We start from the raw sequence: 55,695 nt of genomic DNA on the forward strand, positions 1-55,695 counted from the left end.
AGGAACAGGCCATGAAGGCCCTGGTCGACCTGCAGACCGCGCAGGACGAGGCGACCCAGGCGCAGAACGACGCGAAGTCGGCGCGCCAGGAGGCGGACGCGGCGGTCGGCGCCATCGAGAAGGCCCGCGCGGACGCGAAGAAGTTCGCCGCCGCGAGCTTCGAGCAGGGCAGCACGATCGGGTCGATCTCGGCGTACCTGACCTCGGACAGCCCGAAGGACCTGCTCGCCCGCGCCCAGCTGCTCAACTCCATCGGCGGCTCGCGGCTCAACGCGATGGACCGGCTCCAGCAGGCGCAGACGGAGAAGGCCAACAAGGACTCCGCCGCGCGCAAGGCGCTGGAGCTGGCGCAGCAGAAGCAGGACGCGGCCACCCGGGCGAAGGGCACCGCGGACGCCGCGCAGTCCGCCGCCGTGTCCGCGCAGCAGGCCCAGGCCGCGCAGAACACGCAGCTGGAAGCCAACAAGAACGCCGTCGAGCAGCAGCTGTACGCCGCGCAGGCGAAGGTCAACGGGCTGCAGGGGCAGCGCCAGCGCTACCAGGACTGGCTCGCGCAGAAGCAGCGCGAGGACGAGGAGCGCGCCCGGCAGGCGGCCCTGCGGGCAGCCGCGGCGAACAACGACGACGGCGGCGACAACGGCGGCGGAAGCCGCGGCCGGCCGTCCCCGGCGGCGGGCAGCTCGATCGAGGCCGTGATCGCGCGGGCGCTGTCCAAGGTGGGCATGCCGTACGCGTGGGGCGGCGGCAACGGCAGCGGCCCGACCCGCGGCATCCGCGACGGCGGCGTGGCCGACCGGTACGGCGACTACCGCAAGATCGGCTTCGACTGCTCCGGCCTGATGATCTACGCCTTCGCCGGCGTGCAGGGCCTGCCGCACTTCAGCGGCTACCAGTACACCTCCGGCCGCCGGGTCCCGCTGTCGCAGATGCGCCGCGGCGACATGCTCTTCTGGGGCGGCTCGGGCGGCATCCACCACGTCGCGCTGTACCTGGGCAACGGGCAGATGGTCGAGGCCCCGCAGTCGGGTTCGTACGTCCGCGTGACGTCGGTCCGCTACGGCGGGATCATGCCGTACGCGACGCGCCTCATCGGCTGAGCGGGCTCCACACGTAGGGCGTCGTCTCGGTCACCGCGGTGAAGCCGAGCCGTTCGAGGATCGGACGGCTCGTGGGCAGCGCGTCGACCTGGAGGTAGGCGACGCCGCGAGCCCGGGCCGCGCCGACCCGGTGCGCGACGAGCGCGCGGTAGAGGCCTCGGCCGCGCCATTCCGGGAGCGTCGCGCCGCCCCAGAGTCCGGCGAATCCGGTGCCGGGCACCAGTTCCAGCCGGGACGCGGCGACGAACCGGCCGTCCGCTTCAGCCACGACATGCGTGGTGGTCCCGGCGTCGGCGCGGGCCCGGGCGAGCAGATCCGCGGCGACAGCGGCTTCGTCGTGACCGAACACCGAGGCCGACAACGTCGCGATGCGCAGCAGGTCGTCGCTGCTGCCGGCTTCGCGCACGACCACGTCGGTGGACGGCGGAGCCGAGGCGGCGACCGCGTCCAGCGGCGCGATCAGGACGGTTTCGGTTTCCTCCGGGACGAATCCGGCCGCGAGCAACCGCTCCGGCAGCTCCGCGGGACGGTCGTGGCTGCGGGTCTTCCACTCGAACTCCTCGCCGCGCGCGGCGAAGAACGCGCGCTGGCGGGCGATCAGGTCGTCGAGCGCGCCGCCGGTCACGCCGAGGTCGGGCGGTCCGGAGACAAACCCGCGGCGGCCGCCGGTGAGGCGGGCGAGCGGGCCGTCGGCGGTCAGGTGCTGCCCGGGTTCGGCCTGGGTCAGTTCGGCTCGGCGGACTTCGCGGTCGTAAGCGGCGAGCAGCCGCGCGGCGTCGGGCACGCCCGGGAATTTAACCCGGACGACCCCGCAGCGCGCGCGGGTTTCCGGGGCGGGCACGCTGGGTGCATGACTGAGAGCGCCCGGTTCGCCGGGATCGTGCTGGCCGGCGGGTCCGCTCGGCGCCTGTCCGGAGTGGACAAGCCGGAGCTGCGGGTCGGCGGGATCTCCTTGCTGGGCCGGGCGGTCGAGGCGCTGTCCGGAGCAGATCCGGTCGTGGTGTGCGGTCCGCGGCGGCCGGGGTACGACACGGTCGTCTGGACCCGCGAGGCCGTTCCCGGCGCGGGACCGGTGGCGGCGCTGGCTGCTGGGCTTGAGGCGGTCGACGCGGAAATCGTCGTGCTGCTCGCCGCTGATCTCCCCGGCATCCGGCGCTCCACAGTGGACCGGCTGCGGTCCACTGTGGTCAGCGCGGACGGCGCGGTGCTCGTCGACGCGGCAGGGGAGCGGCAATGGCTGGCGAGTGCCTGGCGCACGGCGGCTCTGCGCGAGGTGATGCCGGAGCGTCCGGAAAACGCGTCGCTGCGCCGGACGCTCGGCGGATTGCGGATCGCCGAGGTCGCCGCCCAGCCCGGCGAGAGCGACGACATCGACACGCCGGAGGACCTGGAAAAGCACCGCTGACAGGGGCTTCACAGCTGTCACACCGGCGATGCGATTGGCTACCGTCGCGGGAAGTTCTCGACCCAGTAGGGTCGCGGGCGAGCACGCAGACGCGGAAACCCCTGGAGGAAGAGTGACCGAGCCCGGCTTCGCCGAGGGAGCGAACGGGCAGCAGCCCGGCACCCCGGCGCGGGACGCCCAGCTGCTGGAACGCACCGTGTTCGAGGTGAAGCGCGTCATCGTCGGACAGGACCGGCTGGTGGAGCGCATGCTCGTCGGGCTGCTGGCGAAGGGGCACCTGCTGCTCGAAGGCGTGCCCGGGGTCGCGAAGACGCTCGCGGTCGAGACGTTCGCGCGCGTGGTGGGCGGGTCGTTCTCCCGCGTGCAGTTCACCCCCGACCTGGTGCCCGCCGACATCCTCGGCACGCGCATCTACCGCCAGGGCGCCGAGCGCTTCGACGTCGAGGTGGGCCCGGTCGTCGCGAACTTCGTGCTCGCCGACGAGATCAACCGCGCCCCGGCGAAGGTGCAGTCGGCGATGCTCGAGGTGATGGCCGAGCGGCACGTGTCGATCGGCGGCAAGACCTTCCCGATGCCCGATCCGTTCCTCGTGCTGGCCACGCAGAACCCGATCGAGAACGAGGGCGTCTACCCGCTGCCGGAAGCCCAGCGCGACCGGTTCCTGTTCAAGATCCTGGTCGAGTACCCCTCCGCCGAGGAGGAGCGCGAGATCATCTACCGGATGGGCGTCACGCCGCCGGAGCCGCACGAGGTGCTGAGCCCGGCGGAGCTGGTGCGGCTGCAGGGCGTCGCGTCGCAGGTGTTCGTGCACCACGCGCTGGTCGACTACGTCGTGCGGCTGGTGCTCACCACGCGCACCCCGAACGACCACGGGCTGTCCGACGTCGCGGGCTGGGTGTCGTACGGCGCCTCGCCGCGCGCGAGCCTCGGCATCATCGCCGCGGCGCGGGCGCTGGCGCTCGTGCGCGGCCGCGACTACGTGCTCCCGCAGGACGTCGTCGACGTCGTGCCGGACGTGCTGCGGCACCGCCTCGTGCTGTCCTACGACGCGCTGGCCGACGGCGTCCCGGTGGACCACATCGTCACCCGCGTGCTGCAGACCGTGCCGCTGCCGCAGGTTTCGGCCCGGCCGCAGGGCGGCGCCGGCCCCGTGCCGGCGGGCGCGCCCGTCAGGTAGCGGCGTGGCCGGCACCTCCTCGAAAGAACCGGGCGGACGGCCCGGCTGGGCCCCGCCGATCCTGCGCGGCGACCGGATGGAAGCGGGACTGCGCACGCTCGAACTCGAAGTGCGCCGCCGCCTCGACGGGCTGCTCCAGGGCAACCACCTCGGTCTCGTCCCGGGGCCGGGTTCCGAGCCCGGCGAGGCGCGGCCGTACCAGCCCGGCGACGACGTGCGCCGGATGGACTGGGCGGTCACCGCGCGGACGACGACGCCGCACATCCGCGAGACGGTCGCGGACCGCGAGCTGGAGACGTGGGTCGTCGCGGACATGTCGGCGAGCCTCGACTTCGGCACCGCGCTGTGCGAGAAACGCGATCTCGTCGTCTGCGCGACCGCCGCGGTCGCGCATCTGACCGGCGGCGGCGGAAACCGGATCGGCGCGCTCGTGTCCAACGGCGAAGGCATCACCCGGCTCCCGGCGCGCGGCGGGCTTCCGCACGCCCGCGGCCTGGTCCGGCGGCTCGCCGAGACGCCCCGTGCCGCCGAAGGCGTCCGCGGCGACCTCGCCGAGGCGCTGGAAAAGCTGCGCCGTCCGCCGCGGCGGCGCGGACTGGCGGTGGTGATCTCCGACTTCCTCGGCCCGATGGACTGGGAGCGCCCGTTGCGCGCGCTCGGCGGAAGGCACGAGCTGATCGCGATCGAGATCGTCGACCCGCGCGACGTGGACCTGCCGGACGTCGGCACCGTCGTGCTGGCCGACCCGGAGACCGGACGGCAGCGCGAGGTGCACGCTTCGGCGTTGCTGCGCAAGGAGTTCGGCGCGGCGGCGAACGCGCACCGGCAGGCGGTCGCGGCCGGTCTGCGCCGGGCCGGGGCCGCGCATCTGGTGCTGCGCACCGATTCCGACTGGATCGCGGACATGGTGCGGTTCGTGGTCGCCCGCAAGCGCCGCTGGTCGGGAGGCGTCGCATGACCACGATGCACGCGGCAACCGGTAAGGAGGCGACGGCATGAGCCTCGCCGGATTCAGCTCGCCGTGGTGGTTCCTGCTGCTGATCGCGGTCGTCGCGGTGGCGGCCGCGTACGTGCTGTCGCAGCGGCAGCGGCGCCGCCGGGTGATGCGGTTCGCGAATCTGGAGCTGCTGGAGAAGGTCGCGCCCAAGGCGCAGGGCTGGATCCGGCACGTGCCCGCGGTGCTGATCGTGCTGTCGCTGCTGTTCCTGACGGTCTCGCTGGCCGGTCCGACGGCGGAGCAGAAGGTGCCGCGCAACCGGGCGACCGTCATGCTGGTGATCGACGTGTCGCTGTCGATGGAAGCCACCGACGTCGCCCCGACGCGGCTCAAGGCGGCGCAGGACGCGGCGAAGCAGTTCGCGCAGAACATGACCCCGGGCGTCAACCTGGGCCTGATCTCGTTCGCCGGAACCGCGACCGTGCTGGTCAACCCGACCACGGACCGGGCAGGCGTGACGAAGGCGATCGACAACCTGAAGCTCGCCCAGTCCACCGCCACCGGCGAGGGCATTTACGCGGCGATGCAGTCGATCCAGAGCTTCTCCGCGGTGGTCGGCGGCGCGGACGGTCCGCCGCCCGCACGGATCGTGCTGATGAGCGACGGCAAGCAGACGGTGCCGGAGGACCTGTACGCCCCGCGCGGCGCGTACACCGCGGCGCAGGCGGCGAAACAGGCACAGATGCCGATCTCGTCGATCTCGTTCGGCACCGAGCACGGGTCGGTCGACATCGAGGGCAAGCAGCAGGACGTCCGCGTGGACGACGAATCGCTGCGCGAGATCGCCCGGCTGTCCGGGGGAGAGTTCTACAAGGCGGCGAGTGCGGACGAGCTGAAACGCGTCTACGCCGACCTGGGCGAGCAGATCGGGTACGAGCTGAAGAACGCCGACGCGAGCAAGCCGTGGGTGGTGCTGGGGACGATCATCCTCATGGCCGGGGCGGCGACCGCGCTGGTGTTCGGCCAGAGACTGCCTTGACGCCGGTCGCTTCCGGCGGGGAGCGGTCCCGGCCGGAAGCGACACGCGGATCCACACCATGCCGCCGCCGCGCGGTTCCTGGGGCGAGCCGCCTTCACGGCGTGGCGAAACCGTTCTGCCGCCAGCCTTCGTACACCGCGATCGCCGTCGTGTTCGCCAGGTTCAGCGACCGGTTGTTGGGCAGCATCGGCAACCGCAGCCGTTCGGTGACCTCCGGGGCGCGCTGAACCTCGTCCGGCAGCCCGGCGGACTCCGGCCCGAACATCAGCACATCCCCTGGGGCGTAAGAAACCTCCGTGTAGAGCCGGGTCGCCCCGGCGCTGAACGCGTACACCTTCGCGGGCAGCAACGCCTTCCACGCCGCGGCCAGGTCGGCGTGCACGTGGACCCGCGCGAGGTCGTGGTAATCGAGCCCGGCGCGGCGGAGCTGCTTGTCCTCCAAGGTGAACCCCAGCGGTTCGACCAGGTGCAGTTCGCATCCGGTGTTCGCGGCCAGCCGGATCGCGTTGCCGGTGTTGGGCGGGATTTCGGGGCAGTAGAACAAGACTCGGAACACGGGATGCCTCACGCCGCCTCGGGTAGATACTTCGCGTAAGCCGCGCGCACTTCCGGCGGCGGCTCCGCTTTGCGGTAGTTCTCGGTGTCGACGAACACGTACCGCAGCCGGAGCTCGGTGGTCACCGTGCCGCCGCGGCGGATGTCCAGCTCGAACCGCATCGACGTGGTGCCCAAGTGCACCAGATAGACCGACACCACGAGCTCGTCGTCGAAACGGCACGGCGCGAAATACCGCAGATTCGACTCGGCGACCACCAGGTCGACGCCGGTGGCGAGCAGCGCGTCGTGCGAACCGAAGAGGGTTCTTTCCACCTCGAACGCCGCCATGTCCGCGTAGGCAAGGTAATGCGCGTTGAAGACGATCCCCTGAGCGTCGCATTCGTGGTAGCGCACGCGCAGGGGCATTTCAACGAGAGGGCGGCGTTCGGTCACCCGACCAATCTAGCGATCAGCCGTGCAGGGCGCGGTAGGTGTCGGCCGCCCCCCGATGCAGCGGGACCGGTTGGGTGCCGATCAGCGTCCGCACGTCCAGGAACTGCGTCCCGACCGCCTGTGCGGGCACGAGCTCGGCAGCCCGCCCCGCGAGCACCCGAACCACCGCCGCCGCCACGTCGAACGGCAGCTTGGGCGAGCAGACCAGCAGATTCGCCACCCCGATCGTGCCGAGCGCGCCGACCCCGCGGTAAGCCCCGGCGGGCACCTGCACCTGTTCGTACAGCGGACCGTACGCCTTGCGCAGCTGGGGGAGCACCGACGTCAGCGGGATGAGCGAGAGCGGCGTCGTGCGGTTGAGGTCGGCGAGGGCGGGCGTCGGGATGCCGCCGGACCAGAGGAACGCGTCGATCCGGCGGTCGTGCAGAGCGGCGACCGCGTCGTTCAGCGGCAGATGCTGTGCTTGGACCGGGATGTTGCTCGCGGCGAAGACCCGTTCGCCCAGTTGCGCGGCACCCGAGCGGCTCGCGCCGACCGAGATCGGGCGGCCGGCCAGCGAGCGCAGGTCGGTGAGCTGGTCCTCGGCGCGGACGACCAGCTGGAGGTAGTTCTCGTAGACGCGGCCGAGTGCTTGCAGCGGAACGGGTTTCCCGAACGGCGTGCCGCCGGTGATCGCGGATTGCGCCACGTCGGCGAGCGCCAGCCCGAAGTCGGCCGTTCCGTCCTGGACGCGTTGCACGTTCTCGACGCTCGCCTCGGTGGGCAGCGCGCTGCAGTGCAGCCGCGGTTCGGCGCGCGACAATTCGGCGGCCAGGACCTCGGCGAAGGCCAGGTAGAAGCCGCCGGGTTCGCCGGACGCGATGGTGATCTTCCGGTCCGGGCCGCGGTAGGTGTCGTCGCAGGCGGCGAGCGTCAGGGCGAGGCCGCCGAGGAGCGCGGTGCGGCGGGTGACCTTCACGGCGTCACCGCCGCGGGCAGCGTGATCCGGACTTGCAGGCCATGCGGTTCGACCGCGCGCAGCTCCAGAACCCCGCCTCGGGCACGGGTTTGCTCCCGCGCGATGGCGAGACCGAGGCCGGTGCCGCGAGGCGCGCCGTCGCCGCCCGCGCGCCAGAACCGTTCGGTGGCCCGGGCGAGGTCCTCCGGAGGAAGGCCCGGACCGTCGTCGGAGACGATCAGCGTGACACTGTCCGAAGTGGACTCCCAAGCGGCGGTGATGGTGGCTCCCTGACCGGCGTGGTGGACGGCGTTGTCCAGCAGGACGTCGAGAATCTGCGCCAGTTCGCTTTCCGGCGTGCGCACCAGCAGCGGCTCAGTATGCACTTCGCACGGCACGAGGGTCGCGCCGGCTTCGTCGGCGGACAACCGCCACGCGTCGACCCGTTCCGCCACGACAGCGGCCAGGTCCGCGGGCTCGTCGTCGGCGCGCGCGGCCAGCCGGGTCGCGGTGCTCTCCGCGGTGGCGAGGGCGAGCAAACCGTCGAGAATCCGTTCCAGGCGCTCGACTTCCGCCACCGTCGCCTCGTAGGCCGGGCGGTTTTCGACCTCGGTGCCGAGCAGGTCGAGCCGGAGCCGGAGCGCGGCCATCGGGTTCCGCAGTTGGTGCGAGGTGTCCGCGACGAGCCGCTGCTGCTGGTTCGCCGACTCGACCACAGCGTCGGACATCCGGTTCACCGACGCCGCGAGCGACCGCAATTCGCGCGGCCCCGACCGTTCCGGCACCTGCGCCCGGCGTCCGCCCGCCACCGCCAGCACGCCGGTTTCCAGCTCCACCAGCGGTCGCACCATCCACCGCGACAGCAGGACCGCGAGCAGCACGAACAGCGCCGCGACCACCATCGCCCCGGCCGCGATCGCGCTCCACGCCGCCGCGACGTCCTGCGCCGCGGCGGTCACCGAAGCACGCAGCAGCACCACGCCGGACACCCGCGTCCCGGTGCCGACGGGGCGCGCGAACAGCACCGGCGTGTCCGACCACGGCTGGATCCGTTCGACCGGCGCTTCCGGCTCGTTGCGCAGCGTCGCCTCGATGACGGTCCGCGCGTCCGGATCACTGCTGGTCAGACCGCCAGTTTCGACCAGCGGCTGCCGCTGCGCGTCGACGATCAGCACGCCTTCGCTGTATAACGACGAATACTGCCGCGCGTCGGCGTTCAACGCGGTCGCGTCGCCGGAATCGACCGCCTGTTGCGCGAGCACCACGAAGCGGTCGACATCGCTGCTGCGCGAAATCACCAACTGCTGGGTCCGCTGATCGGCGGTCGCGGACAGCAGCGGAACCGCGAACGCCGCCACGACAGCGAGCGCGAGCGTGACGAGGACAGCCAGCAGGCGAGTGCGCACCGATCAGCTCCGGCCGAGCCGGTAGCCGAAGCCGCGGATCGTGGTGAGCAGGCCGGGCCGGTCGAGTTTCGCGCGCAGTTGCGTCATGTGGACGTCGAGCGAGCGGGAAACGGCGAGGTACGCGTCGCCCCACACCTCGTCCATCAGCTGCTGGCGGCTCACCGCGGTGCCGGGCCGCGCGGCGAGCACCGCCAGCACCGCGAATTCCTTCGTGGTCAGCCCGATGTCGCGGCCGCCGACCACGACCCGGCGCGCGCCCAGATCGATCTCGACGTCCTCGATCTGCACCACCGGGTCCTTCGGCGCGGGGGAGGAGCTGCCCGCCCGGCGCGCCACCGCGTCCATCCTGGCCAGCAACTCCGCCATCCGCACCGGTTTCGCCAGGTAGTCGTCCGCGCCGAAGCGCAGCGCCCGGACGACCGAACGCTCGTCGTCGCGCGCGGTCAGCACGATCACCGGCACCGGGGACACCTGACGGATCTTGCGCAGCACGTCCAGTCCGTCGAGATCCGGCAGGCCGAGGTCGAGAAGCAGCAGGTCCGCGTCCCGGTGCCGGGTGAGCGCGTCCGAGCCGCGGCCGACTGCGGTGACCGAGTGGCCGTGCGCCTGCAGCGTTTCGGCGAGTGCCCGGGCGACCCCGGTGTCGTCCTCCACGAGCAGCACGCGCACGGCCGTCCTCCCGATCAGTCCTCGCCGCGTTCGAGGGCGGACGAACGCGAAGTTTCCCGCATTGTCGCGTACACGACGAGCGACACGAGGACGCAACCCGCGACGTACCAGAAGAAGAGCGATTCGTGACCCGCCTTCTTCAGCGCCTGCGCGATCAGCTCGGCGGTCCCGCCGAAGATCGCGACGGTGAGCGCGTAGGGCAGGCCGACGCCGATCGCGCGGATCCGCGTCGGGAACAGCTCGGCCTTCACGATCGCGTTGATCGAGGTGTAGCCGGTCACGATCACCAGCGCGCCGAGCAGCAGCAGGAACGCGAGGAACGGCTGGCTGGTGCGCGCCATCAGGGTCATGATCGGCACGGTCAGCAGGGTGCCCGCGATGCCGAAGAACATCAGCAGCTTGCGCCGGCCGATCCGGTCCGACAGCCGTCCGGCCAGCGGCTGCAGGATCGCGAAGATCAGCAGCGCGACGAACATGATCACGGTGACCGTGCGGCGCGGGATGTGCGCGGTGTTCTCCAGGAACTTCTGCGTGTAGGTGGCGTAGGTGTAGAACGCGACCGTGCCGCCGAGCGTCAGGCCGACGACGAGCAGGATCTCCCGCGGGTACTTCGCGAGCTGGCGCAGCGTGCCGCGCTCGCCCTTGCCGGTTTCCGCCCCCTCGGTGGCCCGCTGGTAGCTCTCCGACTCGTCCATCGACCGCCGCAGCGCCATCACGATCACCGCCGCGAGCGCGCCCACGACGAACGCGATCCGCCAGCCCCAGTCGCCCATCTGCTTGTCGGTGAGCACGCTCTGCAGGATCAGCTGGAGCCCCAGCGCGAGCAGCTGCCCGCCGACGAGCGTCACGTACTGGAAGCTGGAGTAGAACCCGCGCTTGCCGGGCGTGGCCACCTCGGACAGGTACGTCGCCGAGGTGGAGTACTCGCCGCCGACCGAAAGCCCTTGCAGCAGACGGGAAAACACCAGCAGGATCGGCGCCGCGATGCCGATCGTCGCGTAGCCCGGCGTCAGCGCGATGAGCAGCGAGCCGCACGCCATCATCGAAACCGAGAGCACGAGCGCGGAACGCCGTCCGTAGCGGTCGGCGAACCGGCCGAGCAGCCAGCCGCCGAGCGGCCGCATGAGGAATCCGACGGCGAACACCGCCGCGGTGTTGAGGAACTGCGCCGTGGCATCGCCGCCGGGGAAGAACGCCTTCGCGAAGTAGACGGTGAACGCCGAATAGGCGTACCAGTCGTACCACTCGACGAGGTTTCCGATCGAGCCGCGCAGCACGTTGCCGACCACGCGACGCTCGTCCCGCGCCGAGCCGGCGTCCTGGATCCGGGTAGTCATCCTTGACCTCCTGTGTCGCGACTCACGGTGACCAACCGGGCAGTAACCATCAAGGTCGAGACGCGGTTCCTTACTGTCGCTTAGGACGGGAGTGCCGGGTGCGCCGCCGGTCAGCGCAGCCGATAGCCTCAGGCGGGCGCAATCGCGAAGACGACGAGGAGAACGCAGTGGGACGGTCGGTCTTGGTCACCGGCGGCAACCGGGGCATCGGGCTGGCGATCGCCCGCGACCTCGCGGAGCAGGGCCACCGGGTCGCGGTCACGCACCGCGGGTCCGGCGCGCCGGAGGGGCTGTTCGGCGTGCAGGCCGACGTCACCGACGCCGAGCAGGTGGACGCGGCGTTCAAGCTCGTGGAGGAGCACCAGGGGCCGGTCGAGGTCCTGGTGTCCAACGCCGGGCTCACCGACGACACCCTGCTCATGCGGATGTCGGAGGAGCAGTTCGAGCGCGTGCTGAACGCGAACCTCACCGGCGCGTTCCGCGTCGCCAAGCGGGCCTCGCGCGGCATGCTGCGCGCCCGCTGGGGCCGGTTCGTGTTCATCTCGTCCGTGGTGGGCCTTTCCGGCTCGGCCGGGCAGGCGAACTACGCGGCCTCGAAGGCGGGCCTGGTCGGCTTCGCGCGTTCGCTCGCGCGCGAGCTGGGCTCGCGCAACATCACCGCGAACGTGGTCGCGCCCGGTTTCGTGCACACCGACATGACCGACGCGCTGAGCGAGGACCGGCGCAAGGAGATCCTCGCCAACGTCCCGTCCGGCCGGTACGCCGAACCGGCCGAGATCGCCGCCGCGGTGCGGTACCTGTCCTCGGACGAGGCGGGCTACGTCAACGGCGCGGTGCTGCCCGTCGACGGCGGCCTCGGCCTCGGCCACTGACTTTTCCCGAGAAGAACACCCCACGACCTGGAGGACGTGTTGCCCGGATTGCTCGAAGGCAAGCGGCTGCTGATCACCGGCGTCATCACCGACGCCTCGCTGGCGTTCCACGCGGCCCGCATCGCCCAGCAGGAGGGCGCGAAGGTCGTGCTCACCGGCTTCGGACGGCTGTCGCTGGTGGAGCGCATCGCCAAGCGGCTGCCGGAGCCCGCCCCGGTGCTGGAACTGGACGTCACGAACCAGGAGCACCTCGACTCGCTCGCCGACCGCGTCCGCGAGCACGTCGACGGCCTCGACGGCGTGCTGCACTCGATCGGCTTCGCGCCGCAGAGCTGCCTCGGCGCGCCGTTCCTGGACGCCCCCAGCGACGACGTGAAGGTCGCGGTCGACGTCTCGGCGTTCTCGTTCAAGTCGCTCGCGGTCGCGACGCTGCCGCTGCTCGGCCGCGGCGCCTCGATCGTCGGCATGGACTTCGACGCGCGCGTCGCGTGGCCGGTCTACAACTGGATGGGCGTCGCGAAGGCCGCGCTGGAGTCGGTGAACCGCTACCTGGCCAAGGAACTCGGCCCGCAGGGCATCCGGGTCAACCTGGTCAGCGCCGGCCCGATGAAGACCATGGCCGCGAAGTCCATCCCCGGCTTCGGCGAACTCGAAGGCGGCTGGGACGGCCGCGCGCCGCTCGGCTGGGACTCCGCGGACCCGGAGCCGACCGCCAAGACGGTGTGCGCCGTGCTGTCCGACTGGCTGCCCGCGACCACCGGTTCGATGATCATGGTCGACGGCGGAGTGCACGCGCTCGGGATCTGAGCTTGGTGTTGTGAATGGCCCCGCGGGAGTGTTCCCGCGGGGCCATTCGCCTTTTTAGGCGGCCACCAGGTCCGGTGCGGTGTCGCGTTTGTGGAGGCGCAGGGCCGCGGTGAGGGCGGCTACGGCTAGTGCGCCGAGTGCGACGCTTACCCAGGCGACGCTGGAGAATCCCATTCCCGCGCTGATCGTGGTGCCGCCGAGCCAGGGGCCGACGGTGTTGCCGACGTTGAACGCGGAGGTTGTGCTTGCGCCTACGAGGGTCGAGGTGCCGCCTGCTGCGGCGTAGGCGCGGACGTTGAGTGCCGGGTTGGCGGCGAATCCGGCTGCGCCGAGGATGAGCACGGCGGTTACTGCTACCGCTGGGGTGGTTGCGAAGGCTAGTGCGACGAGGGCGGCGAGGGCGATGCCGAGGCTGCCGTAAAGGGTGGCGAATGGGTACTTGTCGGCTAGTTTGCCGCCTGCGTAAATTCCGATGACTGCGCCGCCGCCGAAGAGGGCGAGGACTACTGGGACACCTGCTTCGGGGAGTCCGGCTACGGAGACCAGCACGGGTGCCAGGTAGCTGAACGTCGCGAAGACCATTGCCTGGAGTAGGGCGATCACACCCAGAGCTAGCCAGAGGCGGCTGCGGCGGAATACCTGCAGTTCTTCGGTGATCCTCGGTGCTTCGGTTTCCTTCGGGGTGCGGGGGACTGAGAGCAGGACGGCGAGGGCGGCGATGATGGTTAGTGCGGCTACTGCCCAGAAGGCGCTGCGCCAGCCTGCGTGTTGTCCCAGCAGGGTGCCTGCGGGGACTCCGACGACGTTCGCGATCGTGAGGCCGCCGACCAGCACCGCTAGTGCTTGTCCTCGGCGGGCTTCTGGGACGAGGTTGACGGTGGTTGCGGCGGCTACTGCCCAGAAACCGGCGCAGGCTATTGCGCTGATGATTCTGGTGGCGAAGAGGAGGGGGTAGCCGTCGGCGATTGCGCCTATGACGTGTGCGGCGCTGAAGACGGCTAGGAGTCCGAGGAGGGTGGTTCGGCGGGGGAGGCGGATTGTGCCTATTGCTAGCAAGGGGGCGCCGATGACCATGCCGATGGCGAAGGCGGAGATCAGGAGGCCTGCGTCGGGGATGGTGACGTTCAGGTCGGCGGCCATTCCGGGGAGGAGGCCGGTGATCATGAACTCGGAGGTGCCCAGGGCGAAGATGCTGAGGCCGAGTACGAAGACGGCTGGGGGCACGGGTGGGCTCTCTTTCTGGAACTTGTAGTACAAAATGTTGATGTATGGGGGCCTCGTCGCCTGGCGGCGACATTGGCCCCTTGGTTGCGTGGGGCACCCCGAAGCTGGATTGTGCTGACGGTTCGGGGGTGCTTGTCAAGGCGGGAAAGATGCCTTGACAAGCACCCCCGAACCGCAGGGGAGCTTCGTATCGGGGTGCGGGGGAGGGCTGGGTGCCTCGCTAGTTGGGTGCACCGGCTGCGGGTCGGGCCGGGTGTCTAGAGAGCGGGTGGATCGGCTGCGGGTCGGGCTGGGTGCCTCGATAGCGGGTGGATCGGCTGCGGGGTGGTGTGGGTGTCTAGATAGCGGGTGCACTGGCTGCGGGGTGGGGCTGGGTGCCTTGATAGTTGGGCTCACCGGCTGCGGGTGGGGCTGGGTGCCTCGCTCGTTGGGCGCACCGGCTGTGGGGGCGGTGTGGGTGCCTCGATTGTTGGGTATTTCGGCTGCGGTTTGGGTGGGGTTAGCGCCCCAATGTGGCATTGGGTGCGTCGGATGCACCCAATGTGGCGTTCGGTGCGTGGGATGCACCCAATGCCGCATTGGGGCGCATCGCGGCGGCTGCGGGTGGGGCGGCGGTGGCGGTTGGCGGGTTAGCGGCGGGCGATTGCGCTTGTCGCTAGTTTTGCTACTGAGGTCAAAGCTTTTCGTTCTGCTCCGCGGCGGGACATAGTGCGGATTCCCGAGATGGTGGCGTGGATGAAGTTGGCGATGTCGGTTGCGTCTCTGTCGCGGGTGACGCTGCCGTCTGCTTGGCCCGTGCGGGCGAAGTGCACCAGTGCGGAGAGGTGCGCTTCGGTGTCCGCGTTCACTTGTGCGGCTACCTCTGGATCGGTGGTTCCGAATTCGGAGATGGTGTTCACCATTAGGCAGCCGCGTCTGCCGTTTTCCAGTTCGTCGTCGATTGTCGAGGCGAGAAGCAGGCGAATGGCGCCTAGTCCGTCCGGGGCGTTGTCCAGCAGGGTTTCGCGGAGGCGGATGCCGCGGTGCGAGTAGTGGTCCAGCACGCGGCGGAACAGTTCGTGCTTGCTGGAGAACGTGTTGTAGATGCTGCTGCGGCCTAGTCCGGTCGCTGCGCACAGTTCCTCGGTCGAGGTCGCTTCGTATCCTCGCGCCCAGAAGGCGTTCATTGCGCCTTCGAGTGCTTCGGTTTCGTCGAACTCTCGTGGCCTCGGCATGCCGACCACGCTAACACATTTTGGATAGGCCAGTACATAACCGGGCCGCCGAGGCGTGCGGAGCGCCACAGGGGCAGGATGAGCACCGTGGGTTACGACGCGTTGCTATGGCTTTCGTTCGGGGGTCCGGAGGGGCCCGACGAGGTGATGCCGTTCCTGGAGAACGTCACCCGGGGGCGGGGCGTGCCGCGGGAGCGGCTGCTCGAGGTTGCCGAGCACTACCAGCACTTCGGCGGGGTCTCGCCGATCAACCGGTTGAACCGGGCCGCGATCGCGGCGGTCGAGAAGCAGCTCGCGGCGGAGAACATCGAGCTTCCGGTGCATTTCGGCAACCGCAACTGGGCGCCGATGGTCGAGGACACCCTGGCCGGGATGAAGGACGCGGGCGTGCGCCGCGCGCTGGTGTTCCCGACGAGCGCGTACGGCGGCTACTCCGCGTGCCGGCAGTACGACGAGGACATCGAACGAGCCCGCGCCTCCGTCGGCGACGGCGCGCCGGAATTGGTGAAGCTGCGCCAGTTCTTCGACCACCCGCTGTTCGTCTCCGCAGTCGCCGACGCGGTCCGCGCCGCCCACGCGAAACTCGGCGACCGCCCCGGCACTCGCACGGTTTTCACCGCCCACTCGATCCCGGAAAGCGCCGACCTTGCCTCCGGCCCGCCCTCCGAAGGCGGCCGTCGCTACTCGAGCCAGATCGCCGAAGCCGCCCGTCTCGTGGCAGCCGAAGCCGGAATCGCCGAGTACGACGTCGTCTGGCAGTCGCGCTCCGGCCCGCCCCAGATCCCGTGGCTGGAACCGGACATCGTCGACCACATCGACGCCCTGCACGCTCAAGGTGTGGAATCCGTAGTGGTCAGCCCGATCGGCTTCGTCGCGGACCACCTGGAAGTAATCTGGGACCTGGACAACGAAGCCGCCGACCGCGCCGCCGAACACGGCATGGCCTTCGCCCGCGCCGCCACCCCCGACGCCGACCCGAGGTTCGCCGAAATGGTGGTCGAACTGGTCCGCGAACACCTCTCCGACGCCCCCGCCCGGAAGCTTTCCTCCTTTCCCGCTGCAGGCTGCACCGTCAACGGCGCCCCCTGCGCAGTCGCCTGCTGCGAGCCTCCGCGCCGCCCCACCCGCTGACCGTACGTGAGGGGAACCCTCACGGAACCAGATTCCCCCAGGGTGGCCCTCACGACCCACCGCCGGTCGTGAGGGCCACCTTCACGTACCTGGATTCCCTCAAGGATCCCTTCACGGCCCGCTCGCCCACCCCGCGCCCGCTAGGGATGGGCCCCAATGCGGCATTGGGTGCATCAGACGCAACGAACGCCACTTTGGGTGCGTCACATGCACCCAATGCCACATTGGGGCGCTAGCCCCAACCCCCAACCCAAACCGCCACCGATGCACCCAACGATCGGTGCACCCACACCACCCCCGCACCCCGATACGAAGCTCACCCTCAGACCGTCAGCACAATCAAGCTTCGGGGTGCCCCACGCACGCCAGAGCGCGATGTCGCCGCCAGGCGACGAGCAGTCAAACCTGCCGATCCCCCTGCTCAGCAAACACCCGGACAGCCTCATTAACAGAAGCAGTCCGCGCCCCCCGAACAGCCTCAGCCAACGGCCGCAACGCCTCAGCCCGCCGATTCACCGCCGAAGCCGACAACGCCCCACCCGGATCATCCGCCTGCGCCACAGCCAAAATCGCCGAAATCTCCTCGGCCCGCTGCAACACCCGCAACGCCCGCCCGGGCGTCCCGGCAGGCCACTCGACCTGAGGCCGAGCCCGCAAATGCGCCGACAACTCCGCCCGAACCCCAGGCCGATCGCTCGCCACATCCAACGCCTGCAACGCCCCGGCACTGGCCCGGATCGCATCGGTCAACCCGTGCTCGGCATCCGGCATCGGCTGATACTCCAACGAGACCGGCGCCGGAAGCGAATACACCGTCCACCGCATCAGCCCCTCGGCGATGGGCTCCGGCACCAACCCGAACGCCAGCCCGCCGAGCACCACAGCCTCGCCGCACCGCAACGCCGCGTCAGCAAACGGCCCGCCGCCGCCGAGACCCCGCACATCGCCAGGCACCGGCAGCACCAGCTGCGCACTCACCGCCCCCTGCGCCCGCAGCGCGAGCAGCAGTTGCACGGGAGTGGCCGCCCGATGGAAAGCGAGCGGAAGATCGAACGCGTCGGCGGCAGCGGGATCGGCCGCGACCACGTCGTGGGCCTCGGCCCAGTCCTGCAAGGCGTCGAGGACGTCGTCGGACGCCGCGGCCCCGTTCAGCCACGCGGAGGACCAGACGGCGAGGGTCGCACTGGGTCGGCACACGACCGCTCATTTTACCGGTTCCTCCCGGCTCCGCCGATCCCCGCCCGGCTGGAGCCGCTCCACGTCGACGGATGCCGGAACGGTCAGTAGCGTCGAAGGGGTGAACGCTGTTCCCGACGCTCTTCCCCGTACTGCCGGCGAGCTCCGCGCCGCCGGATACGCCCCGCGCCCCATCGCGCGCGAGATCCACGACAACCTGCTCGCCGCGCTGCGCGAGGGCCGCGACGCCTGGCCCGGCATCGTCGGCTTCTCCCGCACTGTGCTGCCCCAGCTCGAACGAGCCCTGCTCGCCGGCCACGACGTCGTCCTGCTCGGCGAGCGCGGCCAGGGCAAGACCCGCCTGCTGCGCACCCTGGCCGGCCTCCTCGACGAGTGGACCCCGGTCATCGAGGGCTCCGAACTGGGCGAACACCCGCTCGACCCGATCACGCCCGCCTCGATCCGCCGCGCCGCCGAACTCGGCGACGACCTGCCGGTGGCCTGGCGGCACCGCAGCGAGCGCTACACCGAAAAGCTGGCCACGCCGGACACGAGCGTGGGCGACCTGATCGGCGACGTCGACCCCGTGAAGGTCGCCGAGGGGCGCAGCCTCGGCGACCCGGAGACCATCCACTTCGGACTCGTGCCGCGCGCGCACCGCGGCATCGTCGCGATCAACGAGCTGCCCGACCTCGCCGAGCGGATCCAGGTCGCGCTGCTGAACGTGATGGAGGAACGCGACATCCAGGTCCGCGGCTACACACTGCGGCTGCCGCTGGACGTCCTCCTCGTCGCCACTGCCAACCCCGAGGACTACACCAACCGCGGCCGGATCATCACGCCGCTGAAGGACCGCTTCGGCGCGGAAATCCGCACGCACTACCCGCTGGACGTCGAGTCCGAGGTCGCCGTGGTGCGCCAAGAGGCGAACCTCGTCGCGGAGGTCGGCGAGCCGCTGCTGGAGGTGCTGGCCCGGTTCGTGCGCAACCTGCGCGAGTCGCCGGTGATCGACCAGCGTTCCGGCGTGTCCGCCCGGTTCGCGGTGGCGGCGGCCGAAACCGTCGCGGCGGCCGCGCTGCGCCGGGCCGCGGTGACCGGGGAGGACCCGGCGGTCGCACGTCCGGTCGACCTCGAAGCCGTGCCCGCCGTGCTGCGCGGCAAGGTCGAGTTCGAGCCCGGCGAGGAGGGCCGCGAGGTCGAGCACCTCGTGCACCTGATGCGCCGCGCGATCGCGGAAACCGCCCGCGAACGGTTCGCCGGGCTGGACCTGCGCCCGCTGTCCGACGCGGTGGCGGACGGCCACCTGGTCGCCACCGGCGAGCGCGTCCCCGGCGCGGAAGTCCTTGCCGCGCTGCCGGAACTGCCGGTGCTGCACGAGGTCGCCCAGCGCGCCGGAGTGTCCGCCGACGAACCGGCCGGCCGGATCGCGGCGGCGGTCGAACTGGCCCTGGAGTCGCTGTTCCTCGCCCGCAGGCTGGCGAAGGACTCCGACGACGGCACGACGGTGTACGGCGAATAATGCCGCTCTTACCGGAGGGATATTCCTACGGCCCGTGGCACGACGGGCCGGATCCGCTGGCCCCGCCCGCGGACCTGCGGGACGCGCTGGACGAGATCGGCCGCGAGGTCATGGGCGGCTCGTCCCCGCGTTCGGCGCTGGAGGAATTGCTGCGCCGCGGCACCGAACGCACCGCGGGCCTCGACGAGCTGACCCGGCAGCTGTGGCAGCGCCGTTCGCAGATCCAGCGGCGGCACCGGCTGGACGGCACGCTCCAGGAAGTCCAGCAGCTGCTGCAGGAAGCACTCCAAGCCGAGCGCCGGGAGTTGTTCCCGGACCCCGACGACGAGGCCCGCTTCCGCGAAGCCCAGCTGGACGCGCTGCCGCCCGGCACCGCCGCTGCCGTGCGCGAGCTGAACGAGTACGACTGGCGCTCCGACGAAGCCCGGCAGAAGTACGAGCAGATCCGCGACCTCCTCGGCCGCGAGATGCTCGACGCGCGGTTCCAAGGCATGAAGCAGGCCATGCAGAACGCCGGCCCGCAGGACGTCGAGCGGATCAACCAGATGCTCGGCGACCTCAACGCGCTGCTGTCCGCGCACGCACAGGGCGCGAGCGACATCGGCGAACGCTTCGACGAGTTCATGCGGCGGCACGGCGAGTTCTTCCCGGAGAACCCGCAGAACGTCGACGAGCTGATCGACGTGCTGGCCGCCCGCTCCGCCGCCGCGCAACGCATGCTGAACTCGATGTCCGAGGAACAGCGGGCGGAACTGGCCGAGCTGGCACAGCAAGCCTTCGGCGATCCGCGGCTCGCGCAGCAACTGTCCGCTTTGGACTCCCAGTTGCGTGCGCTGCGGCCGGGGGAGGACTGGACGTCGTCCTCGCGCTTCCGCGGCCAGGACCCGCTGGGGCTCGGCGAAGGCGCGCAGGCCATGGCCGACCTGGCGGAGCTGGACGCTCTCGCCGAGCAACTGGGCCAGTCGTATCCCGGCGCGCGCCTGGAAGACATCGACCTGGAAGCGCTGGAACGCCAACTCGGTCCGGACGCAGGCGTCGACGCGCGCCGACTGTCCGAATTGGAGCGAGAACTGCGTCAGCAGGGTCTGTTCGAGCGTGCCGCGGACGGCACCTTGCGATTGTCTCCCAAGGCACTGCGCCGACTGGGCGAGACCGCACTGTCCGATGTGGTCAATTCGCTGCGCGGCAAAACCGGGGAGCGCGAGACCGAATCCGCGGGGGCGGCAGGCGAACCGACCGGTTCGAGCCGTCCCTGGCGATTCGGTGACATGCAACCCTGGGATGTCCCGCGCACCGTGCGCAACGCGGTGCTGCGCTCCACCGCGGTCGGTGCGGGCAGTGTTCGCCTCGCTGTCGAGGACGTCGAAGTCATCGAGACCGAACACCGCTCGCGAGCCGCGGTCGCGCTGCTGGTCGACACGTCGTGGTCGATGGTCCAGGAGGGCCGCTGGCTGCCGATGAAACGCACCGCGCTGGCGCTGCACCAGCTGATCAGCACCAGATTCCGCAACGACGCCCTGCAGCTGATCACCTTCGGCCGCTACGCGATGCCCGTGGAGCTGCCGGAACTGGTCGGTCTGGAAGGCACCTGGGAACAAGGCACCAACGCCCACCACGCGCTGCTGCTGGCCGGACGGCACCTGCGTCGGCACCCGGATGCGCAGCCGGTGGTCCTGATGGTCACCGACGGAGAACCCACCGCGCACCTGGAACCCGATGGCGAGGCGGAATTCTCCTACCCGCCCGAACCGGCGACCATCTACAAGACACTGTCCGAAGTGGACCGGATCGCCAAACTGGGCGCGTCGGTCACCGTCTTCCGGCTGGGCGACGACCCGCGCCTGGAAGCGTTCGTGGACACCATCGCGCGCCGCTCCGGCGGCCGGGTCGTAGCCCCTGACCTGGACGGCCTGGGCGCGGCGGTAGTGGGCGACTACCTCCGCACCCGCCGCCGCTGACACGTTCCGTGAAGGGCTCCTTGAGGGAGTCAGATTCCCTGAAGGAGTCCTTCACGGGCTTCAGCGGCGGTGCACCATGATCCGCGCGCCGTCGCCGGGCACGAGGGTGATGTGCCGGGTTTTGACCCGTTCCGGTCGGGGATTGGCCGCGCTGACCCGGTACCGCGCGAACAGCTCCCGCAGCACGATCGTCGCCTCCAGCAGCGAAAAACCCGCCCCGAGGCAGCGCCGCGCGCCGCCGCCGAAGGGGAACCAGCTGCCTGCGGGCGGGCCGCTGCCGAGGAAGCGCGTCGGGTCGAACACCTCGGGCGACGGATGGTGCGCCGCGTCCGCGTGGATCATCGAAATCGACGGCAGCACCATGTGCCCGGCCGGAACCGTGTAGGGCCCGACCTGGACGTCCTTCGTGAGCTTCCGCGAAACCTCGGAGATGATCGGCCGCAGCCGCATCGCCTCCTTCGCCACCGCTTCCAGGTACTTCTCGTCGCCCTCGCGCGCGGCGCGCGCGGTGGTCGCGGCGGTGACCGGATCCCGGGCCAGCTCGTGCAGCGCCCAGGCCAGCGCGGTCGCCGTGGTTTCGTGCCCGGCCAGCAGCAACGTGATCAGCTGGTCGCGCAGTTCGAGGTCGCTGAGCTGATCCTCCCCGGGCACGGTCAGCAGCCGGGACAGCACATCGGTCCGCTCCGCCAGATCCGGCGCGGCTCGCCGCTCGGCGATCTCCGCGTACAGCAGTTCGTCGACCCGTTCCTGCCGCTCCCGGTTCCGCCGCCACGGCCCGAACTTCTGCAACGCAGGACTGTGCCACCCGAAGAGATCCAGCGCGCTGATGTCGATGACCTGCTCCAGCGCCACGCGCAACTCCGCCAGTCGCGGTCCGTCGGTCACGCCGAAAACGACCCGCAGGATCACCTCCAGCGTCAGCGCCCGCATCCGGTCGTGCACCCGGAACGCCCGGCCCTGCGGCCACCGTTCCAGCTCCGCGACCGTCAGCTCCGTGACCATGTCCCGGTACCCGCGCATCGCCGCGCCGTTGAACGCGGGCATCAGCAGCTTCCGCGCCCTGCGGTGCTCCTCCTCGTCGGTGAGCAGCACCGAATGCCCGCCCAACATGGGTTTGAGCACCATGTTGCCCTCGCCGGCGTGGAACGTCTCGACCGGACCGGCGAAGATCTCGCGGACCAGGTCGAGGTCGCCGACCAGCACCACCGAACGCTCCGGATACAGCTTCAGCCGCACGACGTCTCCGTAGCGCCGTCGCAGCACCGGCAGCAGGGAGTTGCGGAAAGCGCCGAAAAGGAGGGTTTGCACCGCCATCGGCAGCCGGGGACCGGGCGGGAGAGCGGAACGGGCGCGGATCGGCGTGCGCAGAGCCATGCTTCGTTCGTACTCGCGCCGGACCGCGGTGTCCACCAGACTTGACCCTCACGCGACGTGAGGCGTGATCGTGGTTTCTCGCAAGGGCCATTCGGCCGAAGAAACGACAGGGGAGAGCGATGGGCTACCGGGTGGGCGAGGCGGCGGCGCTGGCCGGCGTCACCGTGCGCACGCTGCACCACTACGACGAGATCGGGCTGCTGTCGCCGAGCGGGCGGACGACGTCCGGCTACCGGCGCTACGACGAGGCCGATCTCGACCGGCTGCAGCGGATCCTGCTCTATCGGGAGCTCGGCCTTCCCCTGGAGACGATCGCGTCCGTGCTCGCGGATCCGGGAACCGACGCCGACGCCCACCTGAAACGGCAGCGGGAGCTGCTGGTGGCGCAGGCGGACCGGATCGAGCGCATGGTCGCGGCCGTCGATCGATTGCTGGAGGCGAGAGCCATGGGCAACGCGTTGACGCCCGAGGAGAAGTTCGAAGTGTTCGGCGGGTTCCGGGAGCCGGAAGGTTACGCGGAGGAGGCGGTGAGCCGCTGGGGACAAACACCGGAGTGGCAGCAGTCGCAGCTGCCGGAGACCAAGGAGCAGTGGACTGAGGCGGAGCGGCAGCGGAAGGACTGGGTGAGCCGCCTGGTCGCGCTGGTCGACAAGGGCGAGCCCGCGGACAGCCCGGCGGCCGGGCAGCTTGCCGAAGAGCACCGGGCGATGCTGTCCGCGGTGATGGGGGAGTGCGGGTACGAGATGCAGCAGAAGATCGCGGACCTGTACGCGGACGAGCCCGCGCAGCTGGCCTTCCTGGTCCGCGAGGACGAGCAGCGGCCCGGCATCGGGGCGTACGTGCGCGACGCCGTCCGGGCGAACGCCGTCCGGCAGCGAGCCTGACCGTACCGGTGGGAGGGACACGCGGCTGTCCCTCCCACCGGGTGGGAAAGCGGACGGACGTCACGCTTACAGTCGGAGGCATGCAGACTTGGTCATCCGTCGCCGTGCCCCGGCTGCCCGGCACGCCCCGTCCTCTCCGGCTTCACGACACCGCGACCGGGCAGGTCCGCCCGACGGCACCCGGAGCCGCCGCCCGGATGTACGTCTGCGGCATCACCCCCTACGACGCCACCCACCTCGGCCACGCCGCCACCTATCTCGCGTTCGACCTGGTCAACCGGGTGTGGCGGGACAACGGGCACGAGGTGCACTACGTCCAGAACGTCACCGACATCGACGAGCCGCTGCTCGAGCGCGCGGAACGCGATTCGGACGACTGGATCGTGCTCGGCATGCGCGAAACGGCGCTGTTCCGCGAGGACATGGAGGCCCTGCGGGTGCTGCCGCCGCGCCAGTTCGTCGGCGCGGTCGAGGCGATCCCGGAGATCGTCGAGGTCATCGCGAAGCTGCTCGCCGACGGCAGCGCCTACCGCGCGGACGACGCCGAGTTCCCGGACGTCTACTTCGACCACAACGCGACCGGCCGCTTCGGCTACGAGTCGAACTACGACGCCGAGACCATGGCGAAGTTCTTCGCCGAGCGCGGCGGCGACCCGGACCGTCCCGGCAAGCGGCACCCGCTGGACGCGCTGCTGTGGCGCGTCGCGCGCGAGGGCGAGCCGTCGTGGGAGTCGGAGCTGGGCGCCGGACGGCCGGGCTGGCACATCGAATGCAGCGCGATCGCGGTGAACCGCCTCGGGCTCGGTTTCGACGTGCAGGGCGGCGGGTCCGACCTGATCTTCCCGCACCACGAGTACAGCGCCGCGCACGCCGAGGCCGTCGCCGCCGACCACCCGTTCGCCCGGCACTACGTGCACGCCGGGATGATCGGGCTCGACGGCGAGAAGATGTCGAAGTCCCGCGGCAACCTGGTCTTCGTGTCGCGGCTGCGCGCCGACGGCGTCGACCCGGCGGCGATCCGGCTCGCGCTGTTCGCCGGGCACTACCGCGAGGACCGGGCGTGGACCGACCAGCTGCTGGTCGACGCGCAGGAACGGCTGGCCCGCTGGCGCGAAGCCGTCGCGCTGCCGGCCGGACCCGACGCGGAGGACACCGTGGCGCGGCTGCGCGACCACCTCTCCGACGACCTGAACACGCCGAAGGCCCTCACAGCGATCGACGCGTGGGTCACGTCGGCGCTGCGCCGCGACGGCACCGACCAGGCCGCCCCGGGCCTGATCAAGGAGGCCGTGGACGCGTTGCTGGGCATCGTGCTCTGAGCTTTTCGGGACCGGGCAGTGGCCGGAACACGCTTCCGGCCACTGCCCGCCGTTTTAACTGTATAACGACCTATACATCCTGGCGTTGGCCGTCCGCCAGCGCCAGGTGGTCACCCGCCCAGCGGCGGCGCAACCACCGGTCATGCGAAGCCAGGACGACCGCGCCCGGCGCGCTGTCGAGCGCTTCGGACAGTTCCTCGGCCAGGCTGAGCGACAGGTGGTTGGTCGGCTCGTCCAGCAACAGCACGTCCGGCGGCTCCGCGAGCAGCACCGCCAATGCCAGCCGACGCCGCTGACCCACCGAAAGCTCGCCGACCGACCGGTCGTGTTCCCTCGGCGGCAGCAACCCGAGCGTGGACAGCGAGGGCGCCGCTTCGCCGGCCGCGGCGCGGTACACCTCCTGCGCGGTCCGCTTCGGCCGGGCGAACGTGACGTCCTGCTCCAGCAGCCCCACTCGCACGCCGGGTCCGAAGTGGACAGTCCCGGCCGACGGCGTGAGCTGGCCGGCCAGCACCGACAGCAGCGTGGATTTGCCCGCCCCGTTGCCGCCGGTCACGAGAAGCCGCGCGCTGCGGTCCACGTCCAGCTCGTCCAGCTGCACCCGGCCCGGAACCGCGATGCCGCGCACCGACACCGCCGGCCCTTCGCCGCCGGTGTCCGCGGTGAGCGTGGCCCGGAACCGCAGCGGCGCGGGCGGTTTGCGGACCTGCTCGCGCTCCAGGGTGTCGAGTTTCAGCTGGGCATTGCGGACTCGGCGGGAAATCTGCTTCTGCACGCGACCGGTCTTGAAGTCGTAGAGCATCTTCGCGTTGTCCCGCGGCGCCCGGTTGTGCGCGACGCGGCGCGCGGTGCCGTGCACGGATTCCCGCAGTTGCTTGAGTTCCTCCTGTTCTTCGGTGAACCGCTGTTCCCAGCGGGCCCGTTCGGCCTTTTTCTGGCCGAGGTAGTCGGTGTAGCTGCCGCCGTAGCGCGTCGCGCCGCCGACGCGGCGGTCCGCCGGAACCGGGTCCAGGTCCACGATGTCCGTGCAGACCGCGTCGAGGAACACGCGGTCGTGCGAGGACAGCACGACGACGCCGGTCAGCTCCGCGAGATGGCGCTCGAGGAATTCCATGGCGTTGTCGTCGAGGTGGTTGGTCGGTTCGTCGAGCAGCAGGATGCGCGGCCGCCGCACCAGCAGCGCGGCCAGCCCGAGCCGCGACCGCTGGCCGCCGGACAGCGTGTGCAGCCGCCGGTCGTGCCTGATGTCGCCGAGCCCGAGCCCGGCGAGGACGAGGTCCGCGCGCCGGTCCGCGTCCCACAGGTCGTGGGCCTGCGCCCATTCCAGGACGTGGCCGTACTCGCTGAGCACCTCCGGGTCGTCGGGGCGCTCGGCGAGGACGGCGGCGAGCTTGTCGAGCGTCGCCGCGGCGGTGCGGATCTCGGCGAGCGCCTCGTCGAGGACGTCGGAAACTCGTGCGGTGCCGTCGAACGGCAGCTCCTGGAAGAGGAAGCCGAGGTCGCCGTGCCGCACGACGTCGCCGCCGCGGGGGACTTCAAGTCCGGCGAGCAGCCGGAGCAAGGTTGATTTCCCGACGCCGTTTTCGCCGACGAGACCGATCCGCCTCCCGGGCGACGCGACGAGCGAGACGCCGTTGAGGACGGTGCGGGCGCCGTAGCCGAAAACGAGGTCGGAGGCGTGCAGGACAGTAGACATGAGCGATCACCGGGCCTTTGCGGTGGAAGCGAAATCCCCGACGGGCAACGCGCGGCTTCCCGGGAGCGGGGCTCGACCGGGAGCGGCCTCGATGCGGGGAGGGCTCGGCTCAGCTGTCCATGATGGGCGGGAGCTTAACGCGGGGGCGGCGGGGAAGCGCAACCGGTTTTTCGGGCGCTCGGTTCGGGCCGGTCAGGATTCTCGCGGCGGCAAGGCCGGATGGCCGGTGGGGTAGATGCCGACCGCGAAGCCGTAGGTGGTGTCCCCGGACCGGGGCAGCCGGTCGAACTCTTCGACGAGTTCGGCCATCCGGTCCCAGAACTGCGAGGCCTGGTCCGGGGAGATGCGTGCCTGCCGGATGAAGCCCCACAGCTTTCCCGCCTCGAACGCCTCGGCGGATTCGCGGGCCGCCACCTCGAAGTCGTTGAAATCCCTCGCGTTCCCCATGGCCGGCCCCGGCTCGACGAAGAACATGCGCGCGGTGCGCCCGTAGAACCGTTCCTCGACGGCGCGGACCCGGCGCGTGCGAACGACCTTGAGCAGGCCGTTGACCTCGAGCACGCGCACGTGGTGCGCGACCGTGCTCTTGGGGCGGCGCACCGCCGCCGCGAGCTCGCTCACAGTCGCGGCTCGCTCGTGCAGCAACTGCAGGATCGAGGTGCGCAACGGGTGTCCGATCGCCTTGACCTGCGCGGGTTCGGTCAAGGCCAGCCGATCGGCGAGTGCGTAGTCGGGCGGGTTGTTCGCCATGGCTGAACAGACTAGCGTTGCCGAACGTTCCACATAACTGGTTCGTTCACTGAGGGGATTTCCGGCATGGCCGAAATCGTGCTGTACCACCACATCCAGGGCTTGACCGACGGCGTGCGCGGTTTCGCCGACGAACTGCGCCGGGACGGGCACACCGTCCACACTCCCGATCTGTTCGGGGGCCGGACGTTCGCCAGCATCGAAGACGGCTTCGCCTTCGCCCGGGAGACCGGCTTCGAGCAGGTGCGGGAACGCGGGATCGCCGAGGCGGAGGCCCTCGGGCAGGACCTCGTGTACGCCGGGTTCTCCTTCGGCGTCACCGTCGCGCAGCGCCTCGCGCAGACCCGGCCGGGAGCGCGCGGCGCGCTGTTCTTCGACTCCTGCCTGCCGGTCAAGGAGTTCGGGACGGCGTGGCCGGAGGGGGTTCCGGTGCAGATCCACGGCAAGGAGAACGACGAGTTCTTCGAGGAGGACCTGCCGTCCGCCCGCGAACTCGTCAGCTCCGCCGAGAACGCGGAGTTGTTCGTCTACCCCGGCGACCAGCACCTTTTCGCCGACTCCTCGCTGGCCGCCTACGATCCCGAGGCAGCCGGTCTGCTCCTGGAGCGCGTGCGCTCGTTCCTCGCCTCGCTCTAGCCGGGCGCCTTGACGCGGGGGCAGCCGCCTGCAACTCTGAAAGAATCGTTTCGAAAGAAACCCTTCAGAGTTAGGCGGGCCGATGACCGAACTGCCCCCGCGCAAGCGGATCGACGACGTCGAGCTGCTGCGGGCCCTCGCGCACCCGCTGCGGTCCGCGCTGGTGCACCACCTGATGGCGGTCGGCCCGTCGACCGCCAGCGAGTGCGCGGACGCGGTCGGCTCGACCGCGTCGAACTGCAGCTGGCATCTGCGCAAGCTGGCCGAGCACGGCCTGGTCGAGCGAGCCGAGGGCGGCGACGGGCGGGAGCGGCCGTGGCGGGCCTGCCAGGTCGGGCTGGTGCTCGGCAGCCCGGACGGCGATCCGGCGCTGGAAGCGGCGCAGCTGGCGGTCGCGGGAACTGAGCTGGCCGAGGAACAGGAGCTGACCCAGCGGTACCTCGACACGGTCGAGCGGCTTGATGAGGACTGGCGCGAGGTGGGCGGCTTCTTCTCGTACGGCCTGAAAGCGACACCCGAGGAAGTCGGCGCGCTGACGAAGGCGATCGACGACCTGGTCCGGCCGTACGTCAGCACGATCCGCGAGGACGCGCCCGCCGACGCCCGCGCGGTCTTCCTCGGAATGCGTGCCTTCCGCCGGATCGGGCACGACGGGAAACCGGCGTGAGACGACTGCTGGCGGCACCGGGATTCGCCCGGCTCTGGGTCTCCGCGTTCTTTGGCGAGACCGCCGAGTGGATGCTGCAGGTCGCGCTGCCGGTGTACCTGTTCGTCCGCACCGGCTCCGCGGTCACGACGGCGTTGAGCATCGTGCTCGGCCTGCTGCCCGCGGTGCTGCTGAGCCCGGTCGCGGGGATCGTCGCCGACCGGTGGGACCGCCGGGTCGTGCTGGCGACGGTGTGCGTCGGGCAGGCGGTGGTGGTGCTGCCGCTGCTGGCGAGTTCCGAGCTGCCGGTCGCGGCGGTCTACGCGGTGATGGCGGCGCAGGCAGGGCTGGCGTCGGTGTTCGAACCGGCGCGCAGTGCGCTGGTGCCGGAGCTGGTCGGCGTCGAGGACGTCACCCCGGCGAACGGGCTGATGAGCGTGAACGGCAGCGTCGCGCGGCTCGCGGGCGGCTGGGCCGGGGGAGCGCTGCTGGGCTGGGGCGGTCTCGAGCGCGTGATCATCGGCTACCTCGTCGCGCTCGCGGCCGCGGGGATGCTGCTCGCGTTCCCCTTCCGCCGGGCGGCGGTGCGCAAGACCGCGCCCGAGCAGACGGATTGGCTCGCGGGCGTCCGCGATCTGGCGGGAAAGCGGCTTCGCGCGACGAGTGTGTCGGCGCTGCTGACCTCGCTCGCGCAGGGCATGTTCCTGGTGCTGTTCGTGGTGTTCGTGCTCGACATCCTGCGCGGCAGCGAGGCCGATGCCGGGCTGTTGCGCGGCGTGCAGGCGATCGGCGGCCTGGCCGCCGGGTTCGCGGTGGCGACGCTGGCGCGCCGGGTCGCGCCGGTGCTGCTGCAGGGCTGGGGGCTGGTCGCGGCGGGGCTGATGTCGGCGGCGATCTGGAATCTGCCGGGCGCGACCACGGTCCTCGGGGTGTACGTCGGGCTGTTCATGGCGGTCGGCGCGCCCGCCGTGGCGGCCGGGGCCGGGCTGCTGTCGCACGTGCAGGCGGAGACCGGCCCGGATCGCGCGGGACGGGTGCTGAGCACGGTGTACGCGCTGATGGCGGCGGGCACGGCGGCCGGTTCGCTGCTGGCCGGCGCGCTCGTCGCGGTGACCGGGCCGACAGTGCTGCTGAACGTGCAGGCAGGCCTCCACGTGAGCGCCGGGCTGGTCGTTCTGGGGTGGGGGAATGGGCGGTTCCGGCGCTCCCGGGCGCGGAAAGTCGTTACGGTGGACGAGTGCCGTCTCTCTTCGCCACCAGCGACCTCCACGTGACCCACGAGGGCAACGGCCCGATCGTCGACGAGGTCGTGCCCGACGATCCCGGCGACTGGCTGCTCGTCGCAGGCGACGTCGCCGAGTCCGCCAAGGTCATCCGCGAGACGCTCGCCAGGCTGCGCGAGCGGTTCGCGAAGGTCGTGTGGGTCCCGGGCAACCACGAGCTGTGGACCACGCCGAACGACGCGTGCCAGCTGCGCGGCCAGGCTCGGTACGAATTCCTCGTGGAGCAGTGCCGCGAGATCGACGTCCTCACGCCCGAGGACGAGTTCCCGGTGTGGGACTTCGGCCCGGAACCGCTGACCATCGCGCCGCTGTTCGTGTTCTACGACTACAGCTGGCGCACCCCGGCGACCGAGGGCAAGACCCGCGAAGAAGCGCTCGCGCACGCCCGAGAGATCGGCGTCGTGTGCACTGACGAGTACTACCTGCATCCGGACCCGTACGAGTCGCGCGCGGCTTGGTGCGAGCAGCGACTGAAGGTGAGCCGCGACCGGCTGGACGCGATCCCGGCCGACCGCCGCACGATCCTCATGTCGCACTGGCCGCTGCACCGGCACCCGACGAATCCGTTGTACTACCCCGATTTCGCGCTCTGGTGCGGCACCACGCAGACCGAGGACTGGCACCTGCGCTACCGGGCCGAGCTGGCCGTCTACGGGCACCTGCACATCCCGCGCACGACGTCCGCCGACGGCGTGCGGTTCGAGGAAGTCTCGCTCGGCTATCCGCGCGAGTGGCGGAAACGGGAGCGCGGCGCGGTTCCGGTGCGCAAGCTGCTCACCGCCTGAGCGCGACCGGCCTGCCCGCGCAGACCGGTCGCACCCTTCGGCGGATCAGTCGAACGAGAGCCGGCAGGCTGTCGCCGCGACCTGCGCCGGAACGTAGGCGCGGCGCAGGACCCAGTAGCAGTCCTCGAACGTGCCGGCGTCGCACGCGTCGTGCGCGAGCCAGGGCTCCACGTCGTATTCGCCCACCGCGTAGTCCATGCAGGCGCCGAAATCATCCGCCTTCACCGGCGAAACCGGTGCCGCCGACGCTGTCGCCGCCGACGCGGTGATCGCGCCCGCCGCGAGCACCGCCGCCGCTAGTGCCTTGCCGAACATTCCCGTACCTCCTGGTCCGCGCGACGTCGCTCGCGCCAGGCCAAGTCAACGAGACGGGCTCGCCGCGGCACCAGAGCAGCGCGGCGCGATCAGTCGGCGGCGCAGGCGCCGTCATTCGGGCGAGCGGCGCGGATGACTTTCCGTAGTTCGGCAATCACGGTGCGTTCCCTCGGCGGTGCGCGAGGGACACCCGGTCCCGAGACGGGGTCGTCTGGGCGGGGGCGGCTTTCGAGGTACGTGAGGGGAACCCTGAGGGAATCGGATTCCCTCAGGGTTCCCCTCACGTACTTAAGTCGCTGGCATGGGGGTCAGCGGAGGCCGAACCCGCCGTCCTGTCCGGGACGGCGCCGCCGCAGGTAGCGCTCGAACTCGGCGGCGATCTTGTCGCCCGAGACCTCTTCCATGGTGAAGTCGGTCTCGGCGTCGCCGCGTTCCTCGAGGCTGCGCACGTACTCGCTGATTTCCTCGTCCTCGTCGGCCATCTCGCTGACCGTCTGCTGCCATTCCTCGGCCTGCTCCGGCAGCGCGCCCAGCGGGATCTCGACGTCGAGGACGTCCTCCAGCTTGTGCAGCAGCGCCAGCGTGGCCTTCGGCGACGGCGGGTGCGAGACGTAGTGCGGGACCGCGGCCCAGATCGACACCGCCGGGATGCCCGCCTGCACGCAGTAGTCCTGGAGGATCCCGACGATCCCGGTCGGGCCCTGGTAGTTGTTCACCTCGAGCCGGTACTTGCTCGCGGTGTCCTTGTCGTAGGCCGACCCGGTGACCGGGACGGGGCGGGTGTGCGCGGTGTCGGCCAGCAGGGCGCCGAGCGCGACCACCATCGACACGTCCAGTTCCTGGACGTGCTCGACGATCTCCGCGCAGAACTTGCGCCAGCGCATGTTCGGCTCCGGGCCCTGCACCAGCACCAGGTCGCGGTCGAAGCCCTCGGGACGGCACACCGACAACCGGGTGGTCGGCCATTCGACCCGCCGGGTGATGCCGTCGACCATCTTCACCGTGGGGCGGCTGACCTGGAAGTCGTAGTAGTCGTCCGGCTCGATCTCGGCCAGCGGCGTCGCGTCCCAGGAAAGCTGGAGGTGTTCGATCGCCTGGCTGGCCGCGTCGCCCGCGTCGTTCCAGCCCTCGAAGGCCAGGATCATGATCGGGCGCGGGGCATCGGCGCGGTCCTGCTCCGGGTCGCCGGGCCGCGGGGTGTCGTCGACAGGCTCACTCACCTGACCAGCCTACGGCCTCGGCCACCTACGCTGCGCAGTGTGTCCGGCCCCGCGTGTCACGGAACGGGTGTGGCCCCGCTCACGGCGGCCCGCGTGGGACGCTGGAGGGGAGCGCGCCCCGCCGGGGCGCCGCACCGGACAAGGAGAAACTGTGACTGCACCGTCCTCTTCGGACGGATTGGCGGCTGTCCTCTGGGACATGGACGGCACCCTCGTCGATTCCGAGAAACTGTGGGACGTCGCGCTGTACGAGGCCGCCGAGGCGCTCGGCGGCACGCTGTCGGAGGAAGTCCGGATGACCCTCGTGGGGTCCAACATGGACGCCACCGCCACCGTGCTGCTGGAGCAGACCGGCCGCCCGGTCACCCCGGAAGCGGTCGCGGAAACGGGGGAGTGGATCCGCCGCCGCACCGCCGGGCTGTTCGACGACGCGCTGCCCTGGCGTCCGGGCGCGCGCGAGGCGCTGGCCGCGGTCCGCGCGGCCGGGCTCAAGTCCGCGCTGGTCACCTCCACCGAACGGGCGCTGACCGAGCTCGCGCTCGACACGATCGGGCGGGATTTCTTCGACGTCACGGTCTGCGGCGACGAGGTCGACGGCCAGAACAAACCCCTCCCGCGGCCGTACCTGAAGGCCGCCGAGTTGCTCGGCGTGGCGCCGGAGCGGTGCGTCGCGGTCGAGGACTCGCCGCCGGGCGCCGAATCGGCCGAAACCGCTGGCTGCACGGTGCTCGTCGTGCCCAACGACGTCGACGTCCCGGACGGTCCGCGCCGGGTGTTCCGCACGTCGCTGGCCGGCGTCGGCGTGCCCGAACTGGCCGCGCTGCTGCCTCAGCTGTGACCTCGGCGGCTTCCGGGTCACCCGGAGCGGCGCGGACGAGCGCGGGATGAAAGGATTCGGCCCCGTGAAGACCTTCGATGAGCTGTTCGCGGAGCTTGCCGAGCGCGCGCGTACCCGTCCCGACGGGTCCGGCACCGTCGCCGCACTGGACGCCGGGGTGCACGCACAGGGCAAGAAGGTGCTCGAAGAGGCGGGCGAGGTGTGGATCGCCGCCGAGCACGAGTCCGACGACCGGCTGTCGGAAGAGATCTCGCAGCTGCTGTACCGGGTGCAGGTGCTCATGCTCGGCCGGGGAATCTCGACCGAGGACGTGTACCGCTACCTGTGACGCGCTCGCGCACCGGATACCGAGGAGAGACCGAAATGCTGCGTGTTGCCGTGCCGAACAAGGGAGCCCTCGCCGCCGCTTCGGCGGAGATGCTTTCCGAGGCGGGCTACCGCAAGCGACATGACGGCAAGGACCTGACCGTCCTCGACCCGGTCAACGAGGTCGAGTTCTTCTTCCTCCGCCCGAAGGACATCGCCATCTACGTCGGTTCCGGCGAGCTCGACCTCGGCATCACCGGCCGCGACCTCGCGCTCGATTCGGGCGCGCCGGTCGAGGAGGTGCTCGCGCTCGGGTTCGGCGCCTCGACCTTCCGCTACGCCGCTCCCGCCGGACGGGACTGGAAACCGGCCGACCTGCACGGAAAGCGGCTCGCGACGTCGTACCCGCGGCTGGTCCGCGACGACCTCGCCCGCCACGGCGTCGAGGCCGAGGTCATCCGGCTCGACGGCGCCGTGGAGATCTCGATCCAGCTCGGGGTCGCGGACGCGATCGCGGACGTGGTCGAGTCCGGGCGGTCGCTGCGGCAGCACAATCTCGTGGCGTTCGGGGAGCCGATCTGCGCGTCCGAGGCGGTCTTGCTGCAGCGGGCCGGGAGCGAAGGATCCCGGGCGAAGTCGCAGCTGGCGGCCCGGCTGCAGGGCGTCGTTTTCGCGCAGCACTACATGATGCTCGACTACGACTGCCCGCGGGACATCCTCGACCAGGCCATTTCGATCACGCCGGGACTGGAGTCGCCGACGGTCGCGCCGCTGGCGGACGAGAAGTGGGTCGCGGTGCGGGCGATGGTGCCGCGCAAGGAAGTCAACCGGATCATGGACGAGCTGGCCGAAACCGGCGCGAAAGCCGTGCTGGCGTCCGACATCCGGTCCTGCAGACTCTGATTGCGTCGGCTCCGCCGCCGCGGCGGGATCGCCTTCAAGTCGGCGTTGGGGCGAAGCGGCATGAGGGGCCTGGCGGCCTGTCACGCCGCTCCACCCCAACGCCGACGCGATCCCGCGTTGTTGTTGAGTCCGAAGTGGACGATGTTTAACGAGGACGGTTCGGGCGCTTCGGCATCAGGTCGTACAGCCTCTTGCGCGCGCCGTTGTCGTTGACGTTGCGGGCGACGGCGACCTCGGAGATGAAGTCCTCGAAGACGAACTCGTCGTCAGCGGGAACCTCGGTGGGGCCCGGGTTTTGCGCCAGGTAGCTGTCCAAGGTCTCGGCGATTTCCCGGAAAGACACCGCTTGGATGGTTTCCGGGGCGAACGTCGTGACCGGGACGCCGTGCGCCGCGGCCTCGTTCATCACGACGCCCAGCGGGACGTGCGAGAGCATGGGGACGCCGAAGGAGTACATCTCCTGGAGCGCGGCCGCGGCGTAGTGCGAGATCGGGCGGCGGTACAGGCCCGGCACGATGCCGAACCACGAGATCGGGGCGCGGCCGGTGGTCTGCTCGACGTAGCGGACCTGTTCCGACAGCAGGCGCAGCGCCCGGATGCTCGTCTTGTCCGGCTGGACCGGCACCAGGATCCCGTGCGACGCCGCCAGCGCGTTGTTCGTCAGCACGTCCTGGGCGGGCGGGCAGTCGATGATCACGTGGTCGTAGTGCGCGAACTGGATCACCCGCGCCAGCTGCCAGCCGGGCACCCGGAACTGGTCCAGCCTGCGGATCAGGTCGAACATCCCCGGCGACGTCGGGATCACGTCGAACGCGCCGCCGCGGCCCAGGTTGCTGCGCGGGTGCGGCACCGCCAGCTGCTCGATCGGGCCCTTCCACAGCTTGGTCAGCGCCTTCGCCAGGCTCGGCGCGTCCGCCGGGACCTCGTCCATGCCGAGCATCTCGGTCGTCGCGTGCCCCTGCGGGTCGAGGTCGACGAGCAGCACCCGCCTGCCGCGTTCGGCGAGGGCCGCCGCCGCGCCCACGCTCAGCGAGGTTTTGCCCACCCCGCCCTTCTGGTTGACCACCGAGGTGATCTGCATGCCGGAGCGCTCCCTTGTCGGTCGTTCCGCGAAGGCTATCGGACTTGCCCGCCGCGGCGCGCTCATCCGCCCCCGGCCTGTCGCGGACGCACCAGCAAAGCCTGCGCGCCGGTGCCGACCGGACCGGAACGATCGTGCAGCGTACTGCTCGCGGTGCCGATCCCGTGCGGCCCGACCAGCGTGACCGCGTCCAGCCCGATCCACTCGCCTTCGGGGATCCGGCGCAGGTGCACGGTGAGTTCCGAGTTGATGAACCACCACTTCGCGGCCGGCAGGAAATGCGACACCCCGTTGCCGGAGTCGGCGATGGCGAACAGCCGCTGCAGCCCCGTCGGCTCCTCGCCGTCGACCAGCGGATACCGCTGCCGCGCCCACACCGCCGCCGGGCCGGGTGCGGAGATCGAGCCGCGCACCGCCCGCCATTCGATCGCGTGCAGGTAGCCGCCCTCCCAGTCGTCCGGGAAAGCCGCCTCGCTGCCCGCGTCGGCCGCGGGCAGCAGCGGACCGCCGTCGGTGGCGATCTCGGCGGTGTCGGACGTCGCGATCCGCCATCCCGACGCCCGCGCGACCGTCCGGCCGTTCGCGGACAGCTCGGACTGGACCAATTCGACCGTCCGGCCCGGCCGTTCGACCCACGACCGCTGCTCCAGTTCGCCCACCGGAGCCGGACCGAGGATTTCCACCGTGACCCGGGCCAGCTGCGCCGGATGCGGCGACTCCAGCCGCTCGAGCCCGCGCACCAGCAGCGCCGACGGCGGGCCGAAATGCTGCGCGCCGGGACTCCACGGGCCGGTGGTGTGCTCAGTCGCCTCGTACCGCTCGCCGCCGAGCGGGAGGAAGAACGCGTCGCCCATCAGTCGGCCCGGTCCAATACCGTCTCCTCGCCCGGATCCGGCTCCGGCCAGCCCGGATACTCCGGCGGCGTCCCGCCGAACTCCGGGCAATGCGCCTGATGGTCGCACCACGAGCACAGCCTGCCCTTGTTCGGCCGGAAATCGCCGGTCTTGCCCGCCTTCAGGATCGCCTGCCAGATCGCTTCCAGCGTGCGCTCGAACCGGACGAGCTCGGCCTCGTCCGGCGTGTAGGCCAGCGACTGGCCGTCGGTCAGGTACATCAGCTTCAGCTGCCGCGGGACGACCCCGCGCAACCGCCACAGCACCAGCGCGTAGAACTTCATCTGGAAGAGTGCTTTGGCCTCGCCGATTTCCCGAGGAGCGGCCCCGGTTTTGTAGTCCACGACCCGGATCTCGCCGGTCGGCGCGACGTCCACCCGGTCGATGTACCCGCGCAGCAGCACCCCCGAACCCAGCTCGATCTCCACGTGCAGCTCGCACGCCTCCGGCTCCAGCCTGCGCGGATCCTCCAGCTCGAAATACGAATCAAGCAGCTTTTCGGCCGAGGCCAGCCACTTGTCGGTCTCCCCGGGTTCGCCGTCCGCGAACAGCTCCGTCCACTCCGGACTGTCGCTGGACAGCTCCGTCCAAGTCGGCGCGAGCAGCTCCTTCGCCCGCGGCGCGACGCGTTCGGCGGCGGGCAGCGCGAAAAGCCGCTCCAGGACCGCGTGGACGAGCGTGCCGCGCAGCTGCGCCCGGGTGGGCACCTCCGGCAGCCGATCGACCGCGCGGAACCGGTAGAGCAGCGGGCACTGCTTGAAGTCGCTCGCCCGGGACGGCGACAACGCGGGCCGCCTGCGGGCAGGCGCGTCGGAACCGGGAGGGGTGGTGACCGTAGCGGTGTCGGACATGGGGCAGAGCGTAACCCCGGGCACCGACAATTGTGTCTGCGCAGTGTCTGATGGCGCCGACTTCGTCGTCGCGGGCGGGATCGCCTTCAAGTCGGCGTGCCGAGGAGCAGCGCGCCCGGCCCGGGGGGCCGTGCACGCTGCTCCTCGGCACGCCGACGCGATCCCGCGTGGGGGCTGGGTCGGGAGTGAGGGCTCGGGGGTGGCTGGGTTTTGGTGGCTGGGTTGGGGGGTGTTGTCGCTAGGGTCGGGGTGGTGGGGAAGGTGGGCGGGGTGACGCCGCAGGGGGCGGGGTGGTTGCCGGGCGGGTATCGGATGGGGAGGCATTCCCATGCGAGCGGGCAGCTGGTTTACGCGGCCAGCGGGGTGTTCGCCACCACCACCGAGTTCGGGACCTGGGTCGCGCCCGCGGATCGCGTTACGTGGACTCCGCCGGGGTTCGAGCATTCCCACCGGTTCTACGGGCGCACGGACGCGCGGATTCTCGCTGTTCCCGCTGAGGAGTGCGGGGCGTTGGCTCGGCAGCCTTGCGTGTTCGCGGTGTCGCCCTTGCTGCGGGCGGGCATTTTGGCGTTGACCGGCGAGAAGGAGCGGTCGGCCGAGGCGGTGCGGCGGGTTCGGGCGGTGGTGCTCGACGAGCTGGGGGAGGTTCCGGGGGAGTCGTTGCATCTCCCGGAACCGCGCGACGACCGGTTGCGGGCCGTCACCGAGATGCTGCACGAGGACCCGGGGCGGGGCGAGACGCTGGCTGAGCTGGGGCGCGTCGCGGGGGCCAGCGAACGCACGCTCAGCCGGTTGTTCCATGCCGATCTCGGCATGAGTTTTCAGCGGTGGCGCACGGTGTTGCGGATCCACCACGCGTTGTTCCAGCTCACCGGGGGCGCATCGGTGACCGACACGGCGATCGCCTGCGGATGGTCGAATCCGTCGGCGTTCATCGGGGCGTTCACGGCGCTGGTCGGGCAGACGCCGGGGCGGTACCAGGCCGGATTGCGCGACCGCGGCGAGTAGCGGGAGCAAGTTGGCGGGTTTTCGTTACCGGGCGCCCGATGCTCGGTGGCCGCCGGTCCGCGGCCGGGAAGAGAGTGGTGATCATCCAGTTCACCAGCACTCTTTCGGGGAATGAAACATGGCACAGGCAAACGGGAAAACCACCGTGGTCGTCGTGGGCGGCGGGGTGGCCGGGCTCGCGCTCGGCACGTTCCTCCTCCGCAGCGGGATCCCTTGCACGGTCTTGGAAAAGAACAGCCGCGAGCACGTCGAACAGCGGCAGAGAGCCGGTTCTCTCGACGGCCGCGGCGTGCGGATGCTGCACGAATGGGGAGTCGGCGAGGCCGTCGAGGGCCACGGCGACGAGCGGTCCGACGCCGTCCTGCCGCTGATCCTCCACGGCGACAAGCGCACCTGGCGGATGGACACCGGCGAGGACGGCGCGGGCGCGTTCATCCCGCAGCAAGTGCTCGTCCGGAACCTCATCCGGATCTTCCTCCGCGACGGCGGCGACCTCCGGTTCGAGGCGGAGGACATCGAACTGGACGGACTCGACACCGAGCAGCCCCGGGTGCGCTACCGGGACAGCGAGGGCACTCACACGATCGACTGTGCGTTCGTCGCCGGGGCCGACGGCTTCCACGGCGTCAGCCGGACGGCGATCCCGGAGGGAGTTCTCGCCTGCCAGAGCCACGAGTTCGGGTACGCCTGGCTGAGCGTCCTGGCGGAAGTGCCCGCTGATCCGTCGGCGGTGATGGCAGTGCACTCCCGGGGCTTCGCCGCGCAGATCACCCGCGGGCCGAACGCGAGCCGGATCTATCTGCAGTGTCCGCTCGACGACACTGTCGGCGACTGGCCGGACGAGCGGGTCTGGGACGAACTCGGCGCCAGGTTCGCCGCGCCGGTGCCGCGCGGGCCGATCGCGACGAAGCAGGTGGTGCCGCTGCGCGGGGTCGTGTTCAGCCCGATGCGCTACGGCAGGCTGTGCCTTCTCGGAGACGCGGCGCACCTGATTTCGCCGATGAGCGCCGAGGGGATGAGCCTCGCGCTGCACGACGCGGAGGTGCTCGCGCACGCGCTCGTCCATCAGGTGGAGAAGGACGATCCGAGTTTGCTGGAGAGCTACTCCGACACCTGTCTGGCGCACGTCTGGGAACGGCAGGCGTCGGCGGTCTGGATGACCGACGCGATGCACGACTCCGGCGACGCCTCCTACCGCGGAGAGTTCCGGAAGCAGGTCGCGCTCGCGAATCTGGAGAACCTCGTCCAGCCGCGCTCCGCCTGACCCGGGCTGGGTCCGTGAAGGGCTCCTTGCCGGAACCAGATTCCCGGAACGAGCCCTTCACGGAACTTCGCGGACCGGCCGGGGCGAGACCGACACCACCCGTCCGGGGAGACCGGGTCACCGGCTTCCCACACCCGGCCCCCTACTCTGTCCGGCATGGCCGCGACCAGTCAGCACGGCGCCGGGCCCGCCCGGCGCGCCGGCGGGGACGGCGGACTGCTGCTGTTCCGGGTCGGCGGGGTGCCCGTTTTGCTCGCCCCGTCGTGGTGGATCGGCTCGCTGATCATCGTGGTGCTCTACGCGCCGCTGGTCGGGCGGTTCCTGCCGGACGTTTCGACGCCGACCGCGTGGCTGCTCGCCGCCGCGTTCGCCGTGCTGCTGGGGCTTTCCGTGCTCGCGCACGAACTCGGGCACTGCCTCGTCGCGCTGCGGCTCGGGATCCCGGTACGGCGGCTGCGGCTTTTCCTTCTCGGCGGACTGTCCGAAGTGGCCCGTACGCCGCGACGGCCGGGCCAGGAAGGGCTCGTCGCCGCGGCGGGGCCCGCGGTTTCGCTGGTGCTGGGCGGGTTCTGTTCGCTGCTGCTGTTCGCGGTTCCGCCGGACGGCGCGGTGTGGCTGCTCGTGGCGGAGTGCGCGGTGGCCAACTTCGCGGTCGGCTTCTTCAACCTGCTGCCGGGATTGCCGCTGGACGGCGGACGGCTCGTGCGCGCCGGGGTCTGGGCGATGACCGGGTTGCGGGCCAAGGGGACAAGGGCCGCGGTCGCGGGCGGCGCGCTCGTCGCCACGGGGCTGATCGTCTGGGCGCTGCTCGGGCTGGCGATGCAGAGCCCGGACCGCTGGCTGCGGCTCGGCGTGTGCGTCGTGACGGCGTGGTTCGTGATCCTCGGCGCGCGCTCCGAACTGGCGGCGGAAGCCCGCCGCGGCTGGCCCGCCGGGCTGGAACTGTCCGATTTGGTGCGTCCGGTCTTGCAGCTGCCCGCGGAAAGCCCGGTGTCCGACGCTTTGGCGGCCTCGGCGGGACGCGGCGTCGTGCTGGTGCGCGCGGACGGCGTCGCGGCGGGACTGCTGGACGAGCAAGCCGCGCAACAGCTGGCGAGCGTCAGCCCGCACGCGCCCGCCGAGCAAGCGGCCGAGCCGATCCGGGCGGAGACGGTGCTGCTGGCGTCGGAGCCGGGGGAGGAGATCGCCGAGCGCGTGCGCGAGACGCCCGCCTGGCAGTTCCTCGTGGTCGACGACGAAGGCCGTCCCGCGGGCGTGTTGCGCCGCGAAGACCTGCGGACCGCGCTGATGCAGGGCCGGCGCGCCCAGTGAGGGGCACCCGCGCACGACGGGCGCGGGACGACCTGCGAGGATTCGACGTCGGCGTTCCGGGTTTTGCAGTGGAGGAAGAAGTTGTCGGTCAGCGGACCGTTTCGTGCAGGTGACCGGGTTCAGCTGACGGACTCGAAGGGCAGGCACTACACCCTCACGCTCGCCGACGGCGGCGAGTACCACACGCATCGCGGCGCCCTCGCGCACGACGACCTCATCGGCCGTCCCGAGGGCAGCGTGGTCACTTCGGCGGGCGGCAGCACGTATCTCGCGCTGCGGCCGTTGCTGCCGGACTACGTGCTGTCGATGCCGCGCGGCGCGCAGGTGATCTATCCCAAGGACGCCGCGCAGATCGTGATGTGGGGCGACATCTTCCCGGGCGCCCGCGTCCTGGAAGCCGGCGCCGGTTCCGGCGCGCTCACCTGCTCGCTGCTGCGCGCGGTCGGTCCGGCGGGACAGGTGTTCTCCTACGAGATCCGCGACGACCACGCGGAGCACGCCGAGCGCAACGTCGTGAAGTTCTTCGGCGAGAAGCCGGACAACTGGACGCTCACCGTCGCGGATCTGGCCACGCACACCGGCGAGGTCGACCGGGTCGTGCTGGACATGCTCGCCCCGTGGGACCAGTTGCCGAACGTCGCCGCGCACCTGGTGCCCGGCGGAGTGCTGACCGTCTACGTCGCGACTGTCACGCAGCTGTCGCGCGTCACGGAATCGCTGCGGGAACAGCAGTGCTGGACCGAGCCGGAGTCGTGGGAGACGCTGATGCGGCCGTGGCACGTCGTCGGTCTCGCGGTGCGGCCCGACCACCGGATGGTCGCGCACACCGCTTTCCTGCTCACTGCGCGTCGGCTGGCGGACGGCACAGTGTCGCCGCGCGTTTCACGACGGCCCAGCAAGGGCAAAGGCTAACCAGGGACGCACCATCGACCGTTCTCGCGGCGCAGCGGGAACGGGGTTTCCCTGTGCCCGCCGGTGCCTTCGACCCGGACGGTCACCGTCGCGTCGTCGCCCGCGATCGCCGGTTGTCCAACCAGTGAGACGCGAAGCGGGCCCGCCGCGTCCCATTTGGCTTGGAGTTCCTTCAGCGCCGCAGCAGTTTGCGGTTTGCAAGTGAGAGTGCCGAATTCGGCGGAGTCGGCGCGCGTGATGGCGTCGACGAGGGTGCGCGCGAGCGTCGCTATCGCGGCCTGATCCGCCGCGGGCGCGGGAGCCGAGGACGCGCTGCTTCGCGACGGAGGCGGGGGAGCGGGCGGTTCCGGGACGGTGCGGGCGGGCCCCGGCAGGCCGATCGAGACCAAGCCGAGGACGCCGCCCGCGACAACGACTGCGAGCAGGCCGAGTGCCGTGCCGAGCCGGCGTCTCACCTAGTGGTCCGTGCTGACCTTCCCGAGGCACCAGGCCCCGCCCTGGCGCAGGGCGGTGAGGGTGCCGTCGGCGGTCTTGGTGGACGTGGTGACGTGGTACTTCACCGTCGCCTGGTCGCCGTTCTCCTGCGGGCTGCCGGTCAGTTCGAAGTGGATGCCCGAGGGCATCTTCTCGCTTCCCGGCTTCTGGCCCTTGGTGAGGCTGGTGCACAGCATCGAGAACAGCCCCTCGGTGTCGGAGCTGTTGTACGCCTCGGACGCGGCCTCGAACAGCTCGCCCGAGGTCGGCTTCGCACCGGCCGCCGCCGGGTAGTCGCCGCTGCCCGAACCCGACGACGAGGTCGACGGGGACGACGACGAACTCCCGCTCGGCCCGCTGGACTGGGGACCCGCTGCCGGGGCCGAGGACGACGCGGGCGGGGCGGCCGTCTTGTCGTCCTTCTTGCTGTCCCCGGTCAGCCAGATGACCAGGCCGGTCGCGCCGCCGAGGACAACCACCGCGGCGACCGCGATGCCGACGATCAGGCCGGTCTTCTTCTTTTTCGGCGGCTCCTCGCCGTACCCGCCGAACTGCCCGCCCGGCTGCTGCCCGAACGGCCCGCCCGGCTGACCCGGCCCGCCCGGCTGGCCCGGCTGCCCGAACTGGCCGGGCTGCTGTCCGAACTGCCCGAATTGGTCCGGCTGCTGCCCGTACTGCTGGGCGCCGCCCTGCTGCGGGTATCCGCCCTGGTAGGGGCCGCCCTGGCCGGGCGTGCCGGGGCCGGGCGCGGCCGGGAACCCGCCGGACTGCGGCTGCTGTCCGCCCTGGTTCCATCCGCCCTGCTGAGGCTGCCCGTACTGCGGCTGGCCGCCGGGCTGGCCCCCGTACGGGTTCGGCTGCTGTCCGCCCTGGTCCCAGCCGCCGGGCTGCTGCGGCGGATAAGTCATCTCGGTTCCCCCTGCCGTGCTCGCGAAAGTGCGGGCCGCGTGCGGAGCGCGGCCACCCGGGGATGCTAGCCAGCCGCGCGCCTTTCCGCGCAGCCAACCCGCGACTCGGGTTTGCCGCGGGTACCCGGCGGGGCATCCGTAGCGCGTTCAGTTCCGCGTTGCGGAAACCCGCGCGGAGCGGATTCCCGTCCGCGGCACCGAAACGGCCGCTTGCGCTGCGCTCGCGGCCGTGCTTCGCCGGAAGAAAAAGCGCGACGCGCCGGTCTTGTGATGCGGAAAGGCCTTTTCTTGTCGGTGATCGCCGGTACCGTGGAATGAAAAGCACTCCGAGGAGGTGCCCGATGCATCATGACCTTCCCGGAGGTCGGCGCGAGGAGGCCGACCCTTCAGCAACCGGCGGAGCAGGGCAGACACCAGAGGAACAAGCCCGGCAGATCCGTTTTCTCGAGGAAGAAGTGGCGCTGCTGCGCCGCAGGCTCACCGATTCCCCGCGACAGAACCGCGTTCTCGAACAACGTCTCGCCGAGGCGTCGGAACGGGTGAGCCAGCTCACCGAGCGGAACACGAAACTCGTCGAAACCCTGCGCGAAGCGCGGGGTCAGCTGCTCGCCCTCCGCGAAGAGGTCGACCGGCTGGCCCAGCCGCCGAGCGGTTACGGGGTGTTCGTCGAGGCCTACGAGGACAACACGGTGGACGTCTACACCGCGGGGCGCAAGATGCGCGTCTCGGTGTCGCCCGCGGTGGAGGTCTCGTCGCTGCGGCGCGGGCAGGCGTTGCGGCTCAACGAGGCGCTCACCGTCGTCGAAGGCGGCGATTTCGAGCGCACCGGCGAGGTGTGCGCGCTGCGCGAAGTGCTCGCACCGGACGTCGAGGGCGGCGCCACGCGCGCTCTCGTGGTCGGCCACGCGGACGAGGAGCGGGTCGTCCTGCTGTCCGGTCCGCTCTCCGAGCAGCCGCTCAAACCGGGCGACTCGCTCCTGGTGGACTCCAAGGCCGGCTACGCCTACGAACGGGTGCCGAAGGCGGAGGTCGAAGACCTCGTGCTGGAGGAGGTGCCGGACGTCCGCTACGAGGACATCGGCGGCCTGACCCGGCAGATCGAGCAGATCCGCGACGCCGTGGAGCTGCCGTTCCTGCACGCGGACCTCTACGAGCAGTACCAGCTGCGCCCGCCGAAGGGCGTCCTGCTCTACGGCCCGCCGGGCTGCGGGAAGACGCTCATCGCGAAGGCGGTGGCGAACTCCCTGGCCAAGAAGGTGGCCGAGGCTCGCGGGGACAACGCGGACGGCAAGTCCTACTTCCTCAACATCAAGGGTCCCGAGCTGCTGAACAAGTTCGTCGGCGAGACCGAGCGGTCGATCCGGCTGATCTTCCAGCGGGCGCGGGAAAAGGCCTCCGAGGGCACCCCGGTCATCGTGTTCTTCGACGAGATGGACTCGATCTTCCGCACCCGCGGCTCGGGCGTGTCCTCCGACGTGGAGACCACGATCGTGCCGCAGCTGCTGTCGGAGATCGACGGCGTCGAGGGGCTGGAGAACGTCATCGTCATCGGCGCCTCCAACCGCGAGGACATGATCGACCCGGCGATCCTGCGGCCGGGCCGGCTCGACGTGAAGATCAAGATCGAGCGTCCGGACGCCGAGGGCGCGAAGGACATCTTCTCGAAGTACCTGGCCGAGGGCCTCCCGATCCACGCCGACGACCTGGCGGAGTTCGGCGGGGACCAGAAGGCGACGTTCGACGCGATGATCCAGCACACCGTCGAGCGGATGTACGAGGAGAGCGACGAGAACCGGTTCCTGGAGGTCACCTACGCCAACGGGGACAAGGAAGTCCTGTACTTCCGCGACTTCAACTCGGGCGCGATGATCCAGAACATCGTGGACCGGGCGAAGAAGTCGGCGATCAAGTCGGTGCTGGAGACGAAGCAGCCCGGCCTGCGCGTGCAGCACCTGCTGGACGCGATCGTCGACGAGTTCGCGGAGAACGAGGACCTGCCCAACACCACCAACCCGGACGACTGGGCCCGGATCTCCGGCAAGAAGGGCGAGCGGATCGTCTACATCCGCACGCTCGTCACCGGCAAGAACCAGGAATCGGGGCGGGCGATCGACACCGCCACGAACACCGGTCAGTACCTGTAGGACAGCGCGAACGCCGCGGGGCCGCCGGATCTCTTCCGGCGGCCCCGCGGTGCGTCTCAGGCCCAATGGGGGTTTCGCAGGAGCTGTGGTGCGCGGCCGCATCGCGCCCATCGGCCAGGGACGGCTCCACGCACTGCGCTCGCGAGAGCTGGCACGCGCTGGCGAGGTCTGTGAAGGGCTCCTTGAGGGAATCTGATTCCCTCAAGGAGCCCTTCACAGACTTGAAGTTACTTTGGCGCGGGCCTCGGCCATTCCGTACGACGTGGGCAAACGCGCCCACAGCTGGCATGTGTCTCAGACCCGTTCCAGGACCGGTTGCCGCACCCGGGAAAGCCGTCCGTGCGAGGCCAGGATCCCGAGCACCACGAGCAGCGCTCCGACGGGTTCGTTCCAGTGCACCGGTTCGTCGAGGACCAGCACGCCGAGCAGAACCCCGACCACCGGAGTGAGGTAGGTCACAGCGGACGCGTTGGCGGCGCCCCAGGCGGTGGCGATGGCGGTGTTCCAGGTGTAGGCGACACCGGTGCCCAGCACGCCGAGCGCCAGCATGGACAGCACCACGGCGAGGTTCAGGTGCACCGGCTGCGCGGCGATCGCCGGCGTCGCGGCCAGCAGGATCACGGTGGCGAAACCGGTTTGCCCGAACGCGACCACGACCGGGTCGGGGTTGCGGGGCGACACGAACTTCCGCAGGTACACGAAAGCCAGGCCGTAGCACGTGGTCGCGCCGAGGCAGGCGAGCTGCGCGAGGACTTCGTGGCTGAGGTCGATGCCGCGCCAGACGCCGACCAGGGTGAGCACCCCGGCGAAGCCGATCAGCAACCCGGCGGTTTTCGGCCGGGTAAGCCGTTCCGCGGGCAGGGCGGCCGCGGCGAACAGCATGGTCAGCAGGGGAGTGGTGGCGTTGAAGATGCTGGCGAGCCCGGACGCCACGTACTGCTCGGCCCACGAGTACAGCAGGAACGGGCCCACGCAGAACAGCAGCGAAACCACCGCGAGATGCCCCCACAGCGCGGGATCGCGGGGGAGCGATCGCCTGCGCAGCACCAGGAACGCGCCGAGCGTCAACGCACCCAGCGCGACCCGCGCGAGCGCCACCTGAGCCGGCGAGAGCCCCTCCAGGCCCACTTTGATGAACAGGAAACTCGCGCCCCACACGACGGCGAGCGCGACGAACCGGGCGGCGATGCCGAACCTCACTGAACCTCCGAAACGACCAGCGGACTGCTCCGGCCAGTCAACGTGCGCGCCACGCCCGGAGTCCAGCAGGTTTCGGTCACTGTGCTCGACCTTGGTGTATAACGCCCTATACTGCGGCGCGTGAGCACAGACAACGCCCGCCCGCGCCCGCCGATCACCGAAGCCGACGTCCTGGCCTGGCTCGAGACGACCGCCGCCGCCGTCCAAGCGGGGGAGCTCAACGCCAACGACCTCATCGACCTCCTGGGGGAGCTGCGCCGCGCCTCCGCGGCCTGCGCCGACGCCTCCGACTGGGCCCTCCTCGCCGCCCGCGAAGAAGGAGCCAGCCTCCGCCAAATCGCCCCGGTCTTCGGCAAAGGCTACGTCCGCGCACCCGCCGCCCGCCTCGAAAAACTCCACCGCCAAGCCCAAAACGCCAGCCAATGGCTCGCCATCCTCCGGCACAAACAAAGTGTATAACGACCTATACATCTGGCGATCGGAAAACGTTCCACGTCGCCACGCCTAAGCTCGCGACACGACTTCCAAAACACAGCAACGACAAGGGGACCCGATGGACCGCATCGCGGTGGGGCTGGCCGCGCTCGGCCGTCCGGCATACATCAACCTGGGGCGGGACTTGCCCGAAGTGCGGGATGTGCCGTCGATGCGGGCCGCGACGCACGAGGTGCTCGACGCGGCGTACGCGGCGGGCGTCCGATGGGTCGACGTCGCGCGGTCTTACGGCCGTTCGGAGGAGTTCCTCGGCAGCTGGCTGGCCGAGCGCGGACACCAGGACGTCACGGTGTCCAGCAAGTGGGGCTACCGCTACGTCGGCGACTGGCGGCTCGACGCGGACGTCCACGAGGTCAAGGAACACACGCTGCCGCGGTTCCGCGAACAGTGGGCGCAGACGCGGGAACTCCTGGCCGGGCACGTGCACCTGTACCAGGTCCATTCGCTCACTGTGGACAGTCCACTTTTCACTGATCCGGCGCTGATCGACGCGCTGGCCGGGCTTTCCGGCGACGGCGTCGAGGTCGGCTTCTCAACATCCGGACCCGCGCAGGCGGACGTGGTGCGCCGGGCGTTCGAACTGGAATCGGCCGGGCAGCCGGTGTTCGCGTCGGTCCAGTCCACTTGGAACGTATTCGAGCCGTCGGTCGGCCCGGCGCTGGCGGAGGTGCACGCGGCCGGGAAACGGGTGCTGGTCAAGGAAACTCTCGCGAACGGACGGCTCGTCGCGGAAGCTCCCGAGACGTTGCGGCGGATCGCCGGGGAGCACGGCGTCGGCCCGGACGCGATCGCGGTGGCCGCGGTGCTCGGACAGGAGTGGGCTCCGATGGCGGTGCTGGGTCCGTCGAGTCCGGCACAGCTGGCGGCGAACCTCGCCGCCACGCGAGTGAGCCTCGGCGACGAGGACCGCGTTGCGCTGGGACAACTCGCGCAGGACGCGCGCGAGTACTGGGCGCATCGATCCCACCTCGGGTGGAGCTGAGCGATTGCATTACCCTCGGGGCCCAGCATGGCCCGGGGCGGACGGGCAACATTGAGCGCGGAGGGGCAACGTGCGTCGTCGGCAGGTGCCAGCAGTCGCTGTGCTGGTCGGGCTGGGCGCGCTGGCCGGGCTCGCCGGATGCGGCAACCGGCCCAACAATCTCGAGACCTATTACGACGATCCGGCCCCTTCGCCGGGCACGAGCGCTCCGGTCGCTCCGCCGGTGTCGCGGGCGGTCGATCCTCCGGTGGTTTCTTCTTCGGCGGCACCGGATCCGCGGCGCGCGGAGGCGGCGTTGCTGTCCGATTCGGACGTTGCCGAGGAGGGCGTGGCTCCGGGTGCGGGTCGCGTTTCGGGGTGTCTGAGCGGGTTGGCCGCGGGTGAGCGCAAGTCGGTGAGCTGGGTGTATCCGAGCGGTTCGGCGTTGACGCACGAGGTCACGGTGTACGCGGACCGTTCGGGCGAGGATGTCGTGGCGGGCTCGCATTGCGCGGGTGCGGAGGTGTCGTTGCCGCCGCAGCCGGGGATCACCGTGCAGCGGGCGTGGTGCGAGGGCTCGACGTGCGCGGTGTTGGTGGCGAAGGGGAATCTGGTGTCGGCGTTGAGCGTCGCGGCGAGCACGCCGGCGCGGGCGCAGGACGCGGCGAAGCGGTTGCTGCCGAAGATCGCGGCGAAGCTGACTGTTCAGCCGTAACGGCGGAACCATTCCTGGACGCCCGCGCGGCCGTCGGGGATGAAGGGCGGTTCGGGTTCGGCGGCGAAGACCCAGGAGCGGAGTTCGTCGAGCGGGATCCAGCGTCCTTCGACGATTTCCTCGGCTTGCAGTGTCACCGGGCCGTCCCAGCGGACTTCGAAGGCGAAGTTGTGGCAGCGGATCGAGCCGTCGTCGTAGATTTTGGTGAACAGCGGTTCCGGTTCCACTCCGTGGACGCCGAGTTCTTCGGCGAGTTCGCGGCGCGCGCAGTCGGCGGGGGTTTCGCCCGCGGCGACGACTCCGCCCGCCCAGCAGTCCCAGGTGGAGGGGAACGTGTCCTTGTCCGCGGTGCGGAGGTGCACGTAGACCGAGCGTCCGTCGCCCGATCGGACGAGGACGACGCCGGCGGCGTGCCAGAGCCCTTCGGCCCGGACCCGGGAGCGGAGCGCCTGGCCGGCCGGGCGGCCCGCGTCGTCATAGAGGGCAACGAGTTCGTCACTGCCTGGCATGGGGGCATCCTCGCACGCGTCGAACCCGTAGGGTGGTGGCATGCGTCGGATCATGGGAACCGAAGTCGAGTACGGCATCGCCGTGCCCGGGGACGCCACGGCGAACCCGGTGCTCACCTCGACTCAGGTGGTGCTGGCCTACGCCGCGGCTGCGGACATCCCGAGGGCGCGCCGGGCGCGCTGGGACTACGAGGTGGAGTCGCCGTTGCGCGACGCGCGCGGGTTCGACCTGACGGGGCCGGGCGGTCCCGGGCACGACCCGGACGTCGAGGACCTGGGCGCGGCGAACGTCATCCTCACCAACGGTGCGCGGCTGTACGTGGACCACGCGCATCCGGAGTACTCGGCGCCGGAGGTCACGAACGCGCGGGACGCGGTGATCTGGGACAAAGCGGGCGAGCGGGTGATGGAGGAGGCCGCTTTGAAGGCGGCCACCGTGCCGGGGCAGCCGCCGTTGCAGCTGTACAAGAACAACGTGGACGGCAAGGGCGCGAGCTACGGCACGCACGAGAACTACCTGATGCAGCGGTCGACGCCGTTCACGGCGGTGATCGGGGGGCTGACGCCGTTCTTCGCGTCGCGGCAGGTGATGTGCGGTTCTGGCCGGGTGGGGATCGGGCAGCAGAGCGAGGAGGCGGGTTTCCAGCTTTCGCAGCGCTCGGACTACATCGAGGTCGAGGTCGGGCTGGAGACCACGCTCAAGCGCGGGATCATCAACACGCGCGACGAGCCGCACGCGGACGCGGACAAGTACCGGCGGCTGCACGTGATCATCGGGGACGCGAACCTGTCGGAGTACTCGACGTATCTGAAGGTCGGGACGACGGCGCTGGTGCTGGACCTGATCGAGGCGGGCGTGCGGTTCGACGACCTGAAGCTGGACGAGCCGGTGCGGGCGGTGCACAAGATCAGCCACGACCCGACGCTGAAGACGAAGGTCGAGCTGGCGAACGGGAAGAAGTTCACCGGGCTGGACCTGCAGTTCGCGTATCACGAGCTGGCGGCGGCGAATCTCGAGCGCACGGGCGCGGACGAGGCGTCGAAGGAAGTGCTGCGGGTGTGGGGCGAGGTGCTGGACGCGCTGGCGCGGGATCCGCAGGAGTGCGCGGACCGGCTGGACTGGCCTGCGAAGCTGCGGCTGCTGGAGGGGTACCGGGAGCGGGACCAGCTGGCGTGGGGCGCGCCGCGGCTGCGGCTGGTGGACCTGCAGTATTCGGACGTGCGGCTGGGCAAAGGCCTGTACAACCGGCTGGTCACGCGGGGTTCGATGAAGCGGCTGGTCACCGAGGAGGAGGTGCAGGCGGCGATCACGAATCCGCCGTCGGACACGCGCGCCTACTTCCGGGGCCGGGCGCTGGAGAAGTACGCGTCGTCGATCGCGGCGGCGTCGTGGGATTCGGTGATTTTCGACGTGGGCCGGGAGTCGCTGGTGCGGATCCCGACGCTGGAGCCGTTGCGGGGGACGAAGGCGCACGTCGGGAAGCTGCTGGACGCGGCGGCGACGGCGGAGGAGCTGGTGGAGGCGATCACCGGTTCGGACTAGCGCGATCCCGGCGTTTCGGGCCGCTGGAAGGCCCTTTTCGTCGGTACCGCTGGGTAGGCTAGGGAACATCGGCCAGACCGGGAGGCGAGATGGCGCAGGAGAAGATCGAGAAGCACGGCGGCGGCGATTCCGACGAGGAGTTCGACGACGCCGGCGGGGCGGGCCAGGAGCGGCGGGAGAAGCTCGGCGAGGACGTGGACACGATCCTCGACGAGATCGACGACGTGCTGGAAGAGAACGCCGAGGACTTCGTCCGCGCTTACGTGCAGAAGGGCGGCGAGTAGCCGTCCGCCCGTCGCGGCCGCCCCGGGTGCGGGGCGGTGCGGCGGGCGCGCTGGGCCGGAGGTTTCGCGCGGCGGCGCCGGGGGCAGGTTGTGCTCGGCGTTGCCGGGCACGGGATGAGATGGGAACCGAGAGCACGTATGGACAACACCTCCTCTGGGGCGGGTTTTTCCGGGCCCGGACTGCCGTCGGCCTACTTTTCGCCGGCGACGTCGTCGTTCGCGGATTTCGTGCGCGCGACCGCGCCGGAGCTGCTGCCGGCGCGGCGGGTGCCGGCGGGTGAGCTGGACGTGCCGCACGGCACGACGATCGTGGCGGTGGCGTTCGCCGGCGGGGTGCTGATCGCCGGCGACCGGCGGGCGACGTCGGGGAACCTGATCGCGAGCCGGGACATCGAGAAGGTGCACGTCACGGACGAGTACTCGGCGGTGGGCATCGCGGGGACCGCGGGGCTGGCCGTGGAGATGGTCCGGCTGTACGCGGTGGAGCTGGCGCATTACGAGAAGATCGAGGGCGTTTCGCTTTCGCTGGACGGCAAGACGAACAAGCTGGCCGGGATGGTGAAGGCGAACCTGGAGATGGCGATGGCGGGCCTGGCGGTCGTGCCGTTGTTCGTCGGGTACGACCTGGAGGCCGAGGACGCGAAGCACGCGGGCCGGATCGTGTCGTACGACGCGGCGGGCGGGCGGTACGAGGAGCACGCCGGGTATGCCAGTGTCGGTTCGGGTTCGCTGTTCGCGAAGTCGTCGCTGAAAAAGCTGTACGACCCGGACGCGGACGTGGACGCGGCGGTGCGGACGGCGCTGGAGGCGTTGTACGACGCGGCGGACGACGACACCGCGAGCGGCGGGCCGGACATGGTGCGGCGGATTTTCCCGAACGTCATCACCATCACCGCGGAGGACGGCGCGGTGGTGCTGCCCGCGGAGCGGACGGGTGCGGTGGCCGAGGCGGTGGTGGCCGGGCGCGCGGAGCGCAATCACCACCGGCCGGTGTGAGGCCGTCGATGTCCGCTGAATCAATGATTGCCGAGTTTTCGGAGAACGTGGAGCCGACACCGTGACGATGCCGTTGTATGCCTCTCCCGAGCAGTTGATGCGGGAGCGTTCCGAGCTGGCGCGCAAGGGGATCGCGCGGGGCCGGAGCGTGGTGGTGCTGAAGTACGCGGGCGGGGTGCTGTTCGTGGCGGAGAATCCGTCGGCGACGCTGCACAAGGTGTCCGAGATCTACGACCGGATCGGGTTCGCCGCGGTGGGCCGGTATTCGGAGTTCGAGAATCTGCGGGTGGCGGGGATCCGGCACGCGGATTTGAAGGGCTACCAGTACGACCGGCGGGATGTGAGCGCGCGGGCGCTGGCGAACGCGTACGCGGCGACGCTGGGCAGCATTTTCACCGAGCAGCTGAAGCCGTTCGAGGTGGAGGTGTGCGTGGCCGAGGTCGGGGCGACCGCGGCGGAGGACCAGTTGTACCGGTTGACGTTCGACGGGTCGATTTTCGACGAGTCGCCGTTCGTGGTGATGGGCGGGCAGACGGAACCGATCACGACGAAGCTGAAGGACGTCGTGGATCCGGAGCACGATCTGCGGACGGCGCTGGCGACGGCGATCGAGGGGTTGCGGGCGACCGCGACGTCGTCGAACGGGAACGGGTCGGCGGCGGAGGCGGAGATCAAGCTTGAGGTCGCGGTGCTGGATCGGGCGAAGCCGCGGCGGGCGTTCCGGCGGTTGTCGGGGGCGGCGCTGGAGGCGTTGCTGCCGGCGAAGGAGGAGCCTGCCGAGAAGGCGGACGAGTCCGGCGAGGGCGACGGCAAGGACTCGGACAAGGGTTCCGGCGAGGGTTCGGCCGAGAAGGAATGACGTGATGCGCTGTGGGCCGCCGGACGATTCCGGCGGCCCGCAGTCGTTTTCCGGGATACTGGCGTGGTGACGTGTGCGCTGGTGACCCCGTGGTGGCGTCGTCGGGTCGCCGGGGCGGGTTCCGCCGCGGGCGGTGTGGTCCCGACGGCGATTCTCGACTGGCGCGATCCGCTCGTGCAGTCGTTGGTGCGGGCGACCGCGTCGGACGACCGGTTGGCCGGGTTGCGGGCGGCGCACCGGGTGATCGCCGGTGCGGTGCGGCCGGTGTATGCGGTGCAGGAGCGGCAGCCGATCTCGCGGACGTTGCGTCGCGGGCGGGGTTCGTGCAGTCAGCGGCTGGCGATTCTGGAGGGAGTCGCGCGGGCGCAAGGGATTCCGACGCGGGTGCGGGGCCTGCTCGTGGACGGCCGGTTCTGGTATCCGCGGTTTCCGCGGCTCAAGTCCCTGGTCCCGTCGCGGGTGCTGGTGGCGTGGCCCGAGTTCGGGATCGACGGCAGCTGGGTTCCGGTCGGGGAGTTGTTCGGACCGTTGCCCGCGTTGGCGGCGAGTCCGGGTTTTTCCAATGACAGCGGGGAAACGCTGTTCGACGCGGTGTCCCGCACGGCGATCGACTGGGACGGCGTCACCTGCGAAACCGGCGGAGCGTGCGACCTGTCGGCGACCGTGCTGGCGGATCTAGGCCGTTTCGATTCGCGCGACGAGCTGTTCCGGCGGCACGGCCAGACGGTGTCCGGTCCGTTGACGAGGCTGATCGACCCGGTGCTGAGCCGGTGGGCGCCGCGTCAGAGCGCCTCCAACCGCTGACGCAGATGCGCTCGTTCGGGCTCGGTTCCCGCGCTGGCCAACGCTTCCCGGTACGCCGCCGCGGCTTCGTCGTCGCGGCCGAGGCGGTGCAGCAGGTCTCCGCGAGCCGCGGCGTACGGGTGGTAGCCCTGCAGTCGCGGCTCGCTGGCTAGCCCGTCTAGGAGTTTGAGTCCGGCTTCGGGTCCGTCGCGCATCGCCACCGCGGCCGCGCGGTTGAGCGCGACCACCGGGGTCGGGGCGAGGGCCAGCAGGATGTCGTACAGCGCCACGATCTGCGGCCAGTCGGTGTGCGCGACGTCCGGTGCTTCGGCGTGCAGCGCGGCGATCGCCGACTGCACGCCGTACGGCCCGGGCGGGCCGCCGGTCAGCGCGACCGGCACCAGCGCGCGGCCTTCGTCGATCAGCGCCGCGTCCCAGGAGGTGCGGTCCTGGTCTTCGAGCAGGACGAACTCGCCGTCCGGTCCGGTGCGCGCGGCGCGGCGGGCGTGGACGAGCAGCAGAAGCGCCAGCAGTCCGGTGCTCTCGCGTTCGTCGGGCAGCAGGCGGTGCAGGATCCGCGCCAGCCGGATCGCTTCCTCGGCCAGGTCCGGACGCTGGATGTCCGGGCCGGAGCTGGCCGCGTAGCCCTCGGTGAACAGCGAATACAGCACCTGCAGCACGCCGGGCAGCCGGGCGCGCAGCTCGTCGCCGGCCGGGACGCGGAACGGGATGCGGTGGTCGCGGATCCGGTTCTTGGCCCGCACGATCCGTTTCGCCATCGTCGCGGTCGGCACGAGGAACGCCCGCGCCACCTCGGGCGTGGTGAGCCCGGCCAGGCAGCGCAGCGTGAGCGCGAGCCGGTCCTCGGCGGCCAGCGCGGGGTGAGCGCAGGCGAAGAACAGCTGGAGCCGGTCGTCGGGCAGGTCGCCGTCGGCCCCGGGCGGCGGGGGAGGGTCGCTGCGGTCGGATTCCGCTTGCAGGACGGCGAGTTTCGCCGCGTACGCCTGGTCGCGGCGGAGCCGGTCGACGGCCTTGCGGCGCGCGGTCGTCATCAGCCACGCGCCGGGTTTCGGTGGGACGCCGTCGACCGGCCAGCGCACCAGCGCGGCCTCCACCGCTTCGGCGGCGACCTCCTCGGCCAGGTCGAGGTCGCCGAAACGGCGGACGAGCGCGCCGAGCAGGCGGCCGTGCTCCTCGCGGAACACGGCCGCCACGGACGCTCGCGCGTCAGGCATCGAAGTCGGCGATCGGGCGCACCACGACCGAACCGTCCCGCGAACCCGGGCAGCGGGCCGCCCAGTCGAGCGCCGCGTCGAGGTCCGGCACGTCCAGCACGTAGAACCCGCCGAGCAGTTCGCGGGTCTCGGCGAACGGGCCGTCGGTCGTGATGGACCGCTCGCCGTCCGCGCCCACCTGCACCTTGGTAGCGGTCACGAGATCGGCGAGGGACTCCCCGCTGACGAACACCCCCGCGTCGCGGACTTCCTTGTCGTAGGCCATCCAGTCGGCGGGCTCGCAGCCGGCCGCCCCGCCCTGCTCGGTGGCCGCGGAAGCGTGGATCAGCAGCAGGTACTTCATGGTCGGGCTCCTTCGTCGGTCAGCGCGGCCGGAGTGCCGCACTGACCTCACCACGAACGGCGCCCGCCCGGATGGACAGCGCCCGGAAGACATTTTTCCGGACAATCCGCTCAGGAGGCGGCAGGCGCGGTGCGGAAGTTCTGATCGGCGAAGGCGAGCATGTACGGGAGCGTCGCGCGGGCGGTGTGCCAGGTGTGGTTGAACCCGCGCTCGGCGTGCACCACGACCTCCTGGCCGCGCCGTTCCAGCGACCCGGCGATGCGGTGCGCGGTCGCGACGTCGGTCGGCGCGCCGGTGCCGACGGTCAGCATCACGGCGACCTTCTGCGGGAACGGCATCGTCGGGATGTAGCGGCGCGGGGTGTTCGCCGCGATCGCCGCCTGGTTGCCGCCGAGGACGCCGACCGAGTCGTTCAGGTCGTCGTACGGCAGCGAGATCAGCAGCGTGCCGAACTCGTCGAGGTGGTGCAGCCCGATGTTCAGCGCGCCGAAGCCGCCGCCGGACATGCCGCCGAGCGCGCGGTGGCCGCGGTCGGCGAAGGTGCGGTAGTGCTGGTCGACCGACGGGACGATGCTGCTGGCGAGATACGTCTCCAGCTGCGGTCCGCCCGGGACGTTGAGGCATTCCCAGTCGGTGCTCGGCCGGTTGGCGGTGAGGTCGACGCTCACGATGATCATCGGCTGGATCACGTTCGCGTCTTCGAGGCTTTTCAGCGTCTGCGGCGCGGAGCCGGAGGTGAGCCAGTCGCGCGGCCCGCCGTAGGGGTAGCCGTGGATCAGGTAGACGACCGGGTAGCGCTTGGCCGCGTTCGCCGGATCGTGGTAGCCGGCCGGCAGGATGACGTAGTTCTCGCCGTTCTGCACGCCGTGCGCCGGGTCGGGGACGTTGAGGACCTCGGTGCTGCCGTTGGCGTTCGCCGGAGCCGCCGGGCGGCCGGCGACGGGGGAGCTGCCGCTGCTCCCGCCGGTGGAGCTGTCCGGCGTGCTGGGGTCCGAATCCTCGGCCGGATCGTCGCTGGTGCTGCGCAGCAGGGTGCCCGCGACGTTCATCGCTCCGGAACCGCGCTGCAGCAGCCT

At 70.8% G+C, this 55,695-nt stretch carries 57 protein-coding genes (2 of these 57 only partly in view); 32 read left to right on the forward strand and 25 right to left on the reverse strand.

Annotated elements, in window-relative coordinates; genetic code table 11:
• Positions 1–1,097, forward strand: partial view of an NlpC/P60 family protein gene (locus WA670_RS22720; RefSeq protein ID WP_051728557.1) — the 3' portion only. It extends 283 nt beyond the left edge of the window; 1,097 of the gene's 1,380 nt are visible here — the last part of the coding sequence; its start codon lies beyond the left edge, outside the window; it ends in the stop codon at positions 1,095–1,097.
• Here the strand turns inward: WA670_RS22720 and WA670_RS22725 are convergent.
• Positions 1,087–1,881, reverse strand: coding sequence for a GNAT family N-acetyltransferase (locus tag WA670_RS22725; RefSeq protein WP_336158784.1), 795 nt, complete (start codon positions 1,879–1,881; stop codon positions 1,087–1,089). The genes WA670_RS22720 and WA670_RS22725 overlap by 11 nt on opposite strands.
• Before the next feature lie 66 nt (positions 1,882–1,947).
• Here WA670_RS22725 and mobA point away from each other — a divergent pair, with 66 nt between their 5' ends.
• The 4 genes from mobA (at position 1,948) to WA670_RS22745 (ending at position 5,655) form a co-directional block, all read left to right on the forward strand.
• A complete protein-coding gene (mobA, locus tag WA670_RS22730) occupies positions 1,948–2,502 on the forward strand; it encodes a molybdenum cofactor guanylyltransferase (RefSeq protein WP_336158785.1) in 555 nt (184 codons plus the stop codon).
• A gap of 112 nt (positions 2,503–2,614) precedes the next feature.
• Positions 2,615–3,679 (forward strand): AAA family ATPase, encoded by a 1,065-nt coding sequence (locus tag WA670_RS22735; protein ID WP_336158786.1) that lies wholly within the window; start codon positions 2,615–2,617, stop codon positions 3,677–3,679.
• 76 nt (positions 3,680–3,755) lie between these two features.
• Positions 3,756–4,637 (forward strand): DUF58 domain-containing protein, encoded by an 882-nt coding sequence (locus WA670_RS22740; RefSeq protein WP_235146550.1) that lies wholly within the window; start codon positions 3,756–3,758, stop codon positions 4,635–4,637.
• A 37-nt stretch (positions 4,638–4,674) separates the two neighbouring features.
• Entirely contained in the window at positions 4,675–5,655 is a 981-nt protein-coding gene (locus tag WA670_RS22745) for a VWA domain-containing protein (RefSeq protein WP_336158787.1), read from the forward strand.
• Between the two features lie 94 nt (positions 5,656–5,749).
• Here the strand turns inward: WA670_RS22745 and WA670_RS22750 are convergent, their stop codons facing one another.
• The 6 genes from WA670_RS22750 to WA670_RS22775 are packed head-to-tail and all read right to left on the reverse strand — an operon-like array spanning position 5,750 to position 10,994.
• Entirely contained in the window at positions 5,750–6,211 is a 462-nt protein-coding gene (locus WA670_RS22750) for a tRNA (cytidine(34)-2'-O)-methyltransferase (RefSeq protein ID WP_134668511.1), read from the reverse strand.
• Between the two features lie 8 nt (positions 6,212–6,219).
• Entirely contained in the window at positions 6,220–6,645 is a 426-nt protein-coding gene (locus WA670_RS22755) for an acyl-CoA thioesterase (protein ID WP_336158788.1), read from the reverse strand.
• Positions 6,646–6,661: 16 nt separating this feature from the next.
• Positions 6,662–7,603 (reverse strand): TAXI family TRAP transporter solute-binding subunit, encoded by a 942-nt coding sequence (locus tag WA670_RS22760; protein WP_037806519.1) that lies wholly within the window; start codon positions 7,601–7,603, stop codon positions 6,662–6,664.
• Positions 7,600–8,988, reverse strand: a complete 1,389-nt coding sequence (locus WA670_RS22765) for a sensor histidine kinase (protein ID WP_037806517.1) — start codon at positions 8,986–8,988, stop codon at positions 7,600–7,602. The genes WA670_RS22760 and WA670_RS22765 overlap by 4 nt, the downstream gene beginning before the upstream one ends.
• A 3-nt stretch (positions 8,989–8,991) precedes the next feature.
• Positions 8,992–9,657 (reverse strand): response regulator transcription factor, encoded by a 666-nt coding sequence (locus tag WA670_RS22770; RefSeq protein ID WP_037806515.1) that lies wholly within the window; start codon positions 9,655–9,657, stop codon positions 8,992–8,994.
• A gap of 14 nt (positions 9,658–9,671) precedes the next feature.
• A complete protein-coding gene (locus tag WA670_RS22775; protein WP_037806513.1) occupies positions 9,672–10,994 on the reverse strand; it encodes an MFS transporter in 1,323 nt (440 codons plus the stop codon).
• 167 nt (positions 10,995–11,161) lie between these two features.
• Here WA670_RS22775 and fabG point away from each other — a divergent pair, with 167 nt between their 5' ends.
• Both fabG and fabI read left to right on the forward strand, forming a co-directional pair.
• Complete coding sequence (fabG, locus tag WA670_RS22780) at positions 11,162–11,866, forward strand: beta-ketoacyl-ACP reductase (RefSeq protein ID WP_043826988.1); 705 nt, start codon at positions 11,162–11,164, stop codon at positions 11,864–11,866.
• Positions 11,867–11,905: 39 nt separating this feature from the next.
• Positions 11,906–12,673, forward strand: coding sequence for an enoyl-ACP reductase FabI (fabI, locus tag WA670_RS22785; protein ID WP_009078109.1), 768 nt, complete (start codon positions 11,906–11,908; stop codon positions 12,671–12,673).
• Positions 12,674–12,727: 54 nt separating this feature from the next.
• Here the strand turns inward: fabI and WA670_RS22790 are convergent, their stop codons facing one another.
• Positions 12,728–13,897 (reverse strand): Cmx/CmrA family chloramphenicol efflux MFS transporter, encoded by a 1,170-nt coding sequence (locus tag WA670_RS22790; protein WP_336158871.1) that lies wholly within the window; start codon positions 13,895–13,897, stop codon positions 12,728–12,730.
• 629 nt (positions 13,898–14,526) lie between these two features.
• Positions 14,527–15,111: a TetR/AcrR family transcriptional regulator gene (locus tag WA670_RS22795; protein ID WP_037806838.1), complete on the reverse strand. Its 585-nt coding sequence runs from the start codon at positions 15,109–15,111 to the stop codon at positions 14,527–14,529.
• An 87-nt stretch (positions 15,112–15,198) separates the two neighbouring features.
• Here WA670_RS22795 and WA670_RS22800 point away from each other — a divergent pair, with 87 nt between their 5' ends.
• Entirely contained in the window at positions 15,199–16,242 is a 1,044-nt protein-coding gene (locus WA670_RS22800) for a ferrochelatase (RefSeq protein WP_336158872.1), read from the forward strand.
• Positions 16,243–16,641: 399 nt separating this feature from the next.
• On the opposite strand, the gene WA670_RS22805 is transcribed toward WA670_RS22800, so the two are convergent.
• Positions 16,642–17,439, reverse strand: coding sequence for a hypothetical protein (locus WA670_RS22805; RefSeq protein ID WP_134668442.1), 798 nt, complete (start codon positions 17,437–17,439; stop codon positions 16,642–16,644).
• A 100-nt stretch (positions 17,440–17,539) separates the two neighbouring features.
• On the opposite strand from WA670_RS22805, the gene WA670_RS22810 reads away from it, so the two are divergent.
• Both WA670_RS22810 and WA670_RS22815 read left to right on the forward strand, forming a co-directional pair.
• On the forward strand, positions 17,540–18,937 hold the full coding sequence (locus WA670_RS22810; RefSeq protein ID WP_037806510.1) for an ATP-binding protein: 1,398 nt from the start codon (positions 17,540–17,542) through the stop codon (positions 18,935–18,937).
• The gene (locus WA670_RS22815) at positions 18,937–20,895 is read left to right on the forward strand and encodes a VWA domain-containing protein (protein ID WP_336158789.1); all 1,959 of its coding nucleotides are present in this window, start codon (positions 18,937–18,939) and stop codon (positions 20,893–20,895) included. Before WA670_RS22810 ends, WA670_RS22815 begins: the two co-directional genes overlap by 1 nt.
• 60 nt (positions 20,896–20,955) lie before the next feature.
• Here WA670_RS22815 and WA670_RS22820 read toward each other — a convergent pair whose 3' ends face one another.
• Positions 20,956–22,269, reverse strand: a complete 1,314-nt coding sequence (locus WA670_RS22820) for a cytochrome P450 (protein WP_336158873.1) — start codon at positions 22,267–22,269, stop codon at positions 20,956–20,958.
• Between the two features lie 119 nt (positions 22,270–22,388).
• Between WA670_RS22820 and WA670_RS22825 the strand changes: the two genes are divergently transcribed.
• Positions 22,389–23,153: a MerR family transcriptional regulator gene (locus WA670_RS22825; RefSeq protein ID WP_336158790.1), complete on the forward strand. Its 765-nt coding sequence runs from the start codon at positions 22,389–22,391 to the stop codon at positions 23,151–23,153.
• Positions 23,154–23,233: 80 nt separating this feature from the next.
• Positions 23,234–24,472 (forward strand): cysteine--1-D-myo-inosityl 2-amino-2-deoxy-alpha-D-glucopyranoside ligase, encoded by a 1,239-nt coding sequence (gene mshC, locus WA670_RS22830; RefSeq protein WP_037806506.1) that lies wholly within the window; start codon positions 23,234–23,236, stop codon positions 24,470–24,472.
• Positions 24,473–24,542: 70 nt separating this feature from the next.
• On the opposite strand, the gene WA670_RS22835 is transcribed toward mshC, so the two are convergent.
• Entirely contained in the window at positions 24,543–26,168 is a 1,626-nt protein-coding gene (locus tag WA670_RS22835) for an ABC-F family ATP-binding cassette domain-containing protein (RefSeq protein WP_275294847.1), read from the reverse strand.
• Between the two features lie 192 nt (positions 26,169–26,360).
• Positions 26,361–26,918 carry an ArsR/SmtB family transcription factor gene (locus tag WA670_RS22840; protein WP_238606608.1) on the reverse strand — a complete coding sequence of 186 codons (558 nt, stop codon included), beginning with the start codon at positions 26,916–26,918 and terminating at the stop codon, positions 26,361–26,363.
• 66 nt (positions 26,919–26,984) lie between these two features.
• Between WA670_RS22840 and WA670_RS22845 the strand changes: the two genes are divergently transcribed.
• From WA670_RS22845 to WA670_RS22860, 4 genes are all read left to right on the forward strand, one after another.
• Entirely contained in the window at positions 26,985–27,554 is a 570-nt protein-coding gene (locus WA670_RS22845) for a dienelactone hydrolase family protein (RefSeq protein ID WP_238606607.1), read from the forward strand.
• Positions 27,555–27,636: 82 nt separating this feature from the next.
• Entirely contained in the window at positions 27,637–28,221 is a 585-nt protein-coding gene (locus WA670_RS22850; RefSeq protein WP_336158791.1) for an ArsR/SmtB family transcription factor, read from the forward strand.
• On the forward strand, positions 28,218–29,474 hold the full coding sequence (locus tag WA670_RS22855) for an MFS transporter (RefSeq protein WP_336158792.1): 1,257 nt from the start codon (positions 28,218–28,220) through the stop codon (positions 29,472–29,474). Before WA670_RS22850 ends, WA670_RS22855 begins: the two co-directional genes overlap by 4 nt.
• Positions 29,438–30,268 carry a metallophosphoesterase family protein gene (locus tag WA670_RS22860; RefSeq protein ID WP_037806499.1) on the forward strand — a complete coding sequence of 277 codons (831 nt, stop codon included), beginning with the start codon at positions 29,438–29,440 and terminating at the stop codon, positions 30,266–30,268. Before WA670_RS22855 ends, WA670_RS22860 begins: the two co-directional genes overlap by 37 nt.
• 45 nt (positions 30,269–30,313) lie before the next feature.
• Here the strand turns inward: WA670_RS22860 and WA670_RS22865 are convergent, their stop codons facing one another.
• Both WA670_RS22865 and WA670_RS22870 read right to left on the reverse strand, forming a co-directional pair.
• The gene (locus WA670_RS22865; protein ID WP_037806498.1) at positions 30,314–30,583 is read right to left on the reverse strand and encodes a hypothetical protein; all 270 of its coding nucleotides are present in this window, start codon (positions 30,581–30,583) and stop codon (positions 30,314–30,316) included.
• A 308-nt stretch (positions 30,584–30,891) separates the two neighbouring features.
• Positions 30,892–31,803 (reverse strand): PAC2 family protein, encoded by a 912-nt coding sequence (locus WA670_RS22870; RefSeq protein WP_037806497.1) that lies wholly within the window; start codon positions 31,801–31,803, stop codon positions 30,892–30,894.
• Positions 31,804–31,954: 151 nt separating this feature from the next.
• Here WA670_RS22870 and WA670_RS22875 point away from each other — a divergent pair, with 151 nt between their 5' ends.
• The 3 genes from WA670_RS22875 to hisG all read left to right on the forward strand — a co-directional run bounded on the left by WA670_RS22875 (position 31,955) and on the right by hisG (position 33,850).
• Positions 31,955–32,641: an HAD family hydrolase gene (locus tag WA670_RS22875; protein ID WP_268744696.1), complete on the forward strand. Its 687-nt coding sequence runs from the start codon at positions 31,955–31,957 to the stop codon at positions 32,639–32,641.
• 64 nt (positions 32,642–32,705) lie between these two features.
• Positions 32,706–32,969 carry a phosphoribosyl-ATP diphosphatase gene (locus tag WA670_RS22880; RefSeq protein WP_027927607.1) on the forward strand — a complete coding sequence of 88 codons (264 nt, stop codon included), beginning with the start codon at positions 32,706–32,708 and terminating at the stop codon, positions 32,967–32,969.
• A 35-nt stretch (positions 32,970–33,004) separates the two neighbouring features.
• On the forward strand, positions 33,005–33,850 hold the full coding sequence (hisG, locus tag WA670_RS22885; RefSeq protein ID WP_037806495.1) for an ATP phosphoribosyltransferase: 846 nt from the start codon (positions 33,005–33,007) through the stop codon (positions 33,848–33,850).
• Positions 33,851–33,995: 145 nt separating this feature from the next.
• Here hisG and WA670_RS22890 read toward each other — a convergent pair whose 3' ends face one another.
• The 3 genes from WA670_RS22890 to WA670_RS22900 all read right to left on the reverse strand — a co-directional run bounded on the left by WA670_RS22890 (position 33,996) and on the right by WA670_RS22900 (position 36,675).
• Complete coding sequence (locus WA670_RS22890; protein ID WP_037806492.1) at positions 33,996–34,931, reverse strand: ParA family protein; 936 nt, start codon at positions 34,929–34,931, stop codon at positions 33,996–33,998.
• Between the two features lie 62 nt (positions 34,932–34,993).
• Positions 34,994–35,785 (reverse strand): thioesterase family protein, encoded by a 792-nt coding sequence (locus WA670_RS22895; RefSeq protein ID WP_037806490.1) that lies wholly within the window; start codon positions 35,783–35,785, stop codon positions 34,994–34,996.
• A complete protein-coding gene (locus tag WA670_RS22900) occupies positions 35,785–36,675 on the reverse strand; it encodes a RecB family exonuclease (RefSeq protein ID WP_037806489.1) in 891 nt (296 codons plus the stop codon). Before WA670_RS22900 ends, WA670_RS22895 begins: the two co-directional genes overlap by 1 nt.
• A 312-nt stretch (positions 36,676–36,987) precedes the next feature.
• On the opposite strand from WA670_RS22900, the gene WA670_RS22905 reads away from it, so the two are divergent.
• From WA670_RS22905 to WA670_RS22920, 4 genes are all read left to right on the forward strand, one after another.
• Positions 36,988–37,683, forward strand: a complete 696-nt coding sequence (locus WA670_RS22905; RefSeq protein WP_078870227.1) for an AraC family transcriptional regulator — start codon at positions 36,988–36,990, stop codon at positions 37,681–37,683.
• Positions 37,684–37,801: 118 nt separating this feature from the next.
• On the forward strand, positions 37,802–38,947 hold the full coding sequence (locus tag WA670_RS22910) for a 4-hydroxybenzoate 3-monooxygenase (RefSeq protein ID WP_336158793.1): 1,146 nt from the start codon (positions 37,802–37,804) through the stop codon (positions 38,945–38,947).
• Positions 38,948–39,103: 156 nt separating this feature from the next.
• A complete protein-coding gene (locus WA670_RS22915) occupies positions 39,104–40,258 on the forward strand; it encodes a M50 family metallopeptidase (protein WP_051171941.1) in 1,155 nt (384 codons plus the stop codon).
• An 81-nt stretch (positions 40,259–40,339) separates the two neighbouring features.
• Positions 40,340–41,170, forward strand: a complete 831-nt coding sequence (locus tag WA670_RS22920; protein ID WP_037806487.1) for a tRNA (adenine-N1)-methyltransferase — start codon at positions 40,340–40,342, stop codon at positions 41,168–41,170.
• Here WA670_RS22920 and WA670_RS22925 read toward each other — a convergent pair.
• Together WA670_RS22925 and WA670_RS22930 are read right to left on the reverse strand one after the other, a co-directional pair.
• On the reverse strand, positions 41,167–41,625 hold the full coding sequence (locus tag WA670_RS22925) for an Rv0361 family membrane protein (protein WP_336158794.1): 459 nt from the start codon (positions 41,623–41,625) through the stop codon (positions 41,167–41,169). The two genes, WA670_RS22920 and WA670_RS22925, sit on opposite strands and share 4 nt — an antisense overlap.
• Positions 41,626–42,552, reverse strand: a complete 927-nt coding sequence (locus tag WA670_RS22930; RefSeq protein ID WP_336158795.1) for a hypothetical protein — start codon at positions 42,550–42,552, stop codon at positions 41,626–41,628.
• A gap of 341 nt (positions 42,553–42,893) precedes the next feature.
• Between WA670_RS22930 and arc the strand changes: the two genes are divergently transcribed.
• Positions 42,894–44,696, forward strand: a complete 1,803-nt coding sequence (gene arc, locus WA670_RS22935) for a proteasome ATPase (RefSeq protein WP_037806484.1) — start codon at positions 42,894–42,896, stop codon at positions 44,694–44,696.
• 294 nt (positions 44,697–44,990) lie between these two features.
• Here arc and WA670_RS22940 read toward each other — a convergent pair whose 3' ends face one another.
• On the reverse strand, positions 44,991–45,896 hold the full coding sequence (locus WA670_RS22940; RefSeq protein WP_336158796.1) for a DMT family transporter: 906 nt from the start codon (positions 45,894–45,896) through the stop codon (positions 44,991–44,993).
• Positions 45,897–46,016: 120 nt separating this feature from the next.
• Between WA670_RS22940 and WA670_RS22945 the strand changes: the two genes are divergently transcribed.
• The 3 genes from WA670_RS22945 to WA670_RS22955 all read left to right on the forward strand — a co-directional run bounded on the left by WA670_RS22945 (position 46,017) and on the right by WA670_RS22955 (position 48,067).
• Positions 46,017–46,355: a hypothetical protein gene (locus WA670_RS22945; protein ID WP_134668472.1), complete on the forward strand. Its 339-nt coding sequence runs from the start codon at positions 46,017–46,019 to the stop codon at positions 46,353–46,355.
• Positions 46,356–46,449: 94 nt separating this feature from the next.
• Positions 46,450–47,373: an aldo/keto reductase gene (locus tag WA670_RS22950; protein ID WP_134734409.1), complete on the forward strand. Its 924-nt coding sequence runs from the start codon at positions 46,450–46,452 to the stop codon at positions 47,371–47,373.
• Between the two features lie 70 nt (positions 47,374–47,443).
• A complete protein-coding gene (locus WA670_RS22955; protein WP_134734408.1) occupies positions 47,444–48,067 on the forward strand; it encodes a hypothetical protein in 624 nt (207 codons plus the stop codon).
• Here WA670_RS22955 and WA670_RS22960 read toward each other — a convergent pair.
• Positions 48,058–48,576, reverse strand: coding sequence for an NUDIX hydrolase (locus tag WA670_RS22960; protein WP_134734407.1), 519 nt, complete (start codon positions 48,574–48,576; stop codon positions 48,058–48,060). The genes WA670_RS22955 and WA670_RS22960 overlap by 10 nt on opposite strands.
• 40 nt (positions 48,577–48,616) lie before the next feature.
• Here WA670_RS22960 and dop point away from each other — a divergent pair, with 40 nt between their 5' ends.
• From dop to WA670_RS22985, 5 genes are all read left to right on the forward strand, one after another.
• Positions 48,617–50,119: a depupylase/deamidase Dop gene (gene dop, locus WA670_RS22965; protein ID WP_037806477.1), complete on the forward strand. Its 1,503-nt coding sequence runs from the start codon at positions 48,617–48,619 to the stop codon at positions 50,117–50,119.
• A gap of 89 nt (positions 50,120–50,208) precedes the next feature.
• Positions 50,209–50,403 carry a ubiquitin-like protein Pup gene (locus WA670_RS22970; protein ID WP_037806475.1) on the forward strand — a complete coding sequence of 65 codons (195 nt, stop codon included), beginning with the start codon at positions 50,209–50,211 and terminating at the stop codon, positions 50,401–50,403.
• A 138-nt stretch (positions 50,404–50,541) separates the two neighbouring features.
• Positions 50,542–51,399 carry a proteasome subunit beta gene (gene prcB / locus WA670_RS22975; protein ID WP_134734405.1) on the forward strand — a complete coding sequence of 286 codons (858 nt, stop codon included), beginning with the start codon at positions 50,542–50,544 and terminating at the stop codon, positions 51,397–51,399.
• 61 nt (positions 51,400–51,460) lie between these two features.
• The gene (prcA, locus tag WA670_RS22980; protein WP_037806473.1) at positions 51,461–52,258 is read left to right on the forward strand and encodes a proteasome subunit alpha; all 798 of its coding nucleotides are present in this window, start codon (positions 51,461–51,463) and stop codon (positions 52,256–52,258) included.
• A gap of 66 nt (positions 52,259–52,324) precedes the next feature.
• Positions 52,325–53,062 carry a transglutaminase domain-containing protein gene (locus tag WA670_RS22985; protein ID WP_037806821.1) on the forward strand — a complete coding sequence of 246 codons (738 nt, stop codon included), beginning with the start codon at positions 52,325–52,327 and terminating at the stop codon, positions 53,060–53,062.
• Here WA670_RS22985 and WA670_RS22990 read toward each other — a convergent pair.
• The 3 genes from WA670_RS22990 to WA670_RS23000 form a co-directional block, all read right to left on the reverse strand.
• Complete coding sequence (locus WA670_RS22990; protein ID WP_336158797.1) at positions 53,041–54,276, reverse strand: RNA polymerase sigma factor; 1,236 nt, start codon at positions 54,274–54,276, stop codon at positions 53,041–53,043. The genes WA670_RS22985 and WA670_RS22990 overlap by 22 nt on opposite strands.
• Complete coding sequence (locus tag WA670_RS22995; RefSeq protein WP_037806471.1) at positions 54,269–54,619, reverse strand: YciI family protein; 351 nt, start codon at positions 54,617–54,619, stop codon at positions 54,269–54,271. The genes WA670_RS22990 and WA670_RS22995 overlap by 8 nt, the downstream gene beginning before the upstream one ends.
• Before the next feature lie 110 nt (positions 54,620–54,729).
• Positions 54,730–55,695: the 3' portion of an alpha/beta hydrolase-fold protein gene (locus WA670_RS23000; protein WP_037806819.1), read on the reverse strand. Its footprint extends 270 nt past the window's final position; only the last 966 of its 1,236 coding nucleotides appear in the window; its start codon lies off the right edge, out of view; it ends in the stop codon at positions 54,730–54,732.

The sequence above is a fragment of the Amycolatopsis sp. VC5-11 genome (assembly GCF_037034185.1).
Lineage (GTDB): Bacteria > Actinomycetota > Actinomycetes > Mycobacteriales > Pseudonocardiaceae > Amycolatopsis > Amycolatopsis nivea.

What these genes read in the sequence shown, in the direction of transcription:
- WA670_RS22845 (WP_238606607.1), top strand. Translation starts at nt 26,985, where the DNA reads ATGGCCGAAATCGTGCTGTACCACCACATCCAGGGCTTGACCGACGGC.
- WA670_RS22740 (WP_235146550.1), top strand. Translation starts at nt 3,756, where the DNA reads ATGGAAGCGGGACTGCGCACGCTCGAACTCGAAGTGCGCCGCCGCCTC.
- WA670_RS22970 (WP_037806475.1), top strand. Translation starts at nt 50,209, where the DNA reads ATGGCGCAGGAGAAGATCGAGAAGCACGGCGGCGGCGATTCCGACGAG.
- WA670_RS22895 (WP_037806490.1), bottom strand. Translation starts at nt 35,785, where the DNA reads ATGGGCGACGCGTTCTTCCTCCCGCTCGGCGGCGAGCGGTACGAGGCG.
- mshC (WP_037806506.1), top strand. Translation starts at nt 23,234, where the DNA reads ATGCAGACTTGGTCATCCGTCGCCGTGCCCCGGCTGCCCGGCACGCCC.
- WA670_RS22900 (WP_037806489.1), bottom strand. Translation starts at nt 36,675, where the DNA reads ATGTCCGACACCGCTACGGTCACCACCCCTCCCGGTTCCGACGCGCCT.
- WA670_RS22910 (WP_336158793.1), top strand. Translation starts at nt 37,802, where the DNA reads ATGGCACAGGCAAACGGGAAAACCACCGTGGTCGTCGTGGGCGGCGGG.
- WA670_RS22850 (WP_336158791.1), top strand. Translation starts at nt 27,637, where the DNA reads ATGACCGAACTGCCCCCGCGCAAGCGGATCGACGACGTCGAGCTGCTG.
- mobA (WP_336158785.1), top strand. Translation starts at nt 1,948, where the DNA reads ATGACTGAGAGCGCCCGGTTCGCCGGGATCGTGCTGGCCGGCGGGTCC.
- WA670_RS22960 (WP_134734407.1), bottom strand. Translation starts at nt 48,576, where the DNA reads ATGCCAGGCAGTGACGAACTCGTTGCCCTCTATGACGACGCGGGCCGC.
- WA670_RS22950 (WP_134734409.1), top strand. Translation starts at nt 46,450, where the DNA reads ATGGACCGCATCGCGGTGGGGCTGGCCGCGCTCGGCCGTCCGGCATAC.
- dop (WP_037806477.1), top strand. Translation starts at nt 48,617, where the DNA reads ATGCGTCGGATCATGGGAACCGAAGTCGAGTACGGCATCGCCGTGCCC.
- hisG (WP_037806495.1), top strand. Translation starts at nt 33,005, where the DNA reads ATGCTGCGTGTTGCCGTGCCGAACAAGGGAGCCCTCGCCGCCGCTTCG.
- WA670_RS22915 (WP_051171941.1), top strand. Translation starts at nt 39,104, where the DNA reads ATGGCCGCGACCAGTCAGCACGGCGCCGGGCCCGCCCGGCGCGCCGGC.
- WA670_RS22775 (WP_037806513.1), bottom strand. Translation starts at nt 10,994, where the DNA reads ATGACTACCCGGATCCAGGACGCCGGCTCGGCGCGGGACGAGCGTCGC.
- prcB (WP_134734405.1), top strand. Translation starts at nt 50,542, where the DNA reads ATGGACAACACCTCCTCTGGGGCGGGTTTTTCCGGGCCCGGACTGCCG.
- WA670_RS22865 (WP_037806498.1), bottom strand. Translation starts at nt 30,583, where the DNA reads ATGTTCGGCAAGGCACTAGCGGCGGCGGTGCTCGCGGCGGGCGCGATC.
- WA670_RS22905 (WP_078870227.1), top strand. Translation starts at nt 36,988, where the DNA reads ATGGGGAGGCATTCCCATGCGAGCGGGCAGCTGGTTTACGCGGCCAGC.
- WA670_RS22890 (WP_037806492.1), bottom strand. Translation starts at nt 34,931, where the DNA reads ATGCAGATCACCTCGGTGGTCAACCAGAAGGGCGGGGTGGGCAAAACC.
- WA670_RS22795 (WP_037806838.1), bottom strand. Translation starts at nt 15,111, where the DNA reads ATGCCGAGGCCACGAGAGTTCGACGAAACCGAAGCACTCGAAGGCGCA.
- WA670_RS22825 (WP_336158790.1), top strand. Translation starts at nt 22,389, where the DNA reads ATGGGCTACCGGGTGGGCGAGGCGGCGGCGCTGGCCGGCGTCACCGTG.
- WA670_RS22995 (WP_037806471.1), bottom strand. Translation starts at nt 54,619, where the DNA reads ATGAAGTACCTGCTGCTGATCCACGCTTCCGCGGCCACCGAGCAGGGC.
- arc (WP_037806484.1), top strand. Translation starts at nt 42,894, where the DNA reads ATGCATCATGACCTTCCCGGAGGTCGGCGCGAGGAGGCCGACCCTTCA.
- WA670_RS22840 (WP_238606608.1), bottom strand. Translation starts at nt 26,918, where the DNA reads ATGGCGAACAACCCGCCCGACTACGCACTCGCCGATCGGCTGGCCTTG.
- WA670_RS22835 (WP_275294847.1), bottom strand. Translation starts at nt 26,168, where the DNA reads ATGTCTACTGTCCTGCACGCCTCCGACCTCGTTTTCGGCTACGGCGCC.
- WA670_RS22815 (WP_336158789.1), top strand. Translation starts at nt 18,937, where the DNA reads ATGCCGCTCTTACCGGAGGGATATTCCTACGGCCCGTGGCACGACGGG.
- WA670_RS22990 (WP_336158797.1), bottom strand. Translation starts at nt 54,276, where the DNA reads ATGCCTGACGCGCGAGCGTCCGTGGCGGCCGTGTTCCGCGAGGAGCAC.
- WA670_RS22930 (WP_336158795.1), bottom strand. Translation starts at nt 42,552, where the DNA reads ATGACTTATCCGCCGCAGCAGCCCGGCGGCTGGGACCAGGGCGGACAG.
- WA670_RS22745 (WP_336158787.1), top strand. Translation starts at nt 4,675, where the DNA reads ATGAGCCTCGCCGGATTCAGCTCGCCGTGGTGGTTCCTGCTGCTGATC.
- WA670_RS22820 (WP_336158873.1), bottom strand. Translation starts at nt 22,269, where the DNA reads ATGGCTCTGCGCACGCCGATCCGCGCCCGTTCCGCTCTCCCGCCCGGT.